General features: G+C 53.8%; 49 protein-coding genes and 4 pseudogenes (2 of these 53 running past the window's edge). 28 read left to right on the top strand and 25 right to left on the bottom strand.

Annotation, left to right across the window (positions count from 1 at the left end; all coding sequences use genetic code 11):
- The 5 genes from ACUTQ5_RS16575 to maa all read left to right on the top strand — a co-directional run.
- On the top strand, positions 1–97 hold the 3' portion of the coding sequence (locus tag ACUTQ5_RS16575) for an Lrp/AsnC family transcriptional regulator (RefSeq protein WP_012147140.1). The gene continues 371 nt to the left of window position 1, outside the view; 97 of the gene's 468 nt are visible here — the last part of the coding sequence; the start codon falls outside the window, past its left edge; its stop codon occupies positions 95–97.
- 81 nt (positions 98–178) lie between these two features.
- A complete protein-coding gene (locus tag ACUTQ5_RS16570) occupies positions 179–1,372 on the top strand; it encodes an amino acid aminotransferase (RefSeq protein ID WP_445652142.1) in 1,194 nt (397 codons plus the stop codon).
- A gap of 122 nt (positions 1,373–1,494) precedes the next feature.
- A complete protein-coding gene (locus ACUTQ5_RS16565; protein WP_445652141.1) occupies positions 1,495–1,911 on the top strand; it encodes a secondary thiamine-phosphate synthase enzyme YjbQ in 417 nt (138 codons plus the stop codon).
- A 4-nt stretch (positions 1,912–1,915) separates the two neighbouring features.
- Positions 1,916–2,269 carry an MmcQ/YjbR family DNA-binding protein gene (locus tag ACUTQ5_RS16560; RefSeq protein WP_135318239.1) on the top strand — a complete coding sequence of 118 codons (354 nt, stop codon included), beginning with the start codon at positions 1,916–1,918 and terminating at the stop codon, positions 2,267–2,269.
- 163 nt (positions 2,270–2,432) lie between these two features.
- Positions 2,433–2,990: a maltose O-acetyltransferase gene (gene maa, locus ACUTQ5_RS16555; RefSeq protein ID WP_445652140.1), complete on the top strand. Its 558-nt coding sequence runs from the start codon at positions 2,433–2,435 to the stop codon at positions 2,988–2,990.
- Positions 2,991–3,009: 19 nt separating this feature from the next.
- Here maa and ACUTQ5_RS16550 read toward each other — a convergent pair.
- Together ACUTQ5_RS16550 and uvrA are read right to left on the bottom strand one after the other, a co-directional pair.
- A pseudogene (locus tag ACUTQ5_RS16550) lies at positions 3,010–3,153 on the bottom strand (zinc-binding dehydrogenase); the annotation flags it as partial.
- 12 nt (positions 3,154–3,165) lie between these two features.
- Entirely contained in the window at positions 3,166–5,997 is a 2,832-nt protein-coding gene (uvrA, locus tag ACUTQ5_RS16545) for an excinuclease ABC subunit UvrA (protein WP_445652139.1), read from the bottom strand.
- A gap of 277 nt (positions 5,998–6,274) precedes the next feature.
- Here uvrA and ssb1 point away from each other — a divergent pair, with 277 nt between their 5' ends.
- The 4 genes and pseudogenes from ssb1 to ACUTQ5_RS16525 form a co-directional block, all read left to right on the top strand.
- Entirely contained in the window at positions 6,275–6,811 is a 537-nt protein-coding gene (gene ssb1, locus ACUTQ5_RS16540; protein ID WP_017894189.1) for a single-stranded DNA-binding protein SSB1, read from the top strand.
- A 212-nt stretch (positions 6,812–7,023) separates the two neighbouring features.
- Positions 7,024–7,602: a hypothetical protein gene (locus ACUTQ5_RS16535; RefSeq protein WP_445652138.1), complete on the top strand. Its 579-nt coding sequence runs from the start codon at positions 7,024–7,026 to the stop codon at positions 7,600–7,602.
- Positions 7,603–7,627: 25 nt separating this feature from the next.
- The gene (locus ACUTQ5_RS16530; RefSeq protein ID WP_445652137.1) at positions 7,628–7,810 is read left to right on the top strand and encodes a transposase; all 183 of its coding nucleotides are present in this window, start codon (positions 7,628–7,630) and stop codon (positions 7,808–7,810) included.
- Between the two features lie 313 nt (positions 7,811–8,123).
- Positions 8,124–8,440: pseudogene (locus ACUTQ5_RS16525) on the top strand (transposase); the annotation flags it as partial.
- 20 nt (positions 8,441–8,460) lie between these two features.
- Here the strand turns inward: ACUTQ5_RS16525 and ACUTQ5_RS16520 are convergent.
- Positions 8,461–8,532, bottom strand: a pseudogene (locus tag ACUTQ5_RS16520) (hypothetical protein); the annotation flags it as partial.
- 166 nt (positions 8,533–8,698) lie between these two features.
- Complete coding sequence (locus ACUTQ5_RS16515) at positions 8,699–9,373, bottom strand: helix-turn-helix transcriptional regulator (protein WP_445652136.1); 675 nt, start codon at positions 9,371–9,373, stop codon at positions 8,699–8,701.
- A 637-nt stretch (positions 9,374–10,010) separates the two neighbouring features.
- On the opposite strand from ACUTQ5_RS16515, the gene ACUTQ5_RS16510 reads away from it, so the two are divergent.
- From ACUTQ5_RS16510 to ACUTQ5_RS16495, 4 genes are read left to right on the top strand one after another with little or no spacing between them, the layout of a single operon-like run.
- Positions 10,011–10,589: a fimbrial protein gene (locus tag ACUTQ5_RS16510; protein ID WP_445652135.1), complete on the top strand. Its 579-nt coding sequence runs from the start codon at positions 10,011–10,013 to the stop codon at positions 10,587–10,589.
- 50 nt (positions 10,590–10,639) lie between these two features.
- Positions 10,640–11,335: a fimbrial biogenesis chaperone gene (locus ACUTQ5_RS16505; RefSeq protein ID WP_445652153.1), complete on the top strand. Its 696-nt coding sequence runs from the start codon at positions 10,640–10,642 to the stop codon at positions 11,333–11,335.
- 14 nt (positions 11,336–11,349) lie between these two features.
- Entirely contained in the window at positions 11,350–13,842 is a 2,493-nt protein-coding gene (locus ACUTQ5_RS16500; RefSeq protein WP_445652134.1) for a fimbria/pilus outer membrane usher protein, read from the top strand.
- A gap of 19 nt (positions 13,843–13,861) precedes the next feature.
- Complete coding sequence (locus tag ACUTQ5_RS16495; protein WP_445652133.1) at positions 13,862–14,908, top strand: fimbrial protein; 1,047 nt, start codon at positions 13,862–13,864, stop codon at positions 14,906–14,908.
- 132 nt (positions 14,909–15,040) lie between these two features.
- On the opposite strand, the gene ACUTQ5_RS16490 is transcribed toward ACUTQ5_RS16495, so the two are convergent.
- From ACUTQ5_RS16490 to ACUTQ5_RS16475, 4 genes are all read right to left on the bottom strand, one after another.
- Entirely contained in the window at positions 15,041–18,658 is a 3,618-nt protein-coding gene (locus tag ACUTQ5_RS16490) for a transporter substrate-binding domain-containing protein (RefSeq protein ID WP_445652132.1), read from the bottom strand.
- Between the two features lie 2 nt (positions 18,659–18,660).
- The gene (locus tag ACUTQ5_RS16485) at positions 18,661–19,287 is read right to left on the bottom strand and encodes a response regulator (RefSeq protein ID WP_445652131.1); all 627 of its coding nucleotides are present in this window, start codon (positions 19,285–19,287) and stop codon (positions 18,661–18,663) included.
- A 106-nt stretch (positions 19,288–19,393) separates the two neighbouring features.
- Positions 19,394–20,545 carry an EAL domain-containing response regulator gene (locus tag ACUTQ5_RS16480; protein ID WP_445652130.1) on the bottom strand — a complete coding sequence of 384 codons (1,152 nt, stop codon included), beginning with the start codon at positions 20,543–20,545 and terminating at the stop codon, positions 19,394–19,396.
- 1,206 nt (positions 20,546–21,751) lie between these two features.
- Positions 21,752–22,501 (bottom strand): 3-oxoacyl-ACP reductase family protein, encoded by a 750-nt coding sequence (locus ACUTQ5_RS16475; protein WP_445652129.1) that lies wholly within the window; start codon positions 22,499–22,501, stop codon positions 21,752–21,754.
- 130 nt (positions 22,502–22,631) lie between these two features.
- Here ACUTQ5_RS16475 and ACUTQ5_RS16470 point away from each other — a divergent pair, with 130 nt between their 5' ends.
- Entirely contained in the window at positions 22,632–23,567 is a 936-nt protein-coding gene (locus ACUTQ5_RS16470) for a LysR family transcriptional regulator (protein ID WP_445652128.1), read from the top strand.
- 112 nt (positions 23,568–23,679) lie between these two features.
- Here ACUTQ5_RS16470 and bhsA read toward each other — a convergent pair whose 3' ends face one another.
- A complete protein-coding gene (gene bhsA, locus ACUTQ5_RS16465) occupies positions 23,680–23,940 on the bottom strand; it encodes a multiple stress resistance protein BhsA (RefSeq protein WP_445652127.1) in 261 nt (86 codons plus the stop codon).
- Between the two features lie 211 nt (positions 23,941–24,151).
- Here bhsA and ACUTQ5_RS16460 point away from each other — a divergent pair, with 211 nt between their 5' ends.
- The 5 genes from ACUTQ5_RS16460 (at position 24,152) to ACUTQ5_RS16440 (ending at position 29,247) form a co-directional block, all read left to right on the top strand.
- Positions 24,152–24,595, top strand: coding sequence for a lipocalin-like domain-containing protein (locus tag ACUTQ5_RS16460; RefSeq protein ID WP_445652126.1), 444 nt, complete (start codon positions 24,152–24,154; stop codon positions 24,593–24,595).
- Positions 24,592–25,260 (top strand): glutathione S-transferase family protein, encoded by a 669-nt coding sequence (locus ACUTQ5_RS16455; RefSeq protein WP_445652125.1) that lies wholly within the window; start codon positions 24,592–24,594, stop codon positions 25,258–25,260. The genes ACUTQ5_RS16460 and ACUTQ5_RS16455 overlap by 4 nt, the downstream gene beginning before the upstream one ends.
- Positions 25,261–25,307: 47 nt before the next feature.
- Complete coding sequence (locus ACUTQ5_RS16450) at positions 25,308–25,715, top strand: VOC family protein (protein ID WP_445652124.1); 408 nt, start codon at positions 25,308–25,310, stop codon at positions 25,713–25,715.
- A gap of 336 nt (positions 25,716–26,051) precedes the next feature.
- Positions 26,052–27,413 carry an NCS2 family permease gene (locus tag ACUTQ5_RS16445; RefSeq protein WP_445652123.1) on the top strand — a complete coding sequence of 454 codons (1,362 nt, stop codon included), beginning with the start codon at positions 26,052–26,054 and terminating at the stop codon, positions 27,411–27,413.
- Between the two features lie 184 nt (positions 27,414–27,597).
- Positions 27,598–29,247, top strand: a complete 1,650-nt coding sequence (locus ACUTQ5_RS16440) for a Na+/H+ antiporter (RefSeq protein WP_062868858.1) — start codon at positions 27,598–27,600, stop codon at positions 29,245–29,247.
- Between the two features lie 29 nt (positions 29,248–29,276).
- Here ACUTQ5_RS16440 and ACUTQ5_RS16435 read toward each other — a convergent pair whose 3' ends face one another.
- Positions 29,277–30,164: a LysR substrate-binding domain-containing protein gene (locus ACUTQ5_RS16435; protein WP_445652122.1), complete on the bottom strand. Its 888-nt coding sequence runs from the start codon at positions 30,162–30,164 to the stop codon at positions 29,277–29,279.
- Between the two features lie 135 nt (positions 30,165–30,299).
- Between ACUTQ5_RS16435 and ACUTQ5_RS16430 the strand changes: the two genes are divergently transcribed.
- Positions 30,300–30,722 carry a CidA/LrgA family protein gene (locus ACUTQ5_RS16430; RefSeq protein WP_445652121.1) on the top strand — a complete coding sequence of 141 codons (423 nt, stop codon included), beginning with the start codon at positions 30,300–30,302 and terminating at the stop codon, positions 30,720–30,722.
- Positions 30,715–31,401 carry an LrgB family protein gene (locus ACUTQ5_RS16425; protein WP_445652120.1) on the top strand — a complete coding sequence of 229 codons (687 nt, stop codon included), beginning with the start codon at positions 30,715–30,717 and terminating at the stop codon, positions 31,399–31,401. Before ACUTQ5_RS16430 ends, ACUTQ5_RS16425 begins: the two co-directional genes overlap by 8 nt.
- Before the next feature lie 37 nt (positions 31,402–31,438).
- On the opposite strand, the gene ACUTQ5_RS16420 is transcribed toward ACUTQ5_RS16425, so the two are convergent.
- From ACUTQ5_RS16420 to acuI, 15 genes and pseudogenes are all read right to left on the bottom strand, one after another.
- The gene (locus ACUTQ5_RS16420; RefSeq protein WP_445652119.1) at positions 31,439–35,383 is read right to left on the bottom strand and encodes an amino acid adenylation domain-containing protein; all 3,945 of its coding nucleotides are present in this window, start codon (positions 35,381–35,383) and stop codon (positions 31,439–31,441) included.
- A gap of 674 nt (positions 35,384–36,057) precedes the next feature.
- Positions 36,058–36,756 (bottom strand): CTP synthase C-terminal region-related (seleno)protein, encoded by a 699-nt coding sequence (locus tag ACUTQ5_RS16415; protein WP_445652118.1) that lies wholly within the window; start codon positions 36,754–36,756, stop codon positions 36,058–36,060.
- Between the two features lie 122 nt (positions 36,757–36,878).
- Positions 36,879–37,799: a kdo(2)-lipid IV(A) palmitoleoyltransferase gene (lpxP, locus tag ACUTQ5_RS16410; protein WP_445652117.1), complete on the bottom strand. Its 921-nt coding sequence runs from the start codon at positions 37,797–37,799 to the stop codon at positions 36,879–36,881.
- 356 nt (positions 37,800–38,155) lie between these two features.
- Positions 38,156–38,452, bottom strand: a complete 297-nt coding sequence (gene fis / locus ACUTQ5_RS16405; protein WP_000462905.1) for a DNA-binding transcriptional regulator Fis — start codon at positions 38,450–38,452, stop codon at positions 38,156–38,158.
- Between the two features lie 21 nt (positions 38,453–38,473).
- Positions 38,474–39,439 (bottom strand): tRNA dihydrouridine synthase DusB, encoded by a 966-nt coding sequence (dusB, locus tag ACUTQ5_RS16400; RefSeq protein ID WP_174354411.1) that lies wholly within the window; start codon positions 39,437–39,439, stop codon positions 38,474–38,476.
- Positions 39,440–39,780: 341 nt separating this feature from the next.
- Positions 39,781–39,982 (bottom strand): annotated as a pseudogene (locus tag ACUTQ5_RS16395) (carbonic anhydrase family protein); the annotation flags it as partial.
- A 114-nt stretch (positions 39,983–40,096) separates the two neighbouring features.
- The gene (prmA, locus tag ACUTQ5_RS16390; RefSeq protein ID WP_445652116.1) at positions 40,097–40,978 is read right to left on the bottom strand and encodes a 50S ribosomal protein L11 methyltransferase; all 882 of its coding nucleotides are present in this window, start codon (positions 40,976–40,978) and stop codon (positions 40,097–40,099) included.
- A 12-nt stretch (positions 40,979–40,990) separates the two neighbouring features.
- A complete protein-coding gene (gene panF, locus ACUTQ5_RS16385; RefSeq protein WP_445652115.1) occupies positions 40,991–42,436 on the bottom strand; it encodes a sodium/pantothenate symporter in 1,446 nt (481 codons plus the stop codon).
- On the bottom strand, positions 42,426–42,668 hold the full coding sequence (locus tag ACUTQ5_RS16380; RefSeq protein ID WP_445652114.1) for a YhdT family protein: 243 nt from the start codon (positions 42,666–42,668) through the stop codon (positions 42,426–42,428). The genes panF and ACUTQ5_RS16380 overlap by 11 nt, the downstream gene beginning before the upstream one ends.
- Before the next feature lie 267 nt (positions 42,669–42,935).
- Positions 42,936–44,285, bottom strand: a complete 1,350-nt coding sequence (gene accC / locus ACUTQ5_RS16375) for an acetyl-CoA carboxylase biotin carboxylase subunit (protein ID WP_261112235.1) — start codon at positions 44,283–44,285, stop codon at positions 42,936–42,938.
- Between the two features lie 10 nt (positions 44,286–44,295).
- Positions 44,296–44,760 (bottom strand): acetyl-CoA carboxylase biotin carboxyl carrier protein, encoded by a 465-nt coding sequence (gene accB / locus ACUTQ5_RS16370; protein ID WP_261431556.1) that lies wholly within the window; start codon positions 44,758–44,760, stop codon positions 44,296–44,298.
- Between the two features lie 32 nt (positions 44,761–44,792).
- Positions 44,793–45,245: a type II 3-dehydroquinate dehydratase gene (gene aroQ / locus ACUTQ5_RS16365; protein ID WP_012147111.1), complete on the bottom strand. Its 453-nt coding sequence runs from the start codon at positions 45,243–45,245 to the stop codon at positions 44,793–44,795.
- 241 nt (positions 45,246–45,486) lie between these two features.
- Positions 45,487–46,086, bottom strand: coding sequence for a protein-methionine-sulfoxide reductase heme-binding subunit MsrQ (gene msrQ, locus ACUTQ5_RS16360; protein ID WP_445652113.1), 600 nt, complete (start codon positions 46,084–46,086; stop codon positions 45,487–45,489).
- Positions 46,087–47,088 carry a protein-methionine-sulfoxide reductase catalytic subunit MsrP gene (gene msrP / locus ACUTQ5_RS16355; RefSeq protein WP_445652112.1) on the bottom strand — a complete coding sequence of 334 codons (1,002 nt, stop codon included), beginning with the start codon at positions 47,086–47,088 and terminating at the stop codon, positions 46,087–46,089.
- Between the two features lie 119 nt (positions 47,089–47,207).
- Complete coding sequence (acuI, locus tag ACUTQ5_RS16350) at positions 47,208–48,185, bottom strand: acrylyl-CoA reductase (NADPH) (RefSeq protein WP_445652111.1); 978 nt, start codon at positions 48,183–48,185, stop codon at positions 47,208–47,210.
- A 294-nt stretch (positions 48,186–48,479) separates the two neighbouring features.
- Here acuI and csrD point away from each other — a divergent pair, with 294 nt between their 5' ends.
- From csrD to yhdP, 7 genes are all read left to right on the top strand, one after another.
- Positions 48,480–50,411 carry an RNase E specificity factor CsrD gene (csrD, locus tag ACUTQ5_RS16345; RefSeq protein ID WP_445652110.1) on the top strand — a complete coding sequence of 644 codons (1,932 nt, stop codon included), beginning with the start codon at positions 48,480–48,482 and terminating at the stop codon, positions 50,409–50,411.
- A 412-nt stretch (positions 50,412–50,823) separates the two neighbouring features.
- Positions 50,824–51,867 carry a rod shape-determining protein MreB gene (mreB, locus tag ACUTQ5_RS16340; RefSeq protein ID WP_012147106.1) on the top strand — a complete coding sequence of 348 codons (1,044 nt, stop codon included), beginning with the start codon at positions 50,824–50,826 and terminating at the stop codon, positions 51,865–51,867.
- Positions 51,868–51,961: 94 nt separating this feature from the next.
- Complete coding sequence (gene mreC, locus ACUTQ5_RS16335) at positions 51,962–52,966, top strand: rod shape-determining protein MreC (RefSeq protein ID WP_445652109.1); 1,005 nt, start codon at positions 51,962–51,964, stop codon at positions 52,964–52,966.
- Positions 52,963–53,451, top strand: a complete 489-nt coding sequence (mreD, locus tag ACUTQ5_RS16330) for a rod shape-determining protein MreD (RefSeq protein ID WP_012147104.1) — start codon at positions 52,963–52,965, stop codon at positions 53,449–53,451. Before mreC ends, mreD begins: the two co-directional genes overlap by 4 nt.
- Positions 53,452–53,588: 137 nt before the next feature.
- Positions 53,589–54,173: a Maf family protein gene (locus ACUTQ5_RS16325; RefSeq protein ID WP_445652108.1), complete on the top strand. Its 585-nt coding sequence runs from the start codon at positions 53,589–53,591 to the stop codon at positions 54,171–54,173.
- A gap of 38 nt (positions 54,174–54,211) precedes the next feature.
- Positions 54,212–55,681, top strand: a complete 1,470-nt coding sequence (gene rng / locus ACUTQ5_RS16320; RefSeq protein WP_012147102.1) for a ribonuclease G — start codon at positions 54,212–54,214, stop codon at positions 55,679–55,681.
- A gap of 103 nt (positions 55,682–55,784) precedes the next feature.
- Positions 55,785–57,671: the start of an AsmA2 domain-containing protein YhdP gene (gene yhdP, locus ACUTQ5_RS16315; protein ID WP_445652107.1), read on the top strand. 1,929 nt of this gene lie beyond the right edge of the window; only the first 1,887 of its 3,816 coding nucleotides appear in the window; its start codon is at positions 55,785–55,787; its stop codon lies beyond the right edge, outside the window.

Here is a 57,671-nt window from a genome sequence, read left to right as displayed (position 1 = left end):
TCAGACGCTATCGCGGCATAAAAGCGTGGCACATATCAAAACGGCGGTGGTGCTCAACCGAATCAAGGAAAACGGTTTGTTGCCGGTTGCGCGATAAAGCTAAAACCGAACGCCGTTTCCGTCTATATTAGAGCCTGGTGCTGTGCCCCCGAACCCTAATAATACAGGAGAACAACCCGTGTTTCAGAACGTTGATGCCTATGCAGGTGACCCGATCCTGTCGCTGATGGAAAAATTCAAAAAAGATCCCCGTTCGCACAAGGTTAACCTGAGTATCGGCCTTTACTATGACGAGCAGGGCATTATCCCGCAGATGAAGGCGGTTGCCGCCGCAGAAGCGCAACTGAGCAGCGTGGATCACGGCGCGTCAGTGTATCTGCCGATGGAAGGTCTGCTGCCTTACCGTACTGCGATTCAGCACCTGCTGTTTGGCACCGAGCACAGGATGTTGCAACAGGGGCGTATCGCCACCATTCAAACCGTGGGCGGTTCCGGCGCGCTGAAGGTCGGTGCCGACTTCCTGAAAAGCTATTTCCCGGATTCGCAGGTGTGGGTCAGCGACCCGACCTGGGAAAACCACATCGCCATCTTTGGCGGTGCCGGTTTCAAGGTTAATACCTACCCCTACTTCGACAGCGAAAGCTTGGGCGTGAAGTTTGACGCTATGCTGAACGCATTGAAACAGCTGCCGAAGCACAGCATCGCGCTGTTGCACCCGTGCTGTCATAACCCGACCGGCTCTGACCTGACCCATGCTCAGTGGGATGAAGTGGTCAAAGTGATTGCTGAACGTGAACTGATCCCGTTCCTGGATATCGCTTATCAGGGCTTTGGCGGTGGGATTGCCGATGACGCCTATGCCATCCGCACTATTGCTGCGGCCGGTCTGCCATGCCTGGTGAGCAATTCGTTCTCGAAAATCTTCTCGCTGTACGGCGAACGCGTCGGCGGTCTGTCGGTGGTGTGCGAAAGCGAAGAGGCGGCCGGGCGCGTATTGGGTCAGTTGAAGGCTACGGTTCGCCGCAACTATTCCAGCCCGCCGAACTTCGGTGCGCAGGTGGTGGCGAAGGTGCTGAACGAGACCGAACTGAAAGCCCAGTGGCTGGCAGAAGTCGAAACCATGCGCACCCGCATCCTTGAGATGCGCAAAACGCTGGTGGAAGCGCTGAAAGTTGCTCTGCCGCAGCGTAACTTCGATTACCTGCTGCAGCAGCGCGGCATGTTCAGCTACACCGGTTTCAGCGCGGCACAGGTTGATCGCCTGCGTGAAGAGTTCGGCGTGTACCTGATCCACAGCGGCCGTGTCTGCATGGCCGGTCTGAACCACAATAACGTGCATCAGGTGGCCGAGGCGTTTGCCGCAGTGCAATAATGTTGTTAGGGTTTGAGGTTCGCAAGGGAGCGATAGCGATATCGCTCCCTTTTTGTTGTCGGTTTGCCGCCGGAGTTGCTGCAAACTGGATAGAGAATATACTGATTGAGGGGCGCTCACTCATGTGGCATCAGCAAACGCTAATCCTCAGCGCAAAAGCGCGTGGTTTTCATCTGGTTACCGAAGAGATTACCGACCAGCTAACCCACTTACACCGCCTGCAAACTGGCCTGTTGCATCTGTTGTTGCAACATACCTCAGCCTCGCTGACGCTGAACGAGAATTGCGATCCTACGGTACGAGCTGATATGGAACAGCATTTCCTGCGTCAGGTGCCAGAGAACGCACCCTATCAGCATGACTACGAAGGGCCGGACGACATGCCGGCACACATCAAATCCTCTCTGTTGGGCACGTCCCTGACGTTGCCTGTCGGTCACGGGCGGCTGATGCTGGGCACATGGCAGGGAATTTGGCTGGGAGAGCACCGCATCCACGGCGGTTCACGCCGAGTTGTGGTCACTTTACAGGGGGAATAACCCAATGAATAACACAGCACTGCTGGAGTACTGCATGGCGAAGCCGGGCGCGGAACAGAGCGACCAGAACCAGTGGCAGGCCAGTCAGATCAAGGTTGGCGACGTGATGTTCGCCATGGTGTGCGAGGTGCAGGGGCGGCCGGCGCTGGCGGTAAAATCCAGCCCGGAACTGGCGGAGAGCCTGCGGGAACACCATCCGGAGATCGTCGCCTGTGAGCGGCTGAACAAAGCGCACTGGAATACGGTGTTTCTTGACGGCAACCTGCCGAATTCGCAGTTTTATACCCTGATCGACAGTTCTTATCAGTTGGTGTTGGAAGGGTTGCCTGAACACGTGCGTCAGGAATTGCGCGCTTAAGCGTTGAGGGCAGGCACACCGCCTGCCTTTTTGAGCATCCATCTCCCCATTTCCCTGTCATATTGTGATCGCTATTTGATTTTGGGAACGTTCCCGATTCATTGTTCCACGGGAACGACTAGGCTTTTGAGCCATAAACAGCCAGACCAAAGGATGCCGCGAGATGGCCATGAGTGAACAGAAACGCAAGATGATTGCCGGTGAGTTGTATGATGCCGGTGACGAGCTACTGCGCAGCGAGCGTAAGCATGCACGTCAGTTGGTACACCATTACAACCATTCTTCCCCGGATGAGGCTGAGCTGCGGAAACAGTGGCTGGCGGAGCTATTGGGCCAGTATCAGGGTGGAACCATCGAGCCGACGTTTCGCTGCGATTACGGCTATAACATCTACCTGGGTAAAAACTTTTACGCCAATTTTGACTGCGTGATCCTCGACGTGTGTGAAGTGCATATCGGTGATAACTGCATGCTGGCACCAGGAGTGCATATCTACACCGCCACCCATCCGCTGGATGCGGAAACCCGCGTCGGCGGCGCGGAGTTCGGCAAGCCGGTGCGCATTGGCGATAACGTGTGGATTGGCGGTCGGGTGGTGATTAACCCTGGCGTGACTCTGGGGGATAACGTGGTGGTGGCATCCGGGGCGGTGGTCACTAAAGACGTACCCGCCAACACCGTGGTAGGCGGCAACCCGGCACGGGTGATTAAACAACTGTGAGAAAAAATCGGGCGCTACAGTGGGCACCGAGGCGTTTGGCGTCCTCGACTTTGGACTCGGAGGTCGTGAACAGCACCACATGTGCGCCCATCGCCCGGGCCAATTTGCTCGCCATATGCCCCAGTCCGCCCAGACCGACGGTGCCGACCTTTTTACCGGGCCCGCCGGGCTAGGATTACTTCTTCTTCAGTAATGGCTTAAGGAAGCGCGCGGTATGCGAAGCCTTGCAGTTGGCTACGGTTTCCGGCGTACCTGCAACCAGGATCTCACCGCCGCCGCTGCCGCCTTCCGGCCCTAGGTCGACGATCCAGTCCGCGGTTTTAATCACGTCCAGGTTGTGCTCAATCACCACGATGGTATTGCCCTGATCGCGCAGCTGATGCAGTACCGCCAACAACTGCTGGATATCAGCGAAGTGCAGACCGGTGGTCGGCTCATCCAGGATATACAGCGTTTGGCCGGTGCCGCGTTTCGACAGTTCACGTGCCAGTTTGACGCGTTGCGCCTCGCCGCCGGACAGCGTGGTGGCCGACTGGCCGAGACGGATGTACGACAGGCCCACTTCCATCAAAGTTTGCAGCTTGCGTGCCAATGCAGGCACCGCGTCGAAGAACTCGCGCGCCTCTTCGATGGTCATTTCCAGCACTTCGTGAATGCTTTTGCCTTTGTACTTCACTTCCAGCGTTTCACGGTTATAGCGTTTGCCTTTGCACTGGTCGCACGGTACGTAGATATCCGGCAGGAAGTGCATTTCAACCTTGATCACGCCGTCGCCCTGACAGGCTTCGCAGCGGCCGCCTTTGACGTTAAAGCTGAAGCGGCCTGGGTTGTACCCACGGCTACGCGACTCAGGCACGCCAGCGAACAGTTCACGCACCGGGGTGAAGATACCGGTGTAAGTCGCCGGGTTGGAACGTGGAGTACGACCGATCGGGCTTTGATCGATGTCGATCACCTTGTCGAAATGCTCCAGGCCGGTCACTTCTCGGAACGGTGCCGGTTCGGCCAGAGTGGCGCCGTTGAGCTGGCGCTGGGCGATCGGGAATAGCGTGTCGTTGATCAGCGTTGACTTGCCCGAGCCGGAAACCCCGGTAATACAGGTGAAAAGTCCCACCGGCAAAGTCAGCGTTACGTCTTTCAGGTTGTTGCCGCGTGCGCCGCTCAGTTTCAGCACTTTGGTCGGATCGGCTGGTACACGCTGCTCAGGAATGGCAATCTCACGTTTGCCACTGAGGAACTGGCCGGTCAGTGATTCCGGCTGCGCCATGATGTCTTCGACGGTACCTTCTGCCACCACTTGACCACCGTGCACCCCGGCACCGGGGCCGATGTCGATCACGTGATCGGCGGCGCGGATGGCGTCTTCGTCATGCTCAACCACGATCACCGTGTTACCGAGGTTGCGCAGGTGGATCAGCGTTTCCAGCAGGCGCTCGTTGTCGCGCTGATGCAGGCCGATTGACGGCTCGTCCAGTACGTACATTACGCCCACCAAACCGGCGCCAATCTGGCTGGCCAGACGGATACGCTGAGCTTCACCGCCGGACAGGGTTTCCGCCGAGCGCGACAGCGACAGGTAGTTCAGGCCGACATTCACCAGGAATTTCAGGCGATCGCCAATTTCTTTCAGCACTTTCTCGGCAATCTGGGCGCGTTGGCCGCTGAGCTTCATGTTCTGGAAGAAGCTCATGGCGTGGCCGATGCTCAGATCGGATATTTCCGGCAGTGTGGTGTCTTCAACAAACACGTTGCGCGCTTCTTCACGCAGGCGGGTGCCGTGACACGAGGCGCAAGGACGGTTGCTGATAAACTTGGCAAGCTCTTCGCGTACCGCGCTCGATTCGGTTTCTTTATAGCGGCGTTCCATATTGTGCAGCACGCCTTCGAACGGATGGCGGCGCACGGTGGTATCACCGCGATCGTTGATGTATTTGAATTCGATGGTCTCTTTGCCGGAACCGCTGAGCACCGCTTTCTGCACGTTGGCATCCAGGCTGTTGAACGGCGCTTCGACGTCGAACGCGTAATGCTCCGACAATGAACGCAGCATCTGGAAGTAATAGAAGTTACGGCGATCCCAGCCGCGGATCGCACCGCCGGCCAGCGAAAGCTCAGGATTCTGTACCACACGTTCAGGATCGAAGAACTGCTGTACGCCCAGGCCGTCACAGGTCGGGCAGGCGCCGGCCGGGTTATTGAACGAGAACAGCCGCGGTTCCAGTTCGCGCATGCTGTAGCCGCAGATTGGGCAGGCGAAGTTGGCTGAGAACAGCAACTCATCGGCTTTCTCGTCGTCCATGTCGGCGACGACGGCCGTGCCGCCAGACAGCTCCAGCGCGGTCTCGAACGATTCCGCCAGACGCTGCGACATATCGTCACGCACCTTGAAGCGATCGACCACCACTTCGATGGTGTGTTTTTTCTGCAGCTCCAACTTTGGCGGATCGGAAAGATCGCAGACTTCACCGTCGATACGCGCACGGATATAGCCCTGGGTGGCTAGGTTTTCCAGCGTTTTGGTGTGCTCGCCCTTGCGGTCTTTTACCACCGGAGCCAGCAGCATCAGGCGTTTGCCTTCCGGCTGGTTGAGCACGTTGTCCACCATTTGGCTGACGGTTTGCGCCGCCAGCGGGACATGATGCTCCGGGCAGCGCGGTTCGCCGACGCGGGCAAACAACAGGCGCAGGTAATCGTGGATCTCGGTGATGGTGCCGACCGTAGATCGCGGGTTATGTGAGGTCGATTTTTGCTCGATGGAGATCGCCGGTGACAGGCCTTCAATGTGGTCGACGTCCGGTTTTTCCATCAGCGATAGGAACTGGCGTGCATAGGCGGAGAGCGATTCGACGTAGCGACGCTGCCCTTCGGCATACAGAGTATCAAAGGCCAGCGAGGACTTGCCTGAACCGGACAAACCGGTGACGACGATCAGCTTGTCACGCGGGATAATCAGGTTGATGTTTTTGAGATTATGGGTTCGAGCACCACGAACTTCGATATTGTCCATTTACACTTCCCGTCTTGATGATACACCGCGCCTGTCTGGGTGATTTACGGACGATTTTGTGATCGAACGCGCAAAAAACCGGCACAGCCAGTACGAAACGCATAATTATGACACAAAAAAACCTGAATGAATATCCAGTATACGAATGCAACAAGGTCGATCGAAACGACAATTCTGGAATACAATACGCAGTTATCAACACGGGTGTCGTTTCGGGCTGAGCGTGTTAAACTTACTCGTTTATACTGTGTAAAAATCAATCTTCAGGAGAGTTCTCATGGCCAGCAGAGGCGTAAACAAAGTAATTCTGGTCGGGAATCTGGGCCAAGACCCAGAAGTCCGTTACATGCCGAATGGCGGCGCAGTGGCCAACATTACCCTGGCGACCTCCGAAAGCTGGCGTGACAAGGCGACTGGCGAGCAGAAAGAAAAGACCGAGTGGCACCGCGTTGTGTTGTTCGGCAAGCTGGCTGAAGTGGCGGGCGAATATCTGCGTAAAGGTTCCCAGGTGTATATCGAGGGCGCTCTGCAAACCCGTAAATGGACCGATCAGGCTGGCGTAGAAAAATACACCACTGAGATTGTTGTGAACGTGGGCGGCACCATGCAGATGCTGGGCGGCCGTCAAGGCGGCGGCGCACCTGCAGGCGGTGGCCAGGCTTCCGGCGGCCAGGGCGGTTGGGGTCAGCCTCAACAGCCGCAAGGCGGCAACCAGTTCAGCGGTGGCCAGCAGGCTCGCCCAGCGCAAAACAATGCGCCAGCAGCCAGCAGCAACGAACCGCCAATGGACTTCGACGACGACATTCCTTTCTAACCTACATAAAATTAAAACGTAAAGGTGATTGATTGGCCCGGCGGCTTTAAGTGCCTAATTCACTGCCTTGCGTGAGTAAGCCAAAGCCCTCTTTGCTGTAAAGCTAAGAGGGCTTTTTTTTGGCCTATGTAAAGCTATCAATAATTTAACTACACAAGAAAGGAGTGTAGAGATAAAAGTCTACATAACTAAACGTAAAGGAGGAGTGTGCTATGGATGTGAAAATGGTACGACATCCTTCCGGGTGGAACCTGCCAATCCTCCTTGACGATGATGGCCTGCCGATTCCGCTTGCAAATGAGTGGGTCTTGCAAAGGCGAGGTCTAAGCCCTAACACTCTCACGAGAAATCTCAGGGAGTTGGCGATTCTATTTGCTTGGCTGGATTCCCTCCGCATTGATTTTGGTGCATGTATGGCTGGTGACCGCATGTTTACCGAGGCTGAATTAGTGGGAAGTCTCTGTGAGCACCTACGCATAGCGGTGAAGGTCCCGGTCTTGCAAGCGGGGGGCATTTCTATAAAACAGGGCAAGAAAGTAGCTGTGTCTCCTCTGACATATAAAATGCGCTTGATCACTGTGCGGCAATTTATGGGTTGGTGTTTCCGATTCAAGATGGGGGCGATGGCGTCTGGAGATCCAGCGCTTCTCAGAGTTCAAGCGCACAAAGAGCATGTCGATAAAGTTCTCAGCGATCAAGAAATCAGTAATCCTCCCCAGAATAAATCTATTACTAAAGGCCTACGGGTGAACTGGCCTAATGAATTTGGACACATCAATAGGGCGCTATGATGGTGCCCAAACCTGAGGTGTGCAGATGATGCGAAAGTCCTATTCCAGCGAGTTCAAACTCAATGCCGTAAGCATGGTGCTTGATCAAAACCTGCCTGTTCCCGAAATTTGCGCCAGTTTGGATATCGGCCCTACGGCTTTGCGCCGCTGGGTCGAGCAGGTGCGCAAAGAGCGCACCGGATCCACGATGCTTGGCACTAGGCAATGACAGCTAGCGCACAGACGGCAGAGTAGTCGTCGGTTTCCTATACGTCCTGGATGAGATTGCGTAGCTGCGCCAGCACGGCGCGTTCGAACGCCGGAGCGGTCGCTATTGATATCTGGCTTGATTCTCTGCCAGCGCCTGAAGCCGTTCGAAGATCAAATGAATGTCTAAGATGGAGTAGCGCTTCTGCACCGCCCGAACAATCGAGGTATCCTCTGGCTGAACCTCTATATAATCGATCCCGAGTGTAGTGGATCAGTCATTCAGGACACCTCGAAATCCTGTTAATGTTAAAACAGTGAAAATGAGGTGATGCATGATCAAAACTCGTCGGACTAAACGCACCTTTTCCCCGGAGTTCAAGCTCGAAGCTATCGAGCAGGTTGTTAAATACCAGCGAGATGTACGGGAAGTCGCGCAGGCACTCGAACTCAATCCTGATCATCTGCGCAAATGGATACGGCTGTATAAGCAGGAAATTCAGGGAATTGAGCCAGCTGGCAATGCTATCACACCTGAACAACGCGAAATTCAGCAGCTTAAAGCACAGATAAAGCGTCTTGAGATGGAAAAAGAAATACTAAAGCAGGCTGCCGTGCTGATGAGCGAAATAAAGAGGCAGGAGGAATGGTGCCGTAATCAATGGTTCCGCCCCCGGTCAGCGTTGGTTTGCAGGCCGTTGGGGTGATGGTACCGATGACTTTCACATCAATGCTCTCGGCCATGACGGCGGTGGTAGCCAGCACAGCAAGTGCGCAGGCGGTTTTCTTGACTACATATCATCATGATATTTCCCTTTCATGTGGGTTTATGGATAAAACCGGCAGAACATTCTTGACCGGCAGCTGCGGTGAGGAACATCCTCATCCGCGGTTAGCGACCTCGCGTTATTTAACGGCGAGGCGGGATAAAAAATTCATTGAGACCTCGGAGCTCCATTTTTTTCAGTGCATTAAGCTTGTGTGTACTGACGGTTTTGACTGAGATAAACCGTTTTCTCGCTACCTGCCAAGGTAATATGCCCTGAAGTAAATCCAGCATGATTTCCGTTTCCGTAAGTGTTAAATACTGAACACCATCGAACGCGTCCCATTTCGAAACCTTGGCTGGTGCTGGTTGAACAGCCTTGATCACCGCACGTAAGTCCGGACTCATATAATGAGTCTCTGAAGACTTTTGCAGGAGCTTGCCAATATTGCTCAATGAATCATGCAGTGAAACAATAGAAATTACCCCCATAGCGCACAGAAATTTCAGAGTGGGTGCATGTGCATTGTCCACCAAGATAAAGACTCGTGGCGGCGAGCGCGATGTTATAAAACGCTGTATTAATCTTAGCTCCTCGCTCACACCTGATTGCACGTGTACAAATACATCATCAAACTCAATATGGCTGTTAAAGTTTGAATGCCGCGTTAAAAAATTATTTGTTTTAAATAAAAACGTTAAATATTCACTTTCATGTGCAATGCAAGACATCCCGTGAAGGGTAAAATTACAACGACTGAAGATGGCAATTTTTCTCGTAACTGACTTAAACAATGCGCAGATCGCACAACTCAACATCTACTGGCCCTACCCTTTGCAGGGTGTGCAGCGCATCCGGGGCAGATGATGCACTGAACACCGACTCACAACCCAATTGCCGTAACATATTGACGGAGATTGTTCGTTGAAAAAAATTGTCGTTCAAGACCAGAACGCGTAATTGCAGCACTTGCATGAATGGCTCTCCGGGATACTGTAAACTTAAATTTTCGATCCTCCTTACTCACAAGTGTCTATATAAGACACATCCTTTCCCCTAAATATGACGTATTACACACTGGTTAAAGCTAGAAGCATCTTCACTTCCTATTTAAATGCGCAACTGAGTGTTTTATCACTATCTAGCTGGATGCCTTATTATCGCTATCCTTCTGCGTATAAAACCCTAGAAATTTCCCACTGCAATGTAGGAAATTTCCGAGTGCTCTGTGCGGGCTCTTCCAATGTTTTTGTCGTCGGAAATTTCCTACATTGCAGTGGGAACGGGACTACACAATCCTTCCGCCCCCCAAGACAAACTATGCCCAATTCGATCTGCACCTTATAACCACTACGCAACGTTAGTGCTCATCGAAGTTGGCTTTTACTCTGCAAAGACTCACTTGTCTTGCAAGGTAAAAACGAGTACGCACCTTAAATAAGCAATGGAATTTTTATGATCAAGCACGCTTTCTCCCTGGTAGCACTGACCGCCGCACTGACCTCTGCAAACGTAATGGCTGCCGATAATGCTGCCGGTGGTGTTATTTCCTTCAGTGGCGCGATTACCGACACTACTTGCACTATCAATGGCGGTAAAAGTGCAGACTTCACTGTTGCTCTACCGCCTATTTCTGTTGTTGACGCCGGCACCACTGTTGGCCCGTTGACCAAAAACAAAAAATCGTTTTCGTTGAGCTTCTCGGGTTGCACCCCGGCCGCAGGAACCGCTGGTACTCCGTTGAAAATGTATTTCTCGTCCGCTGACAACATTTCCACCGATGGTAAGTTTTTGCTGAACAACACAGTCAACGAAAGTGATGCCGCTGTTTCCAAAAACGTCGGTTTCTCGTTGGCGAAGCCAGGCTCCACCGCACCAATCCAATTGAACGTGCCGCTCGACACTGGCATCAGCGGGGCGGGTGCAACACCTGAAACACTCGTACTGGATGCGTACTACTACAAAACCAATACCGCCTCCGCCAAAGTTGGTGCTCTTAGCTCCAACCTGACCTACACCATTTCCTACTTGTAATACAACCTGTGTACCAGGCTCATCCTATGGGCCTGGTTCTGGAAGACGTCATGATAAAGCAACTACTGTTAGCGGGCTTACTACTTAGCTCTGTGTCTGCACAAGCCAATATTGTCATCAATGGCACTCGTGTAATTTATCCTGAGGCAAACAAAGATGTGATAGTTCAACTAATTAATAACGGAAGTGACTCGTCCTTGGTGCAAGCATGGATAGATGATGGCGACATCAATTCCACGCCGGAAACAGCCAATGTACCGTTCCTCCTGTCACCGCCGGTTGTCAAAATTTCCGGAGACAGTGGTCAACAACTCAGAATTACAAAAACCCGCGCTCCACTCGTTGCGGATCGGGAGTCTGTTTTCTTTTTAAACGTGCTGGATATCCCTCCAACCCCAGAAAACTTACAGGGGGCAAACACACTGCAGCTGGCGATCAAGTCTCGCATAAAAATGTTATATCGCCCGGTCGGACTAAAGGAAAAGGCCAGTAGCAGCGTTGAAAAAATCGAACTGCAAGCGGTCGCGAAAGGTTTTAACGTGATCAATAAAAGTGCGTACTTCTTCACGCTTGCCAACGTTGACCAACACGACAAAAAACACCTGCTCGTTGACTCCGTCATGGTCGCTCCTTTTTCCTCTGAATTCGTCGAGAGCAAAGAGTCCACTAATAAAAATACAGCCTACACCATGATGTATATCGATGATTTGGGTGCTTATAAAACTAAAACTGTCACATCGCACTAAGGTGAAGATCCAGAATGAAACAGCACAAAATTCTTATTAAAGTCCTCACGGTGTCCTCGCTGTTTCTACTGGCAAAAGCCTATGCTGAAACCTTTGACACCTCGTTGATGGCCGGCAAGTCCCGGGAATCCGATCTTTCACGTTTTTATGCAAACTTCGAGATACCGATGGGCAAGCAAGATATTGACATTTATGTCAATAACACCTGGAAAGGTCGTTATTCATTAGTGTTTGGCGACATAAAAGACGATATCAAGATCAGCTATGAAGATAGCGCACTTCTTGGGATTAACATGAGTGGCTTGGCTGTGCCGCCAGGCACGGACAGTCTACAAATCAGCCAATTGGTTCAAGGAGGTTCTTTTCTTTTAGATATCAGTACCCTGAGCCTGAAGCTGACTGTGCCCCAGTCTTATGTGAATCGTTCGGAAGCCGGTTATGTCGACCCGAAATTCTGGGATCATGGTGTACCTGCATTTTTATTTGGCTACAACGCCATGCATTACAGCATACAATCGAAAAATGGCGGCTCATCCAATGACGAGTTGTATTCTGGCCTAGATTTTGGAATTAACTTTTCTGGCTGGCAGTTCCGAGAAAGTAGTTCGTTAAGAAAAAGCTCCTCGAAAAACTTTCAGTATCAAAACAACACACGCTATCTTCAGAAGAACATTGCTTCTATCACGTCCAACTTCAAGCTCGGTGATTTCTACTCAGCAGGTGATCTCTTTGACTCGATCAGAGTTCGCGGTGTGTCGTTGACGTCCGACATCAATATGCTGCCCAACTCCAAGCAAGGGTTTTCGCCCATTGTACGTGGCGTCGCACAAACCAATGCCTTGGTAAAAGTTATACAGAACGGCACCGTGGTTTATCAGGAGAGCGTACCGCCTGGCGCCTTTACCTTCGACAATATCCAGCCCACCGGGTCCGCTGGCGACCTGACGGTGGTGGTGCGCGAGGCCGATGGTCGCGAGCAGTCGTTCAACGTGCCGTTTTCTGCCGTGCCTAATATGCTCAAGGAAGGGATCAGTAAGTACAGCCTGGTGGCCGGTAAAGTAAATCAGACCAATACCGACTATAACCCTGGTTTTATGCAGGGTACGTTGCAGTATGGGTTCAACAATCTGTTAACCGGATACGCAGGCACAACCCTCAGTAATGACTACCGCGCCTATCTTGTCGGTAGCGGCTTAAACCTGCCGATAGGTGCAGTCTCTGTTGACGTGACCCAGTCGAATACTCAGTTAAAGAACCAAAGCAAAAGCGGGCAAAGCGTGCGCGTGTCCTACAGTAAATTCCTGGATACAACGGCCACCAACTTTACCTTGGCAGCGTATCGTTATTCTACCGAAGACTACTACAGCTTCAGCGATGCCATTTATTCCCAGCAGGGATACCGTGAACTCGAAAGACAAATCAACGACTATCGAAACACACTTGACGAAGATAATGCTCCGGTCCTCGACTTGAATACCTGGGACGCCTTACGCAGCGCACGCCCACGCAACACCTTCAATTTAAGTCTGAACCAACGCTTGAAAGACAACTGGGGCACCGTGTTTTTTTCCGGAACACAACGCGACTATTGGACAAATAACACAAAAAGTCGTGAGTATCAATTTGGCTACACAAACGCTGTGGGGCAGGTTACCTACAGCCTCTCTGCCAACCACGTCAGAAACTCCAACCGTGACGAAGAGACGCGCTTCTATCTCTCAATGACAATGCCCTTTGATATCGCCGGCAACAGGGCGTATCTCAACAGTGGCGCGTCACTGGTGGACTCGCGCTATCAGCAAAGTAACGTTAGCGTAAGTGGCAATGTACTGGAATCGAACCGCCTGAGTTACACCGTAGCTGCCAGCAATCAAAATGGAGGGAATAACACCGCCAGCGTCAATACCTCCTACCGCAGTAATGTCTCAACAGTAGGTGCCTCTTATGGTGAGTCGTCCGATTATCGGCAAACCGGCCTCGGTGCTCGAGGCAGTGTCGTGATGATTCCTGGGCATATATTGGCCTCCAATGAAGTCGGCAGCACCATGATGGTCGTCGAGGCCCCCAAGGCCAAAGGGCTGATGGTCAATGGTGATCAAAGCATCGTCACCAACGAAGATGGCTTGGCGCTAGTCCCGTACGCCACGCCTTATCGGCTTAACTCAGTGACGTTGTCCGATACGGGCAATAGTTCCGGCGCAGAGATTGTCGGAAACATCGCCAACGCAGTGCCCTTTGCCGGCACGGTCAACCATGTAAAATTTGAGACTGACCAACGCCAGTCTTACATCATACAGGCGCGCAAGACCGATGGAGCCCCTCTTCCATTTGGTGCTGAGGTATTGGATAAAACAGGCAGGTCTGTCGGCTTTGTTGGTCAGGCCAGTGCCCTGTATATAAAAACCGAAGAAAAACCAGAGCAACTTGAGGTTCGAATGAGTAACGGCAACTGCATCATTCGAAGCCCTGAAATAACCACAAGTACATCTGCGCATATTTGCAAATAACATGAGACCCTCAATTGCCATGTATAAACTTTTTATTATCACAATTGTTTTTGGTTTGTATGCCAACTCTGCCCTTGCAAAGTGCTCAGGCCCCAACACTGTCCTATTAGACCTTCCGAACATCTCAGTAGATCTATCTGACAAGCTAAATGAGCGAAACAAAACATGGACACAGCAAACCTTTTTAAACTTTCCTGCAAACCCAACGTTTACGTGCAACTCATACGGAAATAAGTTTAGATACTACTTTAAAAAAACAGGAGATATTGGCTTCGAAAATGGAAAACACTGGATAAAAATCGATATCAGCGTAAAAGAATATTCTGACTCTATTAAGAGTGGTGAGTACGCACCTAGCATATTGAACACTCCAGCAACCATTACATATACATTAGTCACCGCTGGAAAAAATACCGATAAAGTTCCCGGCAACACCGCTAATTATACAGAGGCCGTGATCGTATCAGACGCTACCGGTTTAAGTATGTGGGCTACAGCTTGGAAATATTTAGTCTGGGCGGGTAAATTTTTTCGAGGTTGGACATATGATCAAAGTGATATGTTTCGCCAGGCAATAACAATTACGTATGCGCCTAAAATGACCACCTGCAGTTTTAATAACGCTGGCTTGATGGTTAATTTGCCAAAGACCGGTATCGCTCAACTCAAACAAAACCCTCAGCCGGGCTATACACCCTTTACGCTGAATTTCAGTTGTGAAAACTTGCAAAGTAACGGCAGCACCGACCGTGCAATCGACATGTTTTTATCCAGCAATAACCTGCTTCCATCCGACAACAGCGTATTGATGGACAGCACGCCGGGCTCGGCGAAAGGTGTCGGTATTAAGGTAGCCAAACGCGAGACTCCCAACGCACCGGTTGTCTTTTCCACCTCCACCTTAAACCGGGGAAGTGCTACCTCCATTTTCAGTGCCGCTACAGATACTGTGGTTAATAGCAATTTCTCGGTTGGCATGGGCGCCTACTACTTCCCTTACAACCCCGCTCAACTTACCAGCGGCGAGATAAGGGCAACCGCCACGCTGAACATCGTTTATCAGTGAGCATCAGCCCTGCTCGATAAGCGACTCACGATCTACAACGCCAGCGACCCATTGATACAACTGGGTCGTTGGCCATTCCCTAAGCGTTCCCCGCCATGTGCAAACGCACCAGGCTCTCCTGAAGCCCTCGACCTAGCCGATGAACGCCTCCAGACGCTGCGCCAATGCCTCCATAGCCTCGTGCAGAGCATCCACCGAGTGGGTCAAACGCGCCACATCATGCCCGTTGCAATCGGCTTGTAACTGCTCACAGCACTGGATCAGTCGATGCGCCTTGATGATGCGTGCCCCCCCCTTGACCCGATGCCCCAAGTCGGACAGCCCGGTCAAGTCGTGATCACTGAAGAGTTTGAGCAGCCGTAACAAATCTTCTTCATTGCTACTGGCCAGATCCTGCAACAAGCTGTTAACCAGTGTTCGGTCACCATGGGCCAGTTGTTCTAGGCTGCTGATGTCAATGTCGTCAAGCAGTGGTACCGATGCATCAGCGTCCCCTGTTTCGTCGAATATCGACTCCACGCCGGACAAGCGCGCAGTCAGGTCCTTCATACTGATTGGCTTGAATAGGCAATCATCCATGCCCGCTTCCAGGCACCGATCTTTTTCCTCCGGTTGCGCATTGGCAGTGAACCCCAGGATCAAGCAAGGCGCCGCGCCCGAATCAGCCTCCTCGGCGCGGATCGCCCTAGCCAGTTCGTAGCCTGTCATCACCGGCATATTGCAGTCGGTAATCACCACATCGAAATGACCATTGCGCCAGGCAAGCAAGCCATGGGCTCCGTCCGACTCGTCAGCGACCGTATGCCCCAGATAACTTAACTGCTGTGACAACAGCAGACGGTTGGCCGGATAATCATCAACCACCAGCACGTTTAGCGACTGGCTGACTTCGGGCGATTCCGGTTCCGGCTGGGTGAGCGGCAATGGAGTAAGAACCACCAGCTCCAATAACACCTCGGCCTCCGTACCCTGCCCCAACACGCTACTCAAGTTCAACTCACCCTGCATCATCGAACACAGCTTGCGGCTAATCGCCAGCCCCAAGCCTGAACCTCCAGCACCCACATGAGTGACCTGGCTGAACGGTATGAACAGCCTCTGCTGATCGTCCTGGGAAATGCCAATGCCGGTATCGCGCACCAGCACACGAACACCCATGCTTTCGCCTGCGGCCGCATGCGTGACCTCTACACAGACCTGTACTTGCCCAACGTCCGTGAACTTGATGGCGTTACCAAGCAGGTTGGAAAGCACCTGTTTGAACCGTAGCGGGTCGAGCAATACATCCTGGTTGGCGCCTTCATCGAATGACAACACAAGATTGAGTTGCTTCTGCCGGGACAACCCTTCGAATACTCGTACAACCGACACCACAATGTCTTTGAATGCCACCCGTTGTGGCGCCAACGTCAAGCGCTCGGACTCGATACGCACCACATCCAGAATGTCACCAATCAGCTCCAGAAGCCCACGCGCAGCGTCCGACGCCACTTCGATGGCAAAACGGTCAAGAATGCCTTGGTCTGCCTTTTTCATGGCCAACTCCAGCATCCCCACCACTGCGTTCATTGGTGTGCGGATTTCATGACTCATGGTGGCCAGAAAGGTGGTTTTCGCCCGATTAGCCTTCTCGGCATCCTGTTTGGCGTCCTTGAGTTCCACAAGTAAACGCTCGCGCTCACTGATATCGATCCAGCCAGCAATGATGCCCTTGACCTCACCCGCGTTATCACGGAACGGAAGGATCCAGTGATAGGCTGTAATGGTCTCGCCGCGGTACAACATCATCTGGCGGTCAGCCAGCAACTCTTTACCACCATCCATGACTTCCAAATACTGCTGTTCAAACAATGCCCCGTGGTCTGGTTCGCTACCTACGATCTCAGAAGGTCGCGTACCAATGACCTTCTCACGAGTGCTGCCAATTGCCTCCAAATAACGGCGATTGCATAAGAGCATCCGAGTTTGGCGGTCCCGTACATAGATTGGGTGGGGTAGCCCATCGATCAGTACGCGCATGAACTCCATTTGTTCTTTCAATGCCTGTTCGGCCACGTCACGTTTCTGAATCAGCCGTCGCAAATAGACAATCCAGCCGAATGCCACCAGTAACAAGATCACAGCGATAGCCGAACCGCGGATGATTTCCGATTGATTGGCGTACGTGCGTTTATTGTCCACCGCGACCTCACCCCGCCAGCGATTGGTGAGTTCGTCCAACTCGTGCGGGGTAATACTGTGCATTTCCTTGTCTAGGATCGAGTACAGCTCCAAGGAACCTCGATCAGTGGCAATTGCCATTTGCGCGGTTTGAGTACCCACAGCGCCACTCACGTGCAACCGGGATGGATACTGGGTAGCAATCACAAAACGGGCATTGACTAGGGCCGTGACAGCGGCATCTGCCTTACCCTGCGCGACCATCGACAAGGCGTCACTGGACTCTCTCGTCTCAACCACAATAATTTGCGGGTAATATCGTTCGATGTAATCCCGGATGTCGCTGTCGTACCTCATTGCCACGCGCTTACCGGTCAATTCCTCCAAGCGGGTGAATGACTCACTATTGTTAGGAATGCTCAACACATAAGGGTTGGTCAAATAGGATCGGGTAAAACGCAAGTCGCTGTTATTGGAGTTTTTGTGGAACGCAGTAATGAAATCGGCCTTACCATCCTTTATCAAAGCAACAAGGTCCTCCAGCGTATCAGCCCGTACTATTTCGAAGGTAAGGCCAGTACGGCGACGAATTATCGCTAGCAAATCAGCGCTGATGCCGCGAAAATTACCCTGCTGATCGAAAAAGGCTAGCGGTGGATTGTTATCCAATATACCGACCCTTAGCTTCGGATGATTCGCGAGCCAGCGCCTTTCTTTGGGGCTGAGGTCAGCTTGGCCACGGTCGCTTATGATTATGCTATCTCCCCCCCAGCGCCGCACAATCGTCATGCTTTCTCTTGGTGGGATGGCGACCAACGTCCGATTGATGAGCTCAAGAAGCTGCCGATCTTCACCCCGTAATGCAAAACCAATGCTGCTCACTTCAAGACTTGCGAAGTCCACTAGCTGAGCGTCGGTCAGGAAATTTCGGCTGATCAGGTAGTTAGAGGTCATTGCCCCTCCAAGGTACACGTCAGCCTGGTTGAAAACCACAGCGTTGAGGGCATCCAGGTCGGTTGGGTAAAATTGCAGTTTTGCCAACGGATAATGCGAGATGACCTCCGAAGCGGAGTGGCTATTCCTAGCTATGGCCAATCGCAGCCCCCCCAGATCTTTAGGTAACGGCGCGGTGTTTCGACGGTTGACCAAAACCGGTTGGTCCTCGAAGTAAGATCTTGAAAGAATCAGTTCGGGGTCTGCCTCGTCAACATTTGTGGCGATCCCTAGCAGGTCGAATTCGCCTCTTTTAAGCGCCTTTATCGCCTGCGTGCGGTCTGGATAGCGTTCAACCTGGACTTCGATATTTAACAGGTCCGCAATCAGCTTCACGTAGTCAGCTGTCAACCCCTCGTAATCGTGGGTACTTGTACTCAACCCCAATGGCGCAGAGTCGGTGGTGGCAATCCCGACCCGCAGGATCTTTTTATCGCGCAAAAAACGGCTATCGGCGTCCGATAGTTTCAGGTTGAATCCGGTGAGTTGGGAACGTCCGGACAGCCTCAACGGCTCGATATGGTCTTGAAAATGCCCTGCTTGAACAAAGGTGTTGATACACAGAAGAAAAATCAGAAATCCGATTGGCCGCTTCATGTTTAAAGGAGGTTGTTGCGTTTGGCAAATTCGGCTAGATAGACAACTGACTTGACGTTGAGCTTTTCAATCAGCCGGGTTTTATATGTACTGATGGTTTTGTTGCTCAGTAGCATGGAGTCGCCAATTTCTTTGTTGCTGAAGCCCCGAGCCAACTGCTGCAAAATGGTCAGCTCACGGTCGGACAGTTTTTCAATCAATTCACGTTCGCTGGCCTGATTATCAATGGCGCGTACCGAGCTGTTGGCGAGCAATGGGAAATAGCTGTAGCCAGCTTTGATCGCCTTGATCGCTCGAGTCAACTCTTCAAGGCTCCCAGCTTTGGAGACATAGCCGGAGGCTCCGGCTTTCATGCAGCGCATGGCATAAAAAGAAGCCTCTAGGGACGTCAGCACCAGGATCTTACAGGGCAATCCAAGCGCCGAGATGCGACTGATTACCTCCAGGCCATCGAGCAACGGCATGGCGATATCAAGCAGGATCAGATCGGGGACATGCTCGCGCGCCAGGCGCACAGCCTCCACACCATTAGCCGCCTCCGCCACAATTTCAAACTGTTCGGCACCCAGCAACACCTTTACAGAGGCGCGAATAAACGGATGATCATCAACAACTAACGCTTTGAACATATAAACCTCTTCGGGAGACAACAACACACCATCACCAGAGCACTCCGACCTTAAGCTTTATATAAAGTAGCTCAAAACGAGCCTGGAAAAATTAGGGCATCTATTCTTATACGACCGATACACGACATTGCAACCACACGGCAAAGTCGACAGCAGTCATGGGGAGCGCCAGATGAAAGCCCTGGCCAAATGAGCAGCCCAGATCAATGAGGGTGTTGAGCGTATGCCCATTTTCAATACCCTCGACAACCAGATCCATCCTCAGCTCCCTGGCAAGCGCCACGCTACTTGAAATGACCGCTCTGTTCCCCAAGTCGTCAACATCACGGACAAATGCACCGTCGAGTTTGAGTTGGTCAAAGGGTAGATGCGCCAGCTGCCTCAATGAGAAAAAACCAACGCCGAAGTCATCGATCGACAAACTACAGCCGGCTTGATGCAGATGCAACAAACTGTCCAAAGCAGAGGCTGGCAAATCCTGCAGGCCGTTCTCGGTGACCTCGAACGTCAGTGCATCACCAGGCATTTCATATTGATGCAGGCGCTGGATAACGTGTTCGGCAAAGTCACTGCTTACCAATTGCGAGACCGTCAGATTGAATGCGAGCCCTAGGTCAAGCCCTTGCCCGCGTAGACGGCTCATGAATTCAAGCCCCTGATCCAAGAGCTGCTTGAACATTTCGTCGATCAAGTCATAGGCCACCACCGCCGCCAATAAATCCCGGGGCAATAAAAGCCCGCGGTGTGGATGATTCCAACGTACCAACACCTCGGCACCAAACAGTCGGCCATCGTGCAAGTTGAACTTGGGCTGGTACCAGGCCTGGAACTCCCCAGCCATCAACCCTTTTAGAACCTGTGGGTGAGGGATCAACCCAAGCGCGGCCAGAGGCTGCCCCACTGCAGAACAATCCAGCGATTTGAAATCACACAGGATCTTTTGCAACGCTTTCAGTTGAAAGGGTTTATCCAATACGCCTAGTAAACGGGTAGAAGACAACGTGCTCATCTTCTCGACCGAACGCCGCAAGGCCAATGGCAGTTCGCTATACACCACCAGTGTCCGGACGTTACCCTGCTCTCTGACGACGCTCAGAAAATCAAGGTTATTGATCGAGCCGTCACCCAAGTCAAAAAAGATTATGTCGATCACTTCCTGACAGAAGATATGATCCACGGCCTGCATTGCATTTTCTGCCGAAAGAACACACGCCACCTGCAGATTCAACAACCCTTTGACCAATACACTGCGTTGCAATGCATGACTTTCTATGACGAGAACACACACCCCTCAACCATCTCTTCAACCTGCCCATTTTTAATGGGTAGAATTTAGCCGACTAACTGTCCTGCGCCCTTAGAGAAACGTCCTTCCGGCATGTAGGAAATTTCCCAAAGGCAACCTTCGTTACCGCGCCAGAAACTCAACAATCAGTAAGGTGGCCTGCGGTTGGACCACCTCACGCACACGAGCACCGTTGCCATCACGACATCACAGTTATTGAATTGAGCAAGCAGCTTATTTTTGCCTTGGTCGACATAAAAACGATGTTGTTCGATAACTGACTCTCGCCAGGGGCCCCAGATTTCAAAAAAGGTGATTGGGCGTGTTTGCTCGTTATATTCCAGGTCTTCCTGCGTATTAGACATATGCTAACTCCGAGATCGTGATACACAGGCTAGCTCTTATCAGGCATTACGCCTCTGAGTCCCAATTAAAAGTCACCATGGCATAGATGTGCAATACCCGCTCTGCCGCAGTAGGACGGAGAGATTTGCCTATCGAAAAGGATCAGGAAGCTGGCTAATTTGCGAGCGGGGCCGTTTCTGACTCCTAGCGGACAGTTATGTTAGGTCGACTTTGGTAGCGGCGGAAAGGGTGATGAACACTGCTGAGATAACACTGATTTTTTGCGTAACGTACCGTCCGTTACGCGAAAACTTAGCATTACACAAAGTCGAAATCATGGTTTATTTCTGAATTGACCAGCCATCTGCGGGAAAAAACGTAAAGCGTGATCTTTACAGCGATTTGTCAGATAAGCGTAAGTGGCACCGTTCGACCGAGGATGCCGTGTCGTTCTTTACGTTTTACAGTATTCTGCGCTTACCAATTTCGCTGTGCCCCTCGTGGTGTAAGGGCTATAGAGAAATTTTATTTTTTTAAGCGGTTCTTATGTGAACTACCGTTCTGATATCGGGTTGTCTAAAGCCGATGAAAAAGCCCCGAAAGGGGCTTCAGACAGATGACAAACCTCACTCCTGCCCAGAGCGAGTAGAGGCCGATAAATAAAAATCCGGAAAATCAATTTATTGATTTTCGGCTGCTCACCACAAAGCAGGAAAAACCACGCTTTTTCCTGCTTTGTCAGCAACCTAAAGCCCCGAAAAGGGGCTTTTTTTTGTGCACAGCAAATCGACACGTATTAATAACGTGTCGATAGCTTAAACATGATCGTTGAAATTAAGCCGAGAAGCCGCCGTCGATACTCAGGCTGGCTCCGGTGATATAACCCGCCTCAGGGCCAACCAGATAGGTGACGAAGCTGGCGATCTCTTCGTCCTTGCCGTAACGACTGATCGCCATCATCGCTTTCAACTGCTCGGCGAAATCGCTGTCGGCCGGGTTCATATCGGTATCTACCGGGCCGGGCTGCACGTTGTTGACGGTAATGCCGCGTGGGCCGAGATCGCGTGCCATACCTTTGGTCAGGCCGACCAGCGCAGTTTTACTCATCGCATATACCGCGCCGCCGGCAAATGGCACGCGTTCGGCGTTGGTGCTGCCAATATTGATGATGCGACCGCCGTCATTCATATGGCGGGCGGCTTCTTGGCTGGCGACAAACACGCTGCGGACGTTTACCGCCAGCGTGCGGTCCAGATCTTCCAGCGGCAGTTCTTCGGTGCTGCCCATTGCCAGCACACCGGCGTTGTTCACCAAAATATCCAGATTGCCCAGGCTATTGACTGCCTGGCGCACCGCCTGCTGCAGCGCTGTTGCATCGGCACTGTCGGCCTTGATAGCCAGCGCCTTGCCGCCGGCAGCGGTGATTTCACTGACGAGTGCATCAGCTTTACCGGCGGAAGAGACGTAAGTGAAAGCTACGGCGGCGCCTTCACGCGCCAGGCGTTTGGCGATGGCGGCACCGATGCCGCGTGAACCGCCCTGAATGAATGCGACTTTGCCTTGTAGAGAGAGAGTTGCGGACATGATGTTTCTCCAGAGTGGGATTGGGTTAATAACGCTATTGGTTCAGTATCGGAGAAACGCAGATCGGTAGCTATCCATAAAGAGCTGTAATCAGCTTAAACCAGGGGTTTGAAATCGTCGGAGAAAAATCATGCTCGGCCACCTGGAATGTTTTGTCAGCAGCGCAGAGAGCGGCAGTTTTTCCGCCGCCGGCCGCAAGTTGGGGATCAGTTCAGCGGCGGTGGGAAAGAATGTCACCAAACTGGAGTCGTTGGTGGGCGTGCGGTTATTCCAGCGCAATACGCGTAAATTGACGTTGACCGAAGAGGGCGAACGTTTTTTACAGGAGGTCAGCGGCGGTTTGCTGTCGATCCAGTGCGCATTGAAAAGTTTGAGTAGCAGTGGTGGGGTCGCGGGGGGGACTTTAAAGGTCAGCATGGGTACCGCTTTTGGCCTGCATTTTGTGCTGCCGATGTTGCCGGACTTTCTGGCTCGTTATCCGTCGATTATTCCAGACTGGCATTTTGATAATCGTCAGGTGGATTTAATTGGCGAGCATTTCGATGCGGCAATGGGTGGGGGTATCGAACTGACGCAGGGGATGATCGCCCGCGAACTGGCACCGGCACACGGCGTGCTGGTGGCTTCGCCGCAGTATTTGCAACAATACCCGTCGCTCCAGCAGCCGGAACAGTTGGTGAGTCATGCGGGCATTTTTATTCGCTCACCGCAAACCGGGCGAGTCCGCAACCTGCCGCTGCGCAATGCGGATAACGAGCAGCGAGCGCCGAGCATGGCGATAAAAATGAGGGTAAACGAGCCGGAAGCGGCGGCACGGGCGGCGGAAATGGGGTTAGGTATTGCGTTGATCAGCATGCCGAACGCGTTACCTTATCTGGAGAGCGGTCGCCTGGTGCGAGTATTACCAGGCTGGTATGTCGATCGCGGTAGCGTGCACCTGTATTTCGCCACCACCAAATTTCTACCCACTAAAACCCGGGTATTTGTCGATTTCATTACCGAACAATTTCGCCTGCAGAAGCTGGCCGCTCGCTTTGTTGTGAGCAGCCGAAAATCAATAAATTGATTTTCCGGATTTTTGTTTATCGGCCTCTACTCGCTCTGGGCAGGAATGAGGTTTGTCATCAGTCTGAGCCCCTTGCGGGGCTTCATTCTTTCGTCAGCTTACTGTCTGACGATCAGTTGAAGATTTCTGCGGTGCCGTACAGTTTGTTCTGACCACCGGCGGAGATGATGCGGTAAGAGCTGGCGCCTGATGCGGCGGCTTTGTTGGCCAGTTCAGTTTCCAGTGCGCTCAGGTTAGAGGCACCGCTAACGGACACCACACCGATTTTCTGGGTGTCGGCGGCAGGTTGGCTGGTTGGCTGATCGGCAGCAACGCTGGCGAAAGAGGCGGTAGTCAGCAGCAGAGCATTAGCAAAAATTTTGATGTTTTCCATGATTCAATCCTCAGGGCGTTTTTTAGGTGAGAGCTTGTTGTCTCTCGATGTTGTAGATAATAGGCTGGCTCGGCTGAATAGGAAATTGGAGTGTTTTGATAATCTCTATCAAATAAATTGATTTATTTTTGAGCGGTGCGGTTTGTGCTGGCGTGCTGGAAAAATCGCCACTACCCTTTGAGTAAGCAGGAACCTTAGAGGAGTAAATGATATGTCAGTCAACGCGTTTATCGGCAGCTGGTCATTGGTGTCTTCTGTCTTCAAAGGGGAGGACGGCAGGGTCAATCACCCGCTGGGCGAGCAGGTGCTGGGTCGCCTTAACTACGAGCCCAATGGCACCATGGCGGCGCAGCTCTATAGTGCTACCCGGCCACGCTTTGCCGCCGACGATCTGGCGCAGGGCACCGACCAGGAAACCCACGCCGCCTTTATCAAGATGATTTGTTATTTTGGGCGCTATCAGGTGGATGAGAGCGACCAGCGGATAGTGCATCAGGTTGAAGGCAGTTCGTTCCCCAATTGGATCGGTAGCCGGCAGGTGCGCTTTTATCATTTTTCCGGCGATCGTCTCCAACTGCGTACGGTACCGCTGCAGCTTGGCAACGGTGTGCAAATCGGCGAATTGGTATGGCAACGGATAGGAGCGCCCTCATGATCATTGTTCACCATCTGAATAACTCGCGTTCGCAGCGCATCCTGTGGTTTTTGGAAGAGTTGACAGTGCCCTACCAGGTGCAGCGCTACCAGCGCGATCCGCAAACTATGCTGGCACCGCCGGAATTAAAGAAAATTCATCCGTTGGGCAAGTCGCCGGTGATTGTCGATGGCGATCTGACGTTGGCGGAGTCCGGTGCCATTATTGAGTACCTGCAGGAAGCGTACGACGCGCAGGGGCAGTTTATTCCCACCGACTACCACGCCCGTCAGCAGTACCGGTATTGGCTGCATTATGCCGAGGGATCACTAATGCCATTACTGGTGATGAAGCTGGTGTTTAGCCGATTGGGCCAACCGCCGATCCCCTGGTTGCTGCGGCCGGTGGCGGGGGCGATTGGCAAAGGCGTGCAGCGTGAATATCTGGACAAACAGATCGCGCCACACTGTGATTATCTGGAACAGCACCTGAGCAAAAGTACCTGGTTTGTCGGCAATGAATTCAGCGCGGCGGATATCCAGATGAGTTTCCCGCTGGAGGCGATGGCGGCACGCGGTGCACTGGACGGTTGCCCCAAGCTGCGCGGTTATCTACAGCGCATTCATACGCGTCCGGCCTACCAGCGGGCGCTGGAGCAGGGTGGGCCTTATGACCTGCTGAACTGAGGCGATGGGCTATACTCGATGAGGTCACTCTTCATCGGAGGTAGCCCATGGCTACGCAAATCTTTGTTAACCTGCCGGTGGGCAATCTGCCCGCATCCATGACATTTTTCACCGAACTGGGTTTCAGCTTTAATCCCCGGTTTACCGACGATACCGCCGCTTGCATGGTGGTTAGCGGCAGTATTTATGTGATGTTGCTGACCCACGACAAATTCAAAATGTTCACCCCGAATCCGATTGTAGATGCCAAAAAATCGACCGAGGTTTTGCTGTGTCTGTCGCAGCCCGATCGGGCTGCGGTGGATGCACTGGTGCGCAAGGCGATCGCTGCCGGCGGTAATACCTATAATCAGCCGCAAGATTACGGTTTTATGTACGGTCACGGCTTCCAGGATTTGGACGGTCATATCTGGGAACTGATGTACATGGATGAAAAGGCCGCACAGTCCCAGTGACCCTTTTTTGCCCTCCGATCGGGGGGCTTTCCCATCAGATTTCCCTATGTGACAAATTTCATATTTTCGATAATGATGGGCCCACTACTTTTCTGCATGAATTACCGCGATCTTTGGTTGATCGGAGGGTATGGAAGGCTGGATAATCGTTTGCCTTGAATAAACCACCATAAAGCACCCGCTTCACGCCATGAGAGTTAATCGTTTGCCTTAATAAGCGCCGCCAGTTGGCGACGTGACTGAAAGGCCGAAAAGCAAACGATACCCTACCAAACAGGTGTGGGCGGAATAACAAGCCTTGCAACGGGCTGGCAATGAAACACAGGGGACAGCAACATGTCGAATTCTCAAGCGAACAACGCCGTTAAACCAAAAGGCGGGCTTGATGGTTATTTTAATATTTCTGCGCGTGGCAGCAGCGTGCGGCAGGAAGTGGTGGCAGGGTTAACCACCTTCCTGGCGATGGTTTACTCGGTGATTGTGGTGCCGAGTATGCTGGGCAAGGCGGGTTTCCCGCCAACGGCGGTGTTTGTCGCCACCTGTCTGGTTGCCGGTCTGGGTTCGTTGCTGATGGGGCTGTGGGCTAATTTGCCGATGGCTATCGGCTGCGCGATCTCATTGACCGCCTTTACCGCCTTTAGCCTGGTGCTGGGTCAGCAGATCAGCATTCCGGTGGCGCTGGGGGCGGTATTCCTGATGGGCGTGCTCTTTACCATTATCTCGGTCACAGGTATCCGCGCCTGGATCCTGCGCAATCTGCCGATGGGCGTGGCACACGGCACCGGTATCGGTATTGGTCTGTTCCTGTTGCTGATTGCCGCTAATGGCGTGGGCCTGGTGGTGAAGAACCCGCTGGACGGCCTGCCGGTAGCATTGGGCGCCTTCACCTCATTCCCGGTAGTGATGACACTGCTCGGGCTGGCGGTGATTTTCGGTTTGGAAAAGCTGCGCGTTCCTGGCGGTATCCTGCTGGTGATTATCGCCATTTCGGTGATTGGTCTGGTGTTTGACCCGGCAGTGAAGTATCAGGGACTGTTCGCCATGCCAAGCCTGGCGGACGCTAACGGCAATTCGCTGATTTTCAGTCTGGATATTATGGGGGCCTTGCAGCCGGTAGTCTTGCCGAGCGTCTTGGCGTTGGTGATGACGGCGGTGTTTGACGCTACCGGCACCATTCGCGCGGTGGCCGGCCAGGCCAACCTGCTGGATAAGGACGGGCAGATCATCAACGGCGGCAAGGCGCTGACCTCGGATTCCTTGAGCAGCATTTTCTCCGGCCTGGTGGGCGCGGCCCCGGCGGCGGTCTATATCGAATCCGCAGCGGGCACCGCGGCGGGCGGTAAAACCGGCCTGACCGCAACCGTGGTCGGCCTGCTGTTCCTGCTGATCCTGTTCTTGTCGCCGCTGTCTTATCTGGTGCCGATTTACGCTACTGCACCGGCGCTGATGTACGTCGGCCTGCTGATGTTGAGCAACGTCACCAAGCTGGACTTCAACGACTTTGTCGACGCCATGTCCGGCCTGCTGTGCGCGGTGTTTATCGTGCTGACCTGCAATATCGTCACCGGTATCATGCTGGGCTTCAGCTCGCTGGTGATTGGCCGCATTTGCTCCGGTGAATGGCGCAAACTGAATATCGGCACCGTGCTGATCGCGGTGGCGCTGGTGGCGTTCTATGCCGGCGGTTGGGCGATTTAATCCGCTGTGTTTCCCCCACCCGTTGGGTGGGGGAAAGCCTGACCTTCTTCCCCTTCAGAAAAGTCTTCTTCTTTCTGTGCTGCGTTTTGAAAGGTACAACAAGCTTTAATCGCTGTAAAAAAAGTGATCTACTATCGGGGTATATATCAGAGATGTAGTCTGAACCCGAGAGTCTAAGGAAAGCATGGAAATATTTTTTACAATCCTCATTTTGATCCTGGTGGTTTCCCTGTCCGGGGTGGTGACACGTATGTTGCCGTTCCAGATACCTCTGCCGTTAATGCAAATTGCCATCGGGGCTCTACTGGCCTGGCCGCATTTCGGGCTGCATGTCGACTTTGACCCCGAACTGTTCCTGGTGCTGTTTATCCCGCCGCTGCTGTTTGCCGACGGTTGGAAAACCCCAACGCGCGAATTTCTGCATCACGGCCGTGAAATCCTGGGGCTGGCGCTGGTGCTGGTGTTGCTTACCGTGGTCGGTGTCGGTTACCTGATTTACGCCATGGTACCGGGTATCCCGCTGGTGGCGGCGTTTGCGCTGGCGGCAGTGCTGTCGCCAACGGACGCCGTGGCGCTGGGCGGCATCGTCGGTAAAGGGCGTATTCCGAAACCGATCATGGGTGTGCTGGAAGGCGAGGCGCTGATGAACGATGCGTCCGGCCTGGTTTCGCTCAAGTTCGCCATCGCGGTGGCGATGGGCACCATGGTGTTTACCGTGGGCGGCGCTACCTTGGAGTTCCTGAAGGTCGCTATCGGCGGCCTGCTGGCCGGTGTGGCTGTCACCTGGTGCTACAGCAAATCGCTGCGGATGATGAGCCGCTGGAGCGGCGATGATCCGGCCACGCAGATCGTGTTCCTGCTGCTGTTGCCGTTCGCTTCCTATTTGATTGCCGAACATATCGGCGTCTCCGGCATTCTGGCCGCGGTTGCCGCGGGGATGACCATCAGCCAGTCCGGTGTGATCCGCAATGCGCCACTGGCGATGCGCCTGCGCGCCAACAGCGTCTGGGCGATGCTGGAGTTCGTGTTTAACGGCATGGTGTTCATCATGTTGGGCCTGCAACTACCGGGGATCCTGGAAACCTCAATCCTGCAGGCGGAGCTGGATCCGACCATTCAGACCTGGTACCTGTTCGCCGACGTGGCGATTATCTACGCAGCGTTGTTGTTGCTGCGCTTTACCTGGCTGTGGCTGATGAAAAACGCCAGCCGACGCTTTATGAAAAAACGGCCATTGCAGTTTGGCGATTACAGTACGCGTGAGCTGTGGATAGCGTCGTTCGCTGGGGTGCGCGGGGCAATCACACTGGCCGGCGTGCTGTCGATCCCGCTGCTGTTAAGTGACGGCACCGCCTTCCCGGCGCGCTATCAGTTGGTGTTCATCGCCGCCGGCGTGATCCTGCTTTCACTGATCGTCGGCGTGATGGCATTGCCGTTGCTGCTGCGCGGCGTAGTGGTGGCGGACAAGAGCGCCAGCAAGAGCGAGGAGCGGATGGCGATTGCCATGGCGGCGGAAGTGGCGATCGAAAGCATCAACAAGATGGAAGAACGCCTGGCCGTCGACGTGGAAGAAAACATCGACCCGCAGGTGCTGAAAGAGATCAGTTCACGGGTCGTGGGCACGTTGCGGCGGCGCATCACCACCAAAGACGATATCGAAAATGCGCTGATGCTGGAGAACCTCGAGCGACGCTTCCGCCTGACCGCGCTGCGCGCCGAGCGCGGGGAGCTGTATCACCTGCGCGCAACGCAGAAAATCAGCAACGAGACGCTGCAAAAGCTGTTGCACGATCTCGACCTGCTGGAAGCGCTGCTGATAGAGCGCGAAGGGTAATGCCAACGGGGCCGCAGAAGCGGCCCCAGTTATTTGACCGGCGGCCAGTAGTCGCGGCAGCAGGCGATCCAGGCCTGGGCGCCGTGCGACAGGTAGCTGCCCTGGCGCCAGATTAGCCCCACACGCCATTCCATCCGCGGCTCCAGCGGCAGCCAGATCAGGTTTTCTTTATCCAGCCACTGGCAAACCGGCTCCGGCAGGGTAGCGATGCCGACCCCGGCCTGCACCATCGATGCCAGAAAATCCCATTGCCCGCTGCGTACCGCAATCTGCGGTTCAAAACCGGCCAGGCAGAACGCCTTCATCAGCATTTTGTACAGCGAGAAATCCTCGTTATAAATCAGGATCGGCCAGTTGGCCAATTCGGCGATATCGATGCTGGTGCGGTTAAGCCAGTGCGGCGTACGTGGCGCAACCACGCACATCGGATGGCTCAGCAGCGGCAAGAAAGTCAGCGGTTGATCCAGGTCGACGGGCAATATCGTCATCGCCAGATCCAGTTCGCCGGACATCACCGCCTGCTCGACCGACAACCCGCCCAGCTCGGAAATTTTCAGTTCGATACCAGGGTAGGTGTGGCGGAACTGTTGGATCAAATCGGCAATCTGCCGGCCGACCATCGGCGGGATACCCAGCCGCAACACGCCTTTTTTCACCGAACTGATGTCTTCCAGTTCGGCCTCCAGTTGGCGGAACTCATCCAGGATCGCCAACCCACGCTGGTACACTGCCTGGCCGCTGTCGGTCAGGTGCAGCTTGCGTCCTTCGCGGATCAGCAGCGTACACTCCAACTCTTCTTCCAGATGCCGCAGCATCTTGCTGATGGTCGGCTGGGTGACGAACAGTTTCTCCGCCGCGCGGGTGAAGCTTTGCTGGCGCACGACTTCCACGAAGTAACGTAGGGTGCGGACATCCACGTTGGGCTCTCCTCAGGGCAATACCGGCGGGAAACTATTCCCTGATGGCATGATATTGATGATTTTAATTCATTTCAGGCAAGGTTTCCTGGCCGCGTATACTGCAAACCTTGAATTTTTTTGAGGTTATCTTCCATGTCATTGGCGTTACGCCGCGCAGCCCCCTCTCTGTTGACCCGCCTGCAGGTGCCAGTTCAGGTTGTTTTGTACGCGATGCTGTTTCTGATTGCCGACCGGTTGGTAAAGCAATTTCATCTGCCGCTGCCCGCCAACATTGTCGGCATGCTGATGCTGCTGGCGCTGATCCTGCTGAGGATTTTACCGTTGAGCTGGGTCAGGGCCGGTTCACGCTGGCTGCTGGCAGAGATGTTGCTGTTTTTCGTCCCGGCGGTAGTGGCGGTGGTCAACTATGCCCAGTTGCTGATGGTAGAGGGCTGGAAAATTTTCCTGGTGATTGCGATTAGCACCACGCTGACGTTGGGCGCGACGGGGCTGGTGGTCGACCGGGTCTATCGACTTGAAGTCTGGTTACAACAGCGAAAACAGCGCGATGAATGATTTTATCCTGAGCATCGTCTGCTTTGTGGCGACGTTGGCGCTGTATTTTGCCAATAAAAAACTCTACCGCCGCCGCCGCACCTTGCTGTTGATGCCATTGGTACTGACGCCAATGATCCTGGTGCTGTTGCTGGTGGTGACGCATATCTCGTATCAGGATTACATCGGTGAAACGCACTGGCTGCTGTGGTTGCTGGGGCCGGCGACTATCGCGTTTGCAGTGCCGGTCTATGAAAACCTGCATATTATCCGCCGCCACTGGCTGTCGCTCACTGCCGGGGTGTTGACGGCGGTGCTGGTGGCGGTCTACAGCTCGGTGTGGCTGGCGCGGCTGCTAACGCTCCCTGAAGAGGTACAGCGCAGCCTGGCGGTGCGTTCCATCACCACGCCGTTTGCGCTGGAGGCCGCCAAACAGATGGGCGGTCAGCCGGATTTAGTGGCGTTGTTCGTGGTGATTACCGGGGTCTTCGGCATGGCGGTGGGGGACATTCTGTTCCTGCGGCTGGCGGTGCGCAGCAGCCTGGCCAAGGGCGCCGGGCTGGGGGCGTCGTCGCACGGTGCCGGCACGGCGAAAGCCTATGAGATGGGGCAGGAAGAAGGTGTGGTTTCCAGCCTGGTGATGATGCTGGCGGGGATTATCACGGTGATTGCCGCGCCGCTGATAGGGCAACTGATGTAGTAAGCCTGCGGCAACGAGTGCCGCAGGCAGGGTAAACTCAACGGATCCCGCTCGAAATGGCCGGCGTTCTTGATGATGCGCGTAACACATGTCCGATTTCATCATGACTGAAAATAATCGAGTGATGGTTACAGGTCAAAGACTGGATATGCAAATGACGGCAAATCGATGACAGTCCGTTGTCGGCAATTGCCAGCAGTTCTTGCCCATCCCCTTGTTCGGTCATACTCAAATTCACATCCTCCGTGGCTTTAAATAGCGTGACCTGCGAGTGCAGTAACGGCCCGCTGAGAGTTTCCTTGTTCAGGGATAACTCAGTCGGCTCCGCCCGTAACGCCCTGTCGGCGGCTTCACCTTCTATGCCCAACATCACCAGCATGGCTGCCAGCAGGCCAGGCTCGCTGCGGATTTGGAAGTCCGTTTGATAAAAGGTGTCCAGCAAGAAGACCTGGATGTCACGAACCCCTCTGTTTTCAAGCTGTGCCGCCATTTCAAGGGCAATCAAACCCCCGAGCGACCAACCCAACAGGCGCACTGGGCGGGCAGGCGACAGCTTCATATGGTCGAGATAATGTGACGCCAACTCGCGTAATGACGTGATGTGCGGGTGGATAAACAGGTTGTAATTGTTAATGCCAAGAACGTTAAAGTCCCCCTCCAGTGAACTGGCCAGATCGTGATAAATTTCGCAACCGGTGACTGCAGGGTGAACCATCCAGATATCATCGGCAGCCACGGTTCGGTTTAGGCGCAGTATCTGCTTAAAGGTAAAGTTGGTGTGATTGAGACGGGCCAATAACTGCTGCAGTGGCGCAGCCACTGGCGGGGCAGCGGCGTCAGGTCCCTTTTCGGCGGCCAGCGCACAGGCCTGGGCGCGCAACGTGGGGTGAGCAAACAAGGTTTTTATCACCACCGGATAACCACGGCGCTTCAGTTTGACCAACAGTTGGATGGCATGCAGCGAATGTCCACCGAGTTCAAAGAAATCATCATCCAGACCAATCTGCGTGACACCGAGCAATTCGCTCCACAAGCCCGCAAGCAACTGCTCCTGCGCCGTTTGCGGTACTTGATGCTGTCGCGAAACCTGCGTAGCCGGTGCGGGGGCAGGCAAAGCCTTGCGGTCCAGTTTGCCGTTGGGGGAAAGTGGCAAAGCCTTCAGCCTGATAAAGCTGGAAGGCACCATAAAATCCGGCAAATGCCGTTGTAGTTGACCACGCCACTGCGCTGAACCTATGTTCTCGTCTGGCGCCACCACATAGGCCACCAGACGTTTTCCGCCGTGTTCATCTTCTCTTGCCAGTATTGCGGCATCTTCGACCCCTTCACACTGTCGTAGCTGTTGCTCTATTTCACCCAGCTCAATGCGTACCCCATGGATCTTGACCTGGAAATCATTTCTCCCCAGATATTCGATGTTGCCATCCGGCAGCCAGCGGGCGAGATCGCCGGTTTTATACAAACGGGCCTGGGGATCGTGACTGAATGGGTCAGCAATAAAGCGCTCGGCGTTTAACTCGGGACGATTCAGATAGCCACGAGCGACCTGAATACCGCCAATATGCAGCTCGCCGGCAATACCGGGCGGTAGCGGCTGTAACCGAGAGTCCAAAATATGGAGCTGCGTATTGGCGATTGGCTTGCCGATCGGCACCAGCGCTCGCTCATCGTCTGGCATGCATTGCCAACTGGAGACATCCACTGCCGCTTCTGTCGGGCCATAAAGATTGTGTAGCTCTGCATGTGGCAACTGCTGCAAACAACGCTGTACCGTGGCCAAAGGCAAGGCTTCACCGCTGCATATTATGCGGCGTAAGGGGGCGCACTGTGCCATTTCGCCATGGCGTAAAAATAATTGCAGCATCGAGGGGACAAAATGCAGTGTGGTGACCTGGTGCTGAGCAATGCAGGCACCAAGGTAATCGGGATCTTGATGGCCGCCAGGTTTGGCAATCGCCAGACGGGCACCCACCATCAATGGCCAAAAGAATTCCCAGACCGAAACATCGAAGCTGAACGGGGTTTTTTGCAGCACCACGTCGTCGTGCGTCAGAGGATAGGCTTGTTGCATCCAGAGCAGACGGTTGATGACACCCCGATGTTCATTCATCACCCCTTTGGGTTTCCCCGTTGAGCCGGAGGTGTAAATCACATAGGCCAGACTGCGCTGCGGGTCGTCAGCCAGCGGCGCAAGATTACTCTTGGGTTCCTGTTGCCACAGATGACTATCGTGCTGCAGGTGCAGACGCGGAATAACGATGTCACGGATTGAATGCAATGCCTGCTCTCCGGCTTCGTCGATCAACACGTATTTCGCGCCGCAGTCCTGCAACATATGTCGTAAACGATCTTGCGGATAGTCGGGGTCGATCGGCACATAGGCCGCGCCTGATTTCAAAATAGCATACAGGGCCATCACCATTTCCGGGCTGCGGTTGACGCAAACCGCGATGCGATCATCAGGCTGTATTCCTTGCTGGCGTAGAAAACCGGCAAATTGGTTAGCCTGCTGGTTCAATTGCAAATAACTTGTCTGCTGCTGCTCATAGCAAAGTGCTGGGGCGTTCGGCGTACGCAATACCTGTTGTTCTAAAAATTGGTGAATGCCCTGCGGCATGACCCAAGATTGTTGCGTGTTATTCCATTCGTGGAAAATATGTTGATGCTCAGCGGGAAGCAACAGCGGCAGTTGCTCCAGTGGTAAATTGGCATCGCCTTCCAACAGATTATCGAGCATTTGCACGATGCGGCTGGCAATGCGCTCACCGTCCTGGTGGCTAAACCAGGCCTGGTTGAGGTTGAACTCCAGCACCGGATCATCGCCCGGATGGTAGTGACGCAGGTAAATGCCTAATGGCAGTTGCTCATAGCCATGGTGCATGTTCTCGACCTTGAATTGGCTTCCTTCCAGTTCAATATCGGTTGGGAAAACCTCCAGAGAAAAACTGATATCAAAAAGCTGGCGTCGCCCTTGTTGATGCAGATTCAGTTGGCGGTTGAGGTCGGCGATGGGGAAGCGCTGGTGGCGATAGCATTTGCGCAGTTCACTGCCCACTTGTTGCAGCAGGTGGGCAAAGGGTTGCTGTAAGTCGACGTTAATATTGAGCGGGATCATGGAGGAGAACATACCCAGCGTCTGCTTATGATCGCTGGTGCTGCGGTTATGCACCGGGACACCCAAGGTGACGCTGTCCACCTGCCAAATCCGTGCGAACCAACTGGCCAGCAGTGCCACCATAAAGTGCATTGCTGAACCGCCGTGATGAGCCGCATATTGCTCTAATCGCAGGAAACGTTGTTGTGGTAAGCGCTTGATGATTTGGGTGCTGGGATAGGTTTGTTGCTCGGTGTAATTTTGTCGCCGTTCTAAAACTGAGGGGGGCGCTGCTGCGAAACGTTCGAGCCACCAGTCGCGGTCGCGCTGATAGCGGGACGATTGAAGATAGGCCTGGTCGTTGGCCACGAAATCACGGTAGCGTGAGTTGCTGGCATCACCTTTTTCTCCCATTTTTAATTGCTTATAGCGATCCATGATCATGCGACTTAATAACGAGATCGAGGTGCCATCCGCAATCAGGTGGTGGGAGGCCAATAGCCATAACGTCGTGGAGTCATCGATCTTGGCTAAATGGCAACGCCAGAGCAGATCTTCATACAGTTGATATGGCTGGATAAACATTTCACGCAGGTGGTTATGCGCCTGGCTGGCGGCATCTTCCCGCTGTGAAAAATCGTGGTAGTGAAGCTCAATGGATTTTTGAGGTAGCGACCGCTGTGTAACGCCTTGCGGCGTTTCCTGTAGGGCGGTCTGCAATGCATCGTGCTGTTGCTGTACGTAGTGGATGGCTTGTTTAAACAGAGGGAATGAGATTTCCCGTTCTACACGCCATAAGCATCCGACATTATAAAGTGGAATATCAGGGTTTAAGCTTTGATCAAGCCATACGGCCTGTTGTACCGTCGTGAGAGAATAAGCAGACACGGAAACACCTCCATAAATATATGAAAGAATCGACTTAAATAAATGAGCAGTCGGTAAGTACTCGAACATTATAAAAGGTGATGGTGAATTAGCCCAATTTAACATTAACTATTTTTAACGATCTGATGTAATTATATTTATTTAATTCATTTTGTTTTTAATGTTTTGCTTGGTATGTTTTTTTAAATGTCATTAATCAGGAGATGAAAAATAGGATTTCGTGGTTTGGAATGCGACATTCATCACCTTCCGGAAAGCCCTTTCCGTTAAGGTTTTTTGGCTTTTAATTGTTTTTTTTCAATGTGTTGATTTTTATTTTTTTGCGGTTTTTTACTGTGATGGTATGGGTGCCTATCTCGGTCTTGGTAGCTGAATTTCACGTCAATGGTCCATCTTCAAACCTGCCGAAAGGTAATTGGCTGTCGGAAACACAACGCTAATCTACAGTGGCCCTAATGATATATTATTTGGGAATAAATAATAATTTTTTCCAATAATTTTATTTTTGAGTTTACTTATCACGGATGGTTGTTTTGAGTGTGACGATAGGGTGACATTTAAATTAAATTGGAATGAATTCTTTGTGCCTATAATAAGTCAATTCGCTGCGCTCGGGGATAAAGCTATTATTAATAATAGGGCCATGTCGGTATGGCCCTTATCATCCGCCTCTGTCAGATACTTGCGGCGGTCTTGATCAGTTCCACCAACAACGGGGAAAGCTCGTTACGTAATGCCGCCCGTTCAGACTGGAACAGCGTGGCGGCGTAAAAACTGTGCCCTGGCAACTCGACCGAACGCACGTCACCTTCGCTGTCGTGGCCGCTGATAATCAGCGGATGCTGCTGTAGGTCGGCGACAAATTCCGGGTTAACGCCGAAGTTGCAGTGGTAACCTTCGTGCGTTTCCAGCTTGCCGTAGGCTCGTGCGGTCAGCGTATTGGGTTGGAAAAGAATGGTGCCGCTTTTTTCGACCAGCGAACAGCTCAGTGGAGCAATCACCAGCCTGCCGCCAAGGTCGGTTTCCGCATGTCCAGCATCATGCCATCCCATGACGTTGCGGGCGTATTCCACAATCGCATACTGGAAGCCACCGCAGGAGCCGAGGAAAGGGATATTCTGCTCCCGGGCATGGCGGATGGCCATAAAGGCACCGTCGTCATGATTATAGGGGCTGCCGGGTACCACCCAGATCGCATCATAGTCTTGCAGTACCGAAGTGGTGGTAATGGTTTCTGTGGGCAGCCAGTGGGATTGGATATCGACATTAAGGTGGCTGGCGGTAAGCTGGAGAGCAATAGGGATGGCCTGGTGGGAAATGGCTTCGGGTTTGTAGTCACCGACCAGAGCAATGCGGACTTGAGATTTCATCATTTCCTTTTCCTGTGCGGGTAAAAAAGGATATTACAGTAAAGCCGATCGTCAATCCGCAGTTTTATAAGTAGGGCGCACGAAAAAGCCCGGCGTTGGCCGGGCTTGGAAAATCAGGTGTTGGCTCAATACAGCGAGGGGGTACCGGCCGGTCGGGTTTTGAAGCGACGATGCAGCCACATATACTGCTCAGGGGCGCGCATGATCTCTTTTTCCACCACTTTATTCATGTAAGCCGCGGCGGCGACTTCGTCGCCGATGGGGTAATTTTCCAGTGCCGGTTGGATCAGCAGATCATAACCCCGACCTTTCTCGCGACGAATCAGAACCACCGGTACCAGCGCCGGTTTGGCCATGCGTGCCAGCATATAGGTCCCACTGGTGGTGGCGGCCTGATCGACGGCGAACAACGGAGCGAATACGCTGCCGCGTGGGCCGTAGTCTTGATCCGGAGCGAACCATACGGCTTCGCCGCGCTTAAGAGCCTGAACCATACCGCGCAGGTCTTTGCGATCGAGCATCGCCTTGTTGGAACGCATGCGGCCTTTAGTTTGCGCCCATTCCATCGCTTTGTTGTTGTGCGGGCGGTACATCGCCATCATCGGCTGGCACAGCCCCATGGCACGGCCACCCAACTCCAGAGACATAAAATGCACGCCAATCACCAGCACACCGCGTTGGTTTTGCTGTGCCGCTTTCAGATGATTGATACCGGAAACGTTGAACCAGCGCTTAACGCGTTTATCTGACCAGAACCAGGCCATGCCGGTTTCCAGCAGGCCCATGCCGAGGGATTCGAAGTTACCTGTCACTTTGCGCTCGCGCTGCGCCACGTCCATGTCTGGGAAACAGAGTTCCAGGTTACGGCGAGTAATGGAAACCCGGCGTTTCAGGAAGTGCATCGAGGTGCGGCCCATCCATATACCGAGCTTGTGCAGCAGCGGGTAGGGGAGTTGAACCAGTAAGAACAGACAGCCCAGCCCGAACCAGGTAAACCAGTAGCGAGGATGTAGCAGGGCCATTTTGAATTTTTGCGGACGCTTCATATGAACTCATTTATGCATTAAAAGGGGCAGCAATCTGTAACGCACAAGGATCCACTCAATTGCGTTACGACCATTCAGACACCCAGACATCACTATCGTTTAGCCAGATTCCATAATTGACCAAATCTTTACACTCGAAGGGCGGTTCGTGCTGCTATCAGGCTTCGGAGGGATGGCTGCAGGCCCGCGAAGGCGGCTCCAGGAATGTATATTGTAACACACAATACGGCCTGATAAGGAGGATTGGCATGCGAATATTCTCATTCGCATTGGGCTGCTTTTGATAAAACACCAGAGAAGAAAAAGGCGCCGCCTCTTGCGAGGTTGCGCCTTTTCAACATGCCAACTGACTAGTATCAGTTCATGCCGTATTTTTTCAATTTCTTACGCAGCGTACCGCGGTTGATGCCCATCATCAGGGCTGCACGGGTCTGGTTGCCACGGGTGTATTGCATCACCATGTCCAACAGTGGCTGTTCAACTTCAGCCAATACCAGCTCATACAGATCGTTAACGTCTTGACCATTCAGTTGAGCAAAATAGTTCTTCAGTGCTTGTTTCACCGAGTCACGCAGAGGCTTTTGAGTCACTTGGTCCTGTGAGTTCACGGTAGAAACGGTCAGTACGTCAGAATTTACGCGTTGTTCGAACATAGTTCTGTCAGCTCTTTTTTGTTACGCAAGATTTTCGAAATATGCCTCCAACGCCTCCAGCTGTTCGCTGGCATCCTCTATGGCGTTGAATGTGCGCCGAAACTGGTCATTCGGGGCGTGCTCCTGGAGATACCAGGATACGTGCTTACGAGCAATCCGGAATCCCTTGCCTTGGCCGTAAAAGCCGTGCAATTCCCGAATATGCCCTATCAACAAACGCTTAACCTCGCCAAGTGGCGGAGGGGGCAGCAGTTCCCCAGTGTCCAGATAATGCTGGATTTCCCGGAAGATCCAGGGTCTCCCCTGAGCAGCGCGGCCTATCATCAGGGCATCAGCCCCAGTGTAGTCGAGCACTGCTCTGGCTTTATGCGGGTCAGTAATGTCGCCATTCGCGATAATCGGAATGGAAACACTCTGCTTAACTGCCCGAATGCTGTCGTACTCCGCGTCGCCGTTGAACAGGCAGGCACGGGTTCGGCCATGAATAGTCAGGGCCTGTATACCACAGTCTTCGGCCAGTTGGGCAATCTCTACACAGTTACGGTGTTCGGGTTCCCAGCCGGTACGGATCTTAAGTGTTACCGGCACATCCACAGCGTTAACTACCGCGTGGAGGATCTGTTTAACCAGATCCGGGTACTGCAGCAAGGCAGATCCTGCAAGCTTCCGGTTCACTTTCTTGGCCGGGCACCCCATATTGATGTCGATGATCTGTGCACCACTGGCCACGTTAATACGTGCCGCGGCGGCCATGTCATCCGGATCGCATCCGGCAATCTGCACGGAACGGATCCCTGGTTCATCGCTATGGACCATACGCAGACGCGACTTATCCGTCCGCCACACCTCCGGATTGGAGGAGAGCATTTCGGATACAGCCATTCCAGCACCCATTGCATGACATAGGGCTCTAAATGGGCGATCTGTAATGCCGGCCATCGGGGCCGCAATCAAGCAATTTGTAAGCTGGTGGTGTCCAATGCGCATAGACAAAGAGTAACCATACTGTGTCCGCAAGGGCGCGTATATTACGCATTTTTGCGTTGAGATGAAAGGCCAAACTTTGACCAATCAGGCGCTATTCGGCAATAAAAATGCACCTCGTCAGGATCTATAAAAATATTATATATATTTAACAATGAGTTGAAGAGAAATGGTCGATTAGTGCTCGATAAAATATTCCCAACACGACAGAATTTTATCTGTAATGAGTCTCGATTCAGCTGGATATCGGCAGCAATATAGGCCATTTGTCAGGGTATTGCGTTGAGAAGGGGCACAATTACGCTGAAATCACAGGGGAAATATTTCGGCTGGAAATGGATTTATTAGTCGATGATAACGCGGCCGTTCAGCGCCTGTAGCGGACGATTGTTTGCATGATGAACTACGGTGGAATTGGGCGATCTGCTCGGCAGAAGCGGTGACAAACTTATCCAGCACCATCCAGCTTAACCTTTCGGAGCAAGGGGGCGTAGTCAGCAAGGCGGTTTGATCGACGGCGGTCGGCATCTGCCGCCAGGCCTGCGCTTGCAGCAGAATACACTCGCTTTTTATCAGGATAAATCAGTAGAATCACGGCGCGAAAAAAAACCACCGCAACTTGTTAAGTTATCGGTGGTTTTTAGCAAGACAAATAGGGAATTATTTACGTTGACCGGTAATTCGGCACCATTCCTCGCGTTCGGCTACCGGGTCGAGCGTGAATTTATCTTCATAGGCTTGCGCCACGCTCGCTGCTTGGGTGGCCAGCACTCCGGACAGGCCCAGATAACCGCCGGATTTTGGCAGGCAGCCGATCAGCGGGGCCAGCTCACGCAATGGACCGGCCAGAATATTGGCGACGACCACGTCGGCCAGCAGATCGGCAGGTTGGTCTTTTGGCAGATAAAGCTCCAGACGCTCTGAAACGCCGTTACGCTGCGCGTTGTCGCGACTGGCCTGAATGGCCTGGGGATCGATATCAATGCCGATAGCGCGCGCTGCACCGAGCTTCAGGGCGGCAATCGCCAGGATGCCGGAACCGCAACCGAAGTCGATAATGGTCTTACCGGCCAGATCCAGGCCATCGAGCCACTGCAGACACAGCGCCGTCGTTGGGTGGGTGCCGGTACCAAACGCCAGACCTGGGTCGAGCATCACGTTAACCGCATCCGGCTCGGGCACGTCACGCCAGCTTGGGCAGATCCACAGACGTTCGCCGAAACGCATTGGGTGGAAGTTGTCCATCCACTCGCGCTCCCAGTCTTTGTCTTCCAACTGTTCGATTTTGTGGCGGAAACCAACGCCCAGCAGCGGATGCTGTTCCAGCATTGCCACCACTTCTACCATATCGGTTTCAGCATCATACAGCCCGATCACATCGGTATCGCCCCACAGCAGGGTTTCGCCCGGCAGCGGTTCGAACACCGGATTGTCGTGGGTGTCCTGAAAGGTCACCGATACTGCGCCGCTTTCAACCAGCGCGTCGCTCAGGTCTTCTGCCTGGCTGCCGGTGGTGTTTAGTTTGAGTTGGATCCAAGGCATAACAATTCTCTTTTAAGAGGGTAATGATGACGCCGTCCGGCGTTTTTCGCCGACGAGGTTACCGATATAAAACGCCAGCAGGCTAAGCAGCAACGAAGGCACAATAGGGTGCAACCCTGCCAGTTGCAGCTTGAAGCTGGCCAATAGCGTATAGCATACCGCACCCGTCACCATTGAGCTAAGTGCTCCCTGTGCGTTGGCGCGTTCCCAGTACAGGCCCAGCACCAGTGGCCACAGGAATACCGCCTCCAGACCGCCGAACGCCAGCAGGTTCAGCCAGATGATCATTTCCGGTGGTCGCCATGCCGCCAGCAGCACCAAAAGCCCGAGGATTAACGTGGTCAGGCTGGAGAAGCGTTTAATCAGGCGTTCGTTCTGCATTTGCTGCGGGCGTACGCCAAGGTAGAGATCTTTAATAATAGTGGCGGAAGATTGCAGCAGTTGGGCATTAATGGTCGACATGATGGCCGCCATCGGTGCGGCCAGGAAGATGCCGGCGGCATACGGTGGCAGCACGGTGATCATCAGCGTTGGGATCACCTGATCGGGGATCTTCAGATCCGGCAACACCGCGCGGCCCAGAGCACCGGCCAGGTGCATACCGAACATCAACACCGCTACTACCATGGTGCCGAGGATGATGCCGCGGTGTACTGCCTTACTGTCTTTGTAAGAGATGCAGCGAACCGCAGTATGCGGCAGGCCAATCACGCCAAAGCACACCAGGATCCAGAATGAGGCCATAAACGGCAGGCTGAGGATCTGCTCACCCCCCTGCGGCGACACCAGCGCCGGGTCAATCTGCTGGAGTTTGTCCACTGCGCTGTGCAGACCACCGGCGGCGTGGATCACCGCCACCAGCAACAGCACGGTGCCGATCAACATCACCAGGCCCTGCATGGCATCGTTCAGCACGCTGGCACGAAAGCCGCCAAAGGCGGTATACAGCGCGATGCTGATGCCAAAGATCAGCAGGCCGGTGTCGTAAGGGATGCCGGCAGCGGTTTCCAGCAGGCGCGCGCCGCCGATAAACTGCACCGTCATGGCCCCCAGGAACGCCACCAACAAACTGAGACTGGCCAACCAGACCAGCAGACGGCTTTGATAGCGGCCGTACAGCATGTCGTTTAAGGTGATGGCGTTGTAGCGGCGCGCCAGAATGGCGAATTTCTTGCCCAGCACCCCGAGCGACAACCATACCGCCGGCAGTTGGATCATCGCCAGCAGTACCCAGCCAAGGCCATATTTATAGGCCGCACCGGGGCCACCGATAAACGAACTGGCACTGATATAGGTCGCGGTCAGCGTCATGGCCAGCACGAAGCCACCCATCGATCGGCTGCCCAGGAAGTACTCGCTAAGAAAGTTGCCGGTCTGACGGCGGCTGTAAGCGTAGACCGACAGCCCGAATACCAGTACCAGATAGGCGACCAGCGGCAAAATGACTTCAGTTTGCATCGCCGTCCTCCAGTGAAATATCACGGAATATGCCGCGTACCATCAGCCAGCACAGGCCGATAAACAGCAGTGGCACCAATAAACAGGCCATTTCGAACCAGTGCGGCAGGCCGGTAATACCGGATGCGCTGTCTGGTAGATAGGCCGCCAACGACCAGGCCAGCAAGTAGAGCAGCGTCAGGCCGAGTGCCCACCGTGCTTCGCGGTGGGCTTGAATAAAACGAGTTTCCATCAGTGTCCCCAATATATCCGTCATGCTTCAAGCTGCCTCAGCGTTGGCTTTCCTCGTTCACCCCAGTCACTTACCTGAGTAAGCTCCTGGGGATTCACTGCGTTGCCGCCTTGATGCAACTCGAATTATTTTGGCTATACCCTATACCAATGGCCGAGAATTTTACGGCAAGGCATCGGTTTGCCAAGTCGTATACCTTGTCGGCAATAATAAAGAAAAAGGCCGGTGATTAGCCGGCCTTCTGTCAGGCGAGGTGGATTGCCTGCCTTAGGTTTCCTGCAGACCGAGCTTCTTCTCCAGATAGTGGATGTTGGTACCACCATGCTGGAAGTTTTCGTCGCTCATGATCCGCTGCTGCAGTTCAACGTTGGTTTTGATGCCATCGATGATCAACTCAGCCAGGGCGTTCTTCATGCGGGCAATCGCCACGTCACGGTTTTCACCGTAAGTGATCAGTTTGCCGATCATGGAATCATAGTACGGCGGTACGGTATAACCGGCGTAAATATGAGATTCCCAACGCACGCCGAAACCGCCTGGCGCATGGAAACGGGTGATCTTGCCTGGGCTTGGCAGGAAGGTGTTCGGGTCTTCGGCGTTGATACGGCATTCCACCGCATGGCCGTGAACCTTCACTTCATCCTGTTTGATCGACAGCGGCTGACCGGCAGCGATACGCAGCTGCTCTTTGATCAGATCCACGCCGGTGATCATTTCGGTAACAGGGTGTTCAACCTGAATACGGGTGTTCATTTCGATGAAATAGAACTCACCGTTTTCGTACAGGAACTCGAAAGTACCCGCACCGCGGTAACCGATCTCAATACAGGCTTTCGAGCAGCGCTCGCCGATGTAACGGCGCATTTCGCTGGTGATGCCTGGTGCTGGTGCCTCTTCAACCACTTTCTGATGACGACGCTGCATGGAGCAGTCGCGCTCGGCCAGATAGATGGCGTTGCCCTGGCCGTCTGCCAAAATCTGAATTTCGATGTGGCGTGGGTTTTCCAGGTATTTTTCCATGTAAACCATGTCATTGTTGAAAGCCGCTTTGGCTTCAGCTTTGGTCATGGAAATGGATTGTTCGAGGTCTTTGTCGCTGCGCACAACGCGCATGCCGCGGCCGCCGCCGCCGCCAGATGCCTTGATGATCACCGGGTAGCCGATGCGCTTGGCGAAGGCACGGTTTTTATCCATGTCGTCGGTCAGCGGGCCATCAGAGCCTGGTACGCAAGGCACGCCGGCTTTCTTCATGGCGTTGATGGCAGAAACCTTGTCGCCCATCAGGCGGATGGTTTCGGCTTTCGGGCCGATGAAGATAAAGCCGGAGCGTTCGATCTGCTCGGCGAAGTCGGCGTTCTCAGACAAGAAGCCGTAACCCGGGTGGATCGCCACTGCGCCAGTGATTTCTGCCGCAGAGATGATAGCCGGGATATTCAGATAGCTTTTTACCGATGGCGCAGGACCGATACACACGGTCTCGTCAGCCAGCAGTACGTGTTTCAGATCGCGATCGGCTGTGGAATGCACGGCAACGGTTTTGATACCGAGCTCTTTACAGGCACGAAGGATACGAAGCGCGATCTCGCCACGGTTGGCGATAACAATTTTATCAAGCATGTTCGCCTCGTTATTCGATGACGACCAGTGGCTCGTCAAATTCTACCGGTTGGCCGTTCTCTACCAGGATGGCTTTCACCACGCCGGATTTATCCGCTTCGATCTGGTTCATCATTTTCATGGCTTCAACGATGCACAGCGTGTCGCCGGCATTCACTTTCTGGCCAACTTCGATGAAGGCTTTCGCATCCGGGCTTGGCGTGCGGTAGAAGGTGCCGACCATTGGAGAACGAACGATGTGGCCACTCATGGCCGCTGGTGCTGCAGGAGTTTCGGCTGGCGCTGCAGCAACGGCAGTAGCCAGTGCTGGCTGCGGCTGTGCCGGCATTGCGTATGCCTGCGGCATCATTGGGTAAGCCTGTGCCGGGGCGGCACGGCTGATGCGAACTGACTCTTCGCCTTCAGAGATTTCCAGTTCAGAAATACCTGATTCTTCAACCAGTTCGATCAGTTTCTTGATTTTACGAATATCCATGAGTGTGATTCCGTACTCTTTTTGCGTAGCAATTAGTGGGTTTTCGACAGACGGTTAACCGCTGCCTGTAAAGCAAATGTGTAGCCATCTGCGCCGAGGCCGCAAATCACACCCACCGCAATATCGGAAAGGTAGGAGTGATGACGGAAAGGCTCTCGGGCATGCACGTTGGAGAGGTGGATCTCGATAAACGGGATCTGCACCGCCAGCAATGCATCGCGCAGCGCCACGCTGGTATGCGTGAACGCGGCAGGGTTGATAAGTATAAAATCTGTGTTGCCGCGTGCCTGATGTATGCAGTCGATAAGCGCATGTTCAGCGTTAGACTGCAGATGGCTCAGGGTAATATCCAGTGCGGATGCCTGGTTTTCCAATCCGTTAACAATCTCTGTTAGCGTCGTGCTGCCGTACTTCTCCGGTTCACGCGTCCCCAGCAGATTCAGATTGGGGCCGTTCAGAAGCAAAATGTGAAACTTATCCGCCATTGTGCTGGTATCTCCGGCAATAAAACCATCATCGTAGAAAATAACCCGATGTCACCGATTTGTCACCTGTTAAGGAGAAAATTCACCCTGAGAACAGAAACAAGGTCGGGCATTATAACGATATCGTAGCAATTCGCAGCTAAATACTGGTCTTATCAGCGAAGATATTCAACCCAAAACCTGCAAACTGGTGAGAGTGTTATCGCATTATGAGGGGTAGAACACAGAAAAGTTCCGCCTTTTAACGCCACCAATTGCGGAATTTCTTGTAGCGCAGCGCCAGTAGCACGACGGCCAGCAGGGCATAAATGAAGGGCTGTGGTGAAAAGGTTTTGACCGACCACAGGTAATGAATCGGCGCCAGGATGGCCACCAGATACACCAGATTATGTAGCGTCTGCCATTTGCCCCCCAGTTTGCGCATGGCCCACAACGTCGAGGTTGCCGCCAACGCCAGCAGGATCAGCCAGCTGATAATGCCGAGCGTCAGGTAAGGGCGGGTAACCAGCTCACGCCCCAGCAGGCCAATATTGCTCAGCCCCAATTCAAGCGTAGAATAGCTTATCAGATGCAGCGTGCCCCAGGCAAAACACCACAGTCCCACCAGACGGCGGCAACGGAGCAGCAGCGGCTGGCGGGTATAGCGTGCCAGTGGGGCGATCATTAAGGTTGCCAGCAACAGTTTCAGCGTCATCCTGCCGGTAAAGTGCTGGATATCCTTGGCCGGATCGGCGCTGAACCAACCCTGATCCACCGACAGCACCAGCCAGAGAAAGGGCAAAAATGCCGCCAGATAAATGGCGATTTTGATCCCTTTGATATGAGTTGGAGTCAAACGCACTTAGAAATTCTCCCGTAGATCCAGGCCGCGGTACAGCGATGCGACTTGCTCGGCATAACCATTAAACAGCAGGGTGGGTTGGCGTTTAACGCCCAGAATACCGCCTGAGCCGATGAAACGCTCGGTAGCCTGCGACCAGCGGGGGTGATCGACGTGCGGATTCACGTTGGCATAAAAGCCGTATTCATTAGGTGCCGACTCATTCCAGGTGGTGGGGGGCTGCTCGCGCACCAGGCGGATATGGACGATCGACTTTATCCCCTTAAAACCGTATTTCCATGGAGTGATCAAGCGCAGCGGCGCACCATTCTGCGGTGGCAATGTTTTGCCGTACACGCCGACGGTCAGCAGCGCCAGCGGGTTCATTGCCTCGTCGAGACGCAGCCCTTCGACATACGGATACTTCAACCCGCCGCCGATAAAGCGGTCTTTCTGGCCGGGCATCTGCTCCGGGTCGTACAACGTCTGGAAGGCGACGTAACGCGCGTTGCTGTTGGGTTCTGCCAGCTTGAGCAGTTTACCCAATTCAAAGCCAATCCACGGCACAACCATCGACCAGGCTTCAACGCAGCGCATGCGATAGATGCGTTGTTCCAGCGGGAAGCGTTTGATTAAATCATCGATGTCCAGCGTGATCGGTTTGGCGACTTCGCCGTCGATGCGTACCTGCCAACCTTCGGTTTTCAACCCGCCGGCATTGGCTGCTGGATCGGCCTTGTCCAGACCGAATTCGTAGAAGTTGTTGTAGCCGGTGACTTTATCTTCCGGCGTCAAAGCCAGTTGGGCCTGCCAGGCGGCAGGTTTGCTGAACTCCAGCGGTTTACCGGGAGGTGCCTTGGGCCGATCGTGGCCTTTAAACCATGACAGCAAATCGGCCTGCGCATTAAGCGGCAGGGCCAGGGATGCGGCGGTGATGCCCAACGCCTGTAACACTTTACGCCGCTGATAAAATACGCTTTCGGGCGTGACATCGGCCTCAGTTAATTTACGTTGTTTGCTCATGGTATTTTCTCCGCAATTTATGGTGTAAGCATGGCGTGAAACCAGGCCTTATGCGAGAGGCAGCGGGAAAATATGAAATTTCGCAGACGGGATAGGCCCCCGTTGGGGGGCCGTCAGACTCAGCGGATTTTTACCAGGGTGCGGCCGGTAACTTTGTTATCCAACAGTGCGGCAGCCGTGGCCGGTGTCTGTTCCAGCGTGATTTCCTGGGGGGCCTGTTGGTAAAAACTTTCCGGCAGGATACCGGCCAGGCGTTCCCAGGCGGTTTGACGGCGATGCAACGGAGTGTGTACCGAGTCGATACCTTGCAGACGAACATTGCGCAAAATAAATGGCATAACCGTGGTCGGCAGGTGATACCCACCGGCCAATCCACAGGCGGCGACCGTGCCGTTATAGTTCATTTGCGCCAAAACCCGCGCCAGCATAGTGTCGCCGACGCTATCTACCGCACCGGCCCACAGTTGCTTTTCCAGCGGGCGCGGAGCTTCGAGATAACCGTCACGCGACAGCACTTCCTTGGCGCCAAGCGCTTTCAGGTAATCGGTGTTGCTTTCACGGCCGCTAATGGCCGTAACGTGATAGCCCAGCGCTGCCAGAATAGCGACCGCCGTGCTGCCCACGCCACCGCTGGCACCGGTGACCAGAATGTCGCCGTCATCCGGGTGTATGCCACCTTCTTCCAGCGCCATCACGCACAGCATGGCGGTAAAGCCAGCGGTACCGAGGATCATCGCTTTACGCTCATCGAGTCCGTTCGGCAACGGCACTAGCCATTCCCCGGAGACTCGCGCCTGCTCAGCCAGACCACCCCAGTGGTTTTCACCCACGCCCCAGCCGGTAAGCACCACGCTTTGGCCTTCTTTAAAACGGTCGTCGCGGCTTTGGCGCACGGTACCGGCGAAATCGATTCCCGGTATCATTGGGAAGTTGCGCACGATTTTGCCTTTTCCGGTGATTGCCAATGCGTCTTTATAGTTAATGCTGGACCAATTAACGTCTACCGTGACATCGCCGTCGGGCAGTTGGTCGCTGCTGATATTTTTGACGCGAGCCAGAGTTTGATCGTCTTGTTGTTCCAATAACAGTGCACGCATGTCACTCTTCCTCTTGTTTGCAATTTTGTCATGGATGGCTGGGCCCGATTTAATTGACTATATGCATATAAGAAATTTATGTCCTGATAAAAGGCAAAAAATGGTGATTGAAGGTTTTCTTCGTTGATGATGCTTGGTAGTTTTAGCGGCATGAACTGCCGGCGATGATCTTCAAGGATACGCCAGCGACTAATTAAAAATCAGGGTATTGTGTTGGATTCATTTGAGCGAATTCGGGGCCTTTATACGACCAAAGGTGAAAATTCACGTAACCATAACGGACAAGGCACAGGGATGCGATTCACCTCCAAGCTCTCTGCATTGATCACCCTGCTTGTTGCTCTGGCGATGTTTTTGATGCTGTTGGGCTGCTCATACAGTTACTTCTATGTCACTCAGGAGAGGCTCGATCGCCGCTTCGATTCGCTGATGACCTCGCTCGATCAGGCGATGCTGCGTGGGTCTCCACAGGAACAGGAACAATGGTTACCGCTGGTGATGCGTCCGCTCGGTATCGTGGCCGTCAGCGTGGATACCAGCCGCAGTAACCTCCTTTCTTATCATCTGACAACGGTAAAACAGCCCTGGGAATCGCTCAACGGCTACCGGCAGGTTTCTCTGCCGCTGATGCAGCATCCCGGCGCTTCGCTACGCATTACCTATATTGAACCTTTCGCCAGCGACGTGCGTTCGTTGCAATCCACTGCGGCTGTCTCTTTGTCGATCGTCGTGATGGTGGTTATCTTGCTGTTCAGCCTGCGTTGGCTGCGCGATCAGGCCGACGGAGAGGACAGACTGGAGCGCCGTGCGCGCCGTATTCTTAACGGCGAACGAGAGAGCGTGATGCAGGGCGACGTGCGCGAATGGCCAGCGAACGTCAGTGGCGCGCTCGATCGCCTGTTGGCGGATCTGGCGGAAGCGCGCGAGGAGCGCAGCCGGGTCGATACTCTGATCCGCGCTTTCGCCGCGCAGGACGCCAAAACCGGGTTGAACAACCGATTGTTCTTTGATAACCAACTGACCACACAGCTGGAAGAGGAAGGTTCGCACGGCATTGTCATGATGGTGCGATTGCCGGATTTCGACACGCTGCGGGAAACCCACGGCAACAGTGCTGTGCAGGAACTGATGTATTCGCTGGTCAATCTGTTGTCGACTTTTGTGATGCGCTACCCGGCGGCGTTGTTGGCGCGCTATTTCCATAGCGATTTTACCGTGCTGTTGCCGCATCGCACGCTGAAAGAGGCGGATGGCATTGCTTCACAGTTGGTTCATGCCATTGACGCGCTGCCTTCAACGGCGCTTATCGATCGCGAGGCGTTTTTGCATATCGGTATTGTGGCCTACCGCAGCGGACAAAGCACCGAACAGGTGATTGATTATGCCGAGCAGGCCACGCGCCATGCCACGCTGCAGGGGGAAAACGGCTGGTATGTTTACGACAGTCAGGTGCCGGAAAAAGGGCGCGGCAGCGTTAAATGGCGCACTCTGTTGGAGCAGGTGCTGGCACGGGGCGGCCCACGGCTGTACCAGAAACCGGCGGTGACGGTAGCGGGGGAAGTTCATCACCGGGAGATCATGAGCCGGATATACGATGGCACCCAGGAACTGCTGCCATCCGAGTATATGCCGCTGGTACAACAGTTGGGTCTGGCGGAAAGCTACGACCGCCAGCACCTGAGTCGTATTCTTCCTTTACTGGCGCTGTGGCCTGAAGAAACGCTGGCATTTACGCTGTGCGTTGACTCATTATTGCAGCGCACTTTCCAGCGTTGGCTGCGTGATAGCCTGTTACAGTGTGAAAAAAGTCATCGTCGACGAATTCTGATTGAACTTGCAGAGGCAGACGTGTGTCAACATATCGACCGTTTGCGTCCGGTGCTGAGATTACTTTCAGGACTGGGGTGTCGTCTGGCTGTGTCCCAGGCGGGGTTAACCGTGGTTAGTACCTCCTATATCAAGTCCTTACCGGTGGAACTGGTCAAGCTCCATCCGGGTTTGGTGCGGAGTATTGATAAGCGGGATGAGAATCAACTGTTCGTTCAGAGCCTGACTGGTGCCTGTGAAGGGACCAGCACCCAGGTTTTTGCCGCCAGCGTGCGGACGCGTAATGAATGGCAGACCCTGAAAGATCGCGGGATCCTCGGCGGGCAGGGCGACTTTTTCGCGGCGCCGGAACCGATAGATGTAGGGTGTAAAAAATATTCGCATCGTTATCGCGTTTAACCTGAATGCCGGGCAAAAATTGACGTAGAATGAGCGCCAATTCATCTGGGCTATTTTATCTGTCTTTTTGGGATTATCCCCAAACTGCCTGCGACAATGACGCCTATTTGATATAGGCTCTTGTCAGTCCTTTTCTGTTGAGCGTTGGTAGGTACTTACCACCAACGGCAATCAGGGAATATGTTAGATTTTATGAGCTGTGTTACGCCGTTTCGTGCGCTGACAGGGTGGTAAACTGAGCCTTTGTTCAGGGAATTCAGGCCTCATCCAATTTCCGTGCATTCGAGCAGAAACAATACAGACTATTTTTCACCGAAGTAGAACATTTTTGCGCCTTGTCGCTGCTTCGTGTGGTTGGTAAAGTAGGCGGATTTTATTTTCCGCCCCCAGCTTGCAGGATTATCCTTTAGTTATGTTTAAGAAATTTCGTGGCATGTTTTCCAATGACTTGTCCATCGACTTGGGTACCGCCAATACCCTGATTTATGTTAAAGGGCAAGGCATTGTACTGAACGAACCTTCGGTGGTTGCCATTCGCCAGGATCGTGCCGGTTCACCCAAGAGCGTTGCGGCCGTGGGTCATGAGGCTAAACAGATGCTGGGGCGTACCCCCGGCAATATCGCGGCTATCCGTCCGATGAAAGACGGCGTTATCGCCGACTTTTTCGTGACTGAAAAAATGCTGCAGCACTTTATCAAACAGGTTCACAGCAACAGCTTCATGCGGCCAAGCCCGCGCGTGCTGGTGTGTGTGCCGGTCGGCGCAACTCAGGTTGAACGTCGTGCTATCCGCGAATCCGCCCAAGGGGCTGGCGCGCGTGAAGTGTTTCTGATTGAAGAGCCAATGGCTGCGGCAATCGGTGCAGGCCTGCCGGTTTCTGAAGCTACCGGTTCAATGGTGGTGGATATCGGTGGTGGTACTACCGAAGTGGCTGTGATTTCACTGAACGGCGTGGTCTACTCTTCTTCCGTGCGCATCGGTGGTGACCGTTTCGACGAAGCCATCATTAATTATGTGCGTCGTAACTATGGCTCACTGATTGGTGAAGCGACCGCCGAACGTATCAAGCACGGTATCGGCTCAGCTTATCCGGGCGATGAAGTTCATGAAATCGAAGTTCGCGGTCGTAACCTGGCCGAGGGCGTGCCGCGCGGCTTTACCCTGAATTCCAATGAAATCCTTGAAGCGCTGCAGGAACCGTTGACCGGCATCGTCAGTGCGGTGATGGTCGCGCTGGAACAGTGTCCGCCTGAACTGGCTTCCGACATTTCCGAACGTGGCATGGTGTTGACCGGCGGTGGCGCATTGCTGCGCAACCTGGATCGCCTGCTGATGGAAGAAACCGGTATTCCGGTCGTCGTGGCAGAAGATCCGCTGACCTGCGTAGCTCGCGGTGGCGGCAAGGCGTTGGAAATGATCGACATGCATGGCGGCGATTTGTTCAGCGAAGAATAGTCAGCCCCAGGAAGGAGGAATCGTATCGGATGAATGCGCAAAGCGAAAATCGGATACGGTTCCTCTTTCTGTTGTCGAGGAACACGCATAATTTATGAAGCCGATTTTTAGCAGGGGGCCTTCCCTGCAACTACGACTTTTTTTAGCAGTGATTGTGGCTATCTGCCTGATCGTTGCCGACAGCCGTCTCGGTACGTTCGTGAAAATACGTAACTACATGGATACGGCCGTCAGCCCTTTCTATTTTCTGGCCAATGGGCCGCGTAAAGTTTTGGACAGCGTTTCAGAAACGCTGGCTACCCGCCAACAGCTGGAGCTGGAAAACCGTGCTCTGCGGCAGGAACTGCTGCTGAAAAACAGCGATATTCTTCTTCTTGGCCAATTCAAGCAGGAAAACGCCCGTTTGCGTGAGTTGTTAGGCTCGCCGCTGCGCCAGGACGAACACAAAATGGTCACCCAGGTGATCTCGACTGGGTCTGATCCTTACAGCGATCAGGTGGTGATCGACAAAGGTTCAGACAACGGCGTTTATGAAGGCCAGCCGGTCATCAGTGATAAAGGCGTAGTCGGCCAGGTCGTCGCGGTGGCGAAAGTCACCAGCCGTGTGCTGCTGATCTGCGATGCCTCACACGCGCTGCCTATCCAGGTACTGCGCAATGATATCCGGGTGATCGCTGCAGGCAGCGGTTGTGCCGATGATTTACAGCTCGAACACTTGCCGAACAATACCGATATTCGCGTGGGCGACGTGCTGGTCACTTCCGGCCTGGGCGGCCGCTTCCCGGAAGGCTATCCGGTGGCGGTGGTGTCCTCGGTTAAAGTAGATAACCAGCGTGCTTATACCGTGATCCAGGCGCGTCCGACTGCGGGTCTGCAGCGTTTGCGTTACCTGTTGTTGCTGTGGGGCGCTGATCGCAATGGCGATATGCCGTTGCCGCCGGATGAAGTGCACCGTGTTGCCAATGAGCGCCTGATGCAGATGATGCCTCAGGTGCTGCCACCGGCCGATGCCATGGGGCCACAACAGCCTCTGCCGGCACCGGCGACCGGCATTGCTGTGCCGCAAACCCCCGCACCAGCCGCGGGAGTCACCCAATGAATCGCTACCGCAGTAATGGGCGCTGGATAATCTGGCTATCATTCCTGGTGGCGCTGGTGCTGCAAATTATGCCGTGGCCGGAACAGATCTACATGTTCAGGCCCTCCTGGCTGGCTTTAATCCTGATCTACTGGGTAATGGCACTGCCACACCGGGTTAACGTTGGCACCGGCTTTGTGCTGGGGCTGATTATGGATCTGATCCTCGGCTCTACGCTGGGCGTGCGTGCCCTGGCGCTGGGGATCATTGCCTATCTGGTCGCGTTCAAATTCCAACTGTTCCGCAACATGGCCCTCTGGCAACAGGCGCTGATCGTAGTGCTATTGTCACTGGCGATGGATGTTGTGGTGTTCTGGGCCGAGTTTTTGGTGATCAACGTTTCTTTCCGCCCAGAGGTGTTCTGGAGTAGTGTGGTAAACGGCATTCTGTGGCCGTGGTTATTCCTGCTGATGCGCAAAATTCGCCGTCAGTTCGCCGTACAATAAGGGTATTTATACCCAAGAGATTTCCAGTTGCAGCAAGGCGGCAACCGAGTGAATACCCAGGAGCTTGGATTGCCAAGTGACTGGGTTGATTGAGGGCAGCCAACGCCGCTGCAGCTTGAAATATGAAGGGTATATCAATGAATTCGCTTTATCTGGCCTCTGGCTCTCCCCGTCGACGTGAATTACTGACCCTGTTGGGCGTAGCGTTTGAAATTATCCTGACGGATACCGAAGAACAGCGGCAGGAAGGGGAAGCGGCAGAAGTCTATGTGCGCCGTTTGGCGCAGGATAAGGCCAGGGCAGGCGTGGCGCTGGCGCAGCAGGACTGGCCGGTGCTGGGCGCGGATACCATTGTTGTGCTCAATGGCCGGGTGCTGGAAAAACCCCAAAGCGAGACGCATGCGGCGCAAATGCTGGCGGCGCTGTCGGGTAAACAGCATCAGGTGATGACCGCGGTAGCGATCGCCGATCGCCACGACGTTCTGTGCCAGCTAGTGGTGACAGACGTGACATTCCGCAACCTGTCACAGCAGGATATCTGCGACTATATTGCAACGGGCGAACCGATGGATAAAGCGGGCGCCTATGGAATTCAAGGAAAGGGTGGTTGTTTCGTCAGGACGATAACCGGGAGTTATCACGCGGTGATGGGCTTACCGTTGGTCGAAACACATGAGCTGCTCAGTAATTTTGTCGCATTACGTGATGTAAGAACCGGTTGATGGGCGCTGCCATTATCGACCGGCTCTGAGGAGAAGGCATGACAGCTGAGCTACTGGTTAATATCACACCGTCTGAAACGCGGGTTGCCTATATTGATGGCGGCATCCTGCAAGAGATCCATATCGAGCGCGAATCCAAGCGCGGTATCGTCGGCAATATTTATAAAGGACGCGTAAGTCGCGTGTTGCCGGGTATGCAGGCGGCATTCGTCGATATCGGCCTGGACAAAGCGGCCTTCCTGCACGCCTCCGATATTATGCCGCACACCGAATGTGTCGCCGGCGATGAGCAGAAAAATTTCCACGTGCGCGACATTGCCGAGCTGGTACGCCAGGGGCAGGATCTGATGGTGCAGGTGGTGAAAGATCCGCTAGGCACCAAAGGCGCGCGCCTGACCACTGACATCACTTTGCCTTCGCGTTACCTGGTGTTTATGCCGGGGGCGGCGCACGTTGGCGTTTCGCAACGTATTGAAAGTGAAGCAGAGCGCGATCGCCTGAAAAAAGCCGTCGCCGGTTACTGCGATGAACTGGGTGGTTTTATCATCCGTACCGCGGCAGAAGGCATTGGTGAAGAAGAGCTGTCGCAAGACGCCGCCTTCCTCAAACGCCTGTGGACAAAGGTGATGGAGCGTAAAAAACGCAACCAGACCAAATACAAGTTGTACGGTGAGCTGGCGCTGGCGCAGCGTATTTTGCGCGACTTCGCCGGTGCGGCGCTGGATAGGATCCGCGTAGACTCCCGTCTGACCCACGATCTGCTGGTGGAGTTTACCGGTGAGTACATCCCGGATATTACCGCCAAGCTGGAGCTGTACACTGGCAGCCAGCCGATCTTCGACCTGTACGATGTCGAAAACGAGATCCAGCGTGCGCTGGAGCGTAAGGTTGAGCTGAAGTCCGGCGGCTACCTGATCATCGACCAGACCGAAGCGATGACCACCGTGGATATTAATACCGGCGCCTTTGTCGGCCATCGCAATCTCGACGAAACCATCTTCAATACCAATATCGAAGCGACCCAGGCCATTGCCCGCCAACTGCGGCTGCGCAATCTGGGCGGCATTATCATTATCGACTTTATTGATATGAATAATGACGAACATCGTCGTCGGGTGCTGCATTCGCTGGAACTGGCGCTGAGTAAAGATCGGGTAAAAACCACGATCAACGGCTTCTCTCAGCTAGGCTTAGTGGAAATGACGCGTAAACGCACGCGTGAAAGCATTGAACATGTGCTGTGTCATGATTGTCCTACTTGTCATGGACGCGGCACTCTGAAAACTGTGGAAACCGTGTGCTACGAAATTTTGCGTGAAATTGTGCGCGTGCACCATGCTTATGATTCAGATCGTTTCCTGGTTTACGCTTCTGCGGCGGTGGGCGAGGCGCTGAAAAGCGAAGAGTCCCATGCGCTGGCCGAAGTGGAAATTTTTGTTGGCAAACAGGTCAAGGTGCAGATCGAACCCTTGTACAGCCAGGAACAGTTTGACGTTGTCATGATGTAGTCCGCCTGTTGGCGGCCAAAGTCCGGTATTGGTGGGGCCCAGCATGCTGGGCCCCCCATGCATAGATATCCCGTTGCCAGGCAGCGGAAGCAAGGAGAACTGCGTGGGGCGACTGCCTGGGATTTTGTTAGCTACAGGCGCCAGTCTGATTGTCATCGTGGCGTTGCTGATCAGCGGGCTGCGTTTGGCGCTGCCTGAACTGAACAACTACCGCCCGCAACTGTTGGCCAAGGTCGAAAGCCTCTCCGGCGTGCCGGTGCAGATCGACTTTATGCAGGGCAGTTGGGAAACCTTCGGCCCGCAGTTGGAAATGCGTAACGTGCGTGCCACGCTGCCCAAAAGCAACCTGCATATAGAACGCGTTACGCTGGCGCTGGACGTATGGCAGTCGCTGTTGCACTGGCGCTGGCAGTTCCGCGATCTCACTTTCTACCAACTCCAGTTCGATCTCAATACCACTTTGGGTGGCGAAGAGCATCAGGGCAGTACCATCGAGCCGGGTAAAATCAGCGATTTGCTGTTGCATCAGGTGGATCACTTTAATCTACGTGACAGCCGCCTTTCCTTCCTGACGCCTGCCGGTGCGCGCGCCGAATTCGAGGTTCCACAGCTAACCTGGCTTAACGGCCGCGATCGTCACCGTGCCGAGGGGCAGATAAGTCTGTCGACGCTGAACGGCCAGCATGGTGTGGTTCAACTGCGGATGGATCTTCGTGATAACCAGGGGTTATTGAATGTGGGCACGGTCTATATGCAGGCCGATAATATCGACATGAAGCCCTGGTTCACCCGTTGGTTACGAGCCAATACCGGCCTGGAAAGTGCCGACTTCAGTCTGGCTGCCTGGTTGCAAATACAGAACGGTGAAATTGCCGGCGGTAGTGCATTGTTAAAGCAGGGTGCCGCCAACTGGAACGTGGGTAAACAACAGCACCGTCTGGACGTGGATAATCTGGCGCTGACGCTCAGCCGCCAGGGGACCGGCTGGCAAGTCGAGGTGCCGCAGCTCAACCTGGCCACTGACGGTCAGGCCTGGCCGCAAGGCAAGCTATCCGGGCTGTGGCTACCGGAGAACACCGAGTTTATGGGGCCGGGACAAACGGAAGAACTGCGCGTGCGAGCGACCAACATTCAGCTTGAACGCCTGTCTGCGCTGTTGCCGACTTTCTCGTTCCTTAGCCCGGACGTGCTGGAGCGCTGGAACGATCTGCAACCGCAGGGCAAGGTCAATGCATTGGCGCTTGATATTCCGCTGAAACAGCCGGAAAAGACCCGCTTCCAGGCCTGTTGGCAGGACGTCAGTTGGCAGCCGTGGAAACTGTTGCCGGGGATCAATCATTTCTCAGGCGCACTGAGTGGTGGTGTCGAAAATGGTCGTCTGCAACTTGACCTCAACGACAGCACCTTGCCGTACGGCGATATGTTCCGAGCCCCGTTGGAAGTCAGCAGCGCGCGCGGTGCGTTAACCTGGCTGAATAACCCACAGGGCTGGGAGTTGGCGAGTAAAAATCTGGACGTGAAGGCCAAATCGCTGTGGGTGAACGGTGATTTCCGCTACCAGCAGCCAGCCAAGGGTGACCCGTGGCTGAATATTCTTGCCGGTATCCGCCTGTATGATGCCGCAGATGCCTGGCGTTACTTCCCGGAACCCTTGATGGGCAAGCACCTGGTGGACTACCTCAATGGTGCCATTCAGGGCGGGCAGGTGGATAACGCCACGCTGATTTACAACGGTGACCCGCAGCATTTCCCTTACCGTAAACACGAAGGCCAGTTTGAAGTATTTGTCCCGCTGCGCCATTCGACCTTCCAGTTCCAACCGGACTGGCCGGCATTGACCGATTTGTCCATCGATCTCGATTTTGCCAATGAAGGGCTGTGGATGAATGCTCCGCAGACCAAACTGGGTAAAGTCGATGGCAAAAATGTTACCGCAATCATTCCGGACTACCTGAAAGAGCGCCTGTTGGTTGACGCTGATGTGGCGGGT

The organism is Serratia sp. NA_112.1 (assembly GCF_052691715.1).
The sequence above is the reverse complement of the archived record's forward strand: the minus strand, read 5'-3'. Positions and strand labels throughout refer to the sequence as shown.

Coding starts and splice junctions, on each gene's coding strand:
- ACUTQ5_RS16565 (WP_445652141.1), top strand. CDS start 1,495: ATGTGGCATCAGCAAACGCTAATCCTCAGCGCAAAAGCGCGTGGTTTT.
- ACUTQ5_RS16560 (WP_135318239.1), top strand. CDS start 1,916: ATGAATAACACAGCACTGCTGGAGTACTGCATGGCGAAGCCGGGCGCG.
- maa (WP_445652140.1), top strand. CDS start 2,433: ATGGCCATGAGTGAACAGAAACGCAAGATGATTGCCGGTGAGTTGTAT.
- uvrA (WP_445652139.1), bottom strand. CDS start 5,997: ATGGACAATATCGAAGTTCGTGGTGCTCGAACCCATAATCTCAAAAAC.
- ssb1 (WP_017894189.1), top strand. CDS start 6,275: ATGGCCAGCAGAGGCGTAAACAAAGTAATTCTGGTCGGGAATCTGGGC.
- ACUTQ5_RS16535 (WP_445652138.1), top strand. CDS start 7,024: ATGGATGTGAAAATGGTACGACATCCTTCCGGGTGGAACCTGCCAATC.
- ACUTQ5_RS16530 (WP_445652137.1), top strand. CDS start 7,628: ATGATGCGAAAGTCCTATTCCAGCGAGTTCAAACTCAATGCCGTAAGC.
- ACUTQ5_RS16515 (WP_445652136.1), bottom strand. CDS start 9,373: ATGTTGAGTTGTGCGATCTGCGCATTGTTTAAGTCAGTTACGAGAAAA.
- ACUTQ5_RS16510 (WP_445652135.1), top strand. CDS start 10,011: ATGATCAAGCACGCTTTCTCCCTGGTAGCACTGACCGCCGCACTGACC.
- ACUTQ5_RS16505 (WP_445652153.1), top strand. CDS start 10,640: ATGATAAAGCAACTACTGTTAGCGGGCTTACTACTTAGCTCTGTGTCT.
- ACUTQ5_RS16500 (WP_445652134.1), top strand. CDS start 11,350: ATGAAACAGCACAAAATTCTTATTAAAGTCCTCACGGTGTCCTCGCTG.
- ACUTQ5_RS16495 (WP_445652133.1), top strand. CDS start 13,862: ATGTATAAACTTTTTATTATCACAATTGTTTTTGGTTTGTATGCCAAC.
- ACUTQ5_RS16490 (WP_445652132.1), bottom strand. CDS start 18,658: ATGAAGCGGCCAATCGGATTTCTGATTTTTCTTCTGTGTATCAACACC.
- ACUTQ5_RS16485 (WP_445652131.1), bottom strand. CDS start 19,287: ATGTTCAAAGCGTTAGTTGTTGATGATCATCCGTTTATTCGCGCCTCT.
- ACUTQ5_RS16475 (WP_445652129.1), bottom strand. CDS start 22,501: ATGTCCGCAACTCTCTCTCTACAAGGCAAAGTCGCATTCATTCAGGGC.
- ACUTQ5_RS16470 (WP_445652128.1), top strand. CDS start 22,632: ATGCTCGGCCACCTGGAATGTTTTGTCAGCAGCGCAGAGAGCGGCAGT.
- bhsA (WP_445652127.1), bottom strand. CDS start 23,940: ATGGAAAACATCAAAATTTTTGCTAATGCTCTGCTGCTGACTACCGCC.
- ACUTQ5_RS16460 (WP_445652126.1), top strand. CDS start 24,152: ATGTCAGTCAACGCGTTTATCGGCAGCTGGTCATTGGTGTCTTCTGTC.
- ACUTQ5_RS16455 (WP_445652125.1), top strand. CDS start 24,592: ATGATCATTGTTCACCATCTGAATAACTCGCGTTCGCAGCGCATCCTG.
- ACUTQ5_RS16450 (WP_445652124.1), top strand. CDS start 25,308: ATGGCTACGCAAATCTTTGTTAACCTGCCGGTGGGCAATCTGCCCGCA.
- ACUTQ5_RS16445 (WP_445652123.1), top strand. CDS start 26,052: ATGTCGAATTCTCAAGCGAACAACGCCGTTAAACCAAAAGGCGGGCTT.
- ACUTQ5_RS16440 (WP_062868858.1), top strand. CDS start 27,598: ATGGAAATATTTTTTACAATCCTCATTTTGATCCTGGTGGTTTCCCTG.
- ACUTQ5_RS16430 (WP_445652121.1), top strand. CDS start 30,300: ATGTCATTGGCGTTACGCCGCGCAGCCCCCTCTCTGTTGACCCGCCTG.
- ACUTQ5_RS16425 (WP_445652120.1), top strand. CDS start 30,715: ATGAATGATTTTATCCTGAGCATCGTCTGCTTTGTGGCGACGTTGGCG.
- ACUTQ5_RS16415 (WP_445652118.1), bottom strand. CDS start 36,756: ATGATGAAATCTCAAGTCCGCATTGCTCTGGTCGGTGACTACAAACCC.
- lpxP (WP_445652117.1), bottom strand. CDS start 37,799: ATGAAGCGTCCGCAAAAATTCAAAATGGCCCTGCTACATCCTCGCTAC.
- fis (WP_000462905.1), bottom strand. CDS start 38,452: ATGTTCGAACAACGCGTAAATTCTGACGTACTGACCGTTTCTACCGTG.
- dusB (WP_174354411.1), bottom strand. CDS start 39,439: ATGCGCATTGGACACCACCAGCTTACAAATTGCTTGATTGCGGCCCCG.
- prmA (WP_445652116.1), bottom strand. CDS start 40,978: ATGCCTTGGATCCAACTCAAACTAAACACCACCGGCAGCCAGGCAGAA.
- panF (WP_445652115.1), bottom strand. CDS start 42,436: ATGCAAACTGAAGTCATTTTGCCGCTGGTCGCCTATCTGGTACTGGTA.
- ACUTQ5_RS16380 (WP_445652114.1), bottom strand. CDS start 42,668: ATGGAAACTCGTTTTATTCAAGCCCACCGCGAAGCACGGTGGGCACTC.
- accC (WP_261112235.1), bottom strand. CDS start 44,285: ATGCTTGATAAAATTGTTATCGCCAACCGTGGCGAGATCGCGCTTCGT.
- accB (WP_261431556.1), bottom strand. CDS start 44,760: ATGGATATTCGTAAAATCAAGAAACTGATCGAACTGGTTGAAGAATCA.
- aroQ (WP_012147111.1), bottom strand. CDS start 45,245: ATGGCGGATAAGTTTCACATTTTGCTTCTGAACGGCCCCAATCTGAAT.
- msrP (WP_445652112.1), bottom strand. CDS start 47,088: ATGAGCAAACAACGTAAATTAACTGAGGCCGATGTCACGCCCGAAAGC.
- acuI (WP_445652111.1), bottom strand. CDS start 48,185: ATGCGTGCACTGTTATTGGAACAACAAGACGATCAAACTCTGGCTCGC.
- csrD (WP_445652110.1), top strand. CDS start 48,480: ATGCGATTCACCTCCAAGCTCTCTGCATTGATCACCCTGCTTGTTGCT.
- mreB (WP_012147106.1), top strand. CDS start 50,824: ATGTTTAAGAAATTTCGTGGCATGTTTTCCAATGACTTGTCCATCGAC.
- mreC (WP_445652109.1), top strand. CDS start 51,962: ATGAAGCCGATTTTTAGCAGGGGGCCTTCCCTGCAACTACGACTTTTT.
- mreD (WP_012147104.1), top strand. CDS start 52,963: ATGAATCGCTACCGCAGTAATGGGCGCTGGATAATCTGGCTATCATTC.
- ACUTQ5_RS16325 (WP_445652108.1), top strand. CDS start 53,589: ATGAATTCGCTTTATCTGGCCTCTGGCTCTCCCCGTCGACGTGAATTA.
- rng (WP_012147102.1), top strand. CDS start 54,212: ATGACAGCTGAGCTACTGGTTAATATCACACCGTCTGAAACGCGGGTT.